A 54,994-nucleotide genomic window follows, 5' to 3' on the forward strand; every position below is an offset into this window, starting at 1 on the left:
GCCAGCTTGAAACCGCCGATCACGCCCAAATGATCGCGGGTAAAATGAAAGAAGCCTGCGATGCAGCGGGCGCTCAGTATGTCTTCAAGGCCTCGTATGACAAAGCGAACCGAACATCTTTGTCGGGCAAGCGTGGCATGGGCATTGATGCCGGGCTGAAGGTTCTGGGCGACATCCGAAAGACGATGGGCATACCCGTCCTGACCGATGTGCATTCCGAGGCGCAATGCGCCATCGCCGCCGGTGCGGTGGATGTTTTGCAAATCCCGGCCTTCCTGTGCCGCCAGACCGATATGCTGCTGGCTGCGGGCAACACAGGCGCCGTGATCAACGTTAAAAAAGGTCAATTCCTCGCCCCTTGGGAAATGGGTAATATCGTCGACAAGGTCGAAAGCACAGGCAACAAGAACATCCTTTTGACCGAGCGCGGAACCTCGTTTGGCTACAACACATTGGTTGCCGATATGCGGGGACTGCCGCAGATGGCCAAGACCGGATATCCTGTCATCATGGACGCGACGCATTCGGTTCAGCAACCCGGCGGCAAAGGTGGCTCATCCGGAGGCCAACGCGAATTTGCACCGGTCATGGCGCGCGCCGCGGTTTCGCTTGGCATCGGGGCGGTATTTATCGAAACGCACCAGGATCCGGACACCGCACCATCCGATGGGCCTAACATGATCCCTCTGGATCAGATGCCGCAACTTGTTGATACTCTGATGCGCTTTGATGCGCTTGCCAAAGCCAACCCGATACAGATTTGATGATTGAGATTTGAAATGACCAAACCCATCCCCGAGGTGAATCCAAATACCTGGAGCTTTCTGCGAGACCCCATGATCAAGCCCACGGGGTTTCGCGAATATGACGCCCGCTGGAAATACCCGGATGAGATCAACCTACCCGGCATGACCGCTTTGGGATTGGGTTTGGGCACACAGATTCGCAAACGTGGGATCGAACCTGTGATTGCGGTCGGAAATGACTATCGCGACTATTCTCTGGCCATCAAAAACGCACTGATCCTAGGGCTGATGCAGGCGGGCATTCAGGTGAAGGATATCGGTCCTGCTCTTAGCCCGATGGCCTACTTTGCCCAATTCCATTTGAATGTTCCGGCAGTGGCCATGGTCACGGCCAGCCACAATCCCAACGGTTGGACCGGTGTTAAGATGGGTTTTGAGCGCCCGCTCACCCACGGACCGGACGAAATGTCGGAACTGCGCGATATCGTTTTGAACGGCGAAGGCGTGCCTCATGAAGGTGGATCGTATGAGTTCGTCGACGGTGTGAAAGAGGCGTATATCGACGATCTGGTTGGGGATTTCAAAATGTCCCGCCCGCTCAAGGTTGTGTGCGCGACGGGTAACGGCACAGCCTCGGCCTTTGCGCCTGAGATTTTTGAACGGATGGGCGTTGAAGTTGTGCCCAGCCATAATCGGCTGGATTACACCTTCCCCAATTACAACCCCAACCCCGAGGCGCTGGAGATGTTGCATGACATGTCCGACACCGTGAAATCCAGTGGTGCAGATCTGGCGCTTGGGTTTGATGGTGACGGCGATCGTTGCGGTGTAGTTGATGATGAGGGCGAGGAGATTTTTGCAGATAAGGTCGGTGTCATCATGGCCCGTGATCTGGCTAAGCTGTACCCGAACTCGACCTTCGTGGCCGATGTGAAATCGACGGGCCTGTTCGCCAGCGACCCCGAGTTGCAGGCGCATGGTGTCAAAGCCGATTACTGGAAAACCGGCCACAGCTACATGAAACGCAGGGTGAAAGAGATCAATGCTCTGGCCGGGTTTGAGAAGTCGGGCCACTACTTTTTGGCCGAACCGATCGGGCGTGGTTATGACTGCGGAATGCGGGTGGCCGTAGAAATCTGCAAACTAATGGACCGCAATCCGGACAAAAGCATGTCGGACCTGCGCAAAGCGTTGCCAAAAACATGGGCGACGCCGACCATGTCGCCGTATGCCGCCGATACCGAGAAATACGACATCCTCAAGCGTCTCGTGGACAAGCTGGTTGCTAAGGCCGACGCGGGAGAGGCTTTCGCGGGCCGCGAGATCAAAGAGGTTGTCACCGTGAACGGTGCGCGGGTCATTCTGGACAATGGCAGCTGGGGTCTGGTGCGTGCTTCGTCTAACACACCAAACCTTGTTGTGGTCTGCGAAAGTAGCGAGAGCGAAGAAGAAATGCGCGCCATTTTTGCCGACATTGACGCCGTCATCCGGACCGAGCCCGGCGTTGGGGATTACGATCAGACGATTTGATTGGGAGCTGGGGCGCCTTCGGCGCCCCACCCTTTAATCGCCACCCAGCAGTTTCAGCAGACCTTTTTTTGCCTCTTCTTCGAGTTTATTTTTCAGCGCGTCCTCAACACTTTCTGTGTCGGTCACTGTTGTGCCAAGCTCATCCCCCACTTTTTCCAAAACCTTCTGCTTGGTATCGTCTTCAATACCTTTCAGCTGTCCTTCAGCGGCGGCCTCGATCACCTTGCTCAGGTCTGGTTTGATCGAAGGGTTGCTCCACGGCCCAACAATCCTAACTGGCACCGAAAGACCCTCTCCGGAATTGGCACGCAGCGCGGTGGGGGTGAACAGATAGTCGAGCGAGCGCGCCCCGAGATTGACGCGCCCCGCTCCATCGGCGCGAAAATTATCCAGCGACATCAACAGGTCTTTGTTGATCAGCACACCCTGATCAATGGTGAAACTGGCGGACAGGCTGTTGAACACCGTGGTTCCGCCAGTCCCCTTGCCGCGCCCCATCAGCCGATCCAGGTCAAAACCTGATATTACCCCCTGTCCCACTTTCAGATGACCTTTGCCGCTGAGCGAGCGCATGATCTGATCCTCTGTCTGTCCTACGCCCAGAAACTCAAACTCGCCTGCGCCTGCACCTGACAAACGTTCGATCCCCGCAAGGGTGGACAGGGCTTGTCGTATGTCTACATCCTGAGCGCTCAGTTTGCCGCCAACGGACAGTCCGTTTCGATTGTTGGCCACCACCTGCCCGTTCACCTGCCCGGAAAACAGGGTGGCCGGGTTCATCCGCAACACGGCCCGTGACCGATCAAGGCTAAGCGTCAGGTCGCTAGGACCTAGTTTTATATCGGGCAATGCAATGGAGGAGGCCGTTAAGCGTATTTCCCCGTTCGCCAGCGCCAAAGCAGATGCATCAATCGGGGTCATCGACCATCCGCTGTCCGACGATGACTCAGCACTTGCACCGCCACCGATTGCTGCTGACACCTCATTGTACTCAGACAGGTCGATATCCCCAGCCGTGAGTCGCGCAGTCACCTTCGGCGGGTCCGAAATCACGATATCCGCCTCACCGGAAAAGCGGTTGTGGTCGAGTTGCGCCACCATGTTGCGCAACGATATGAGGCCCTCGCTGGTGTAGGTCATATGTCCCGATAAATCTGCCACACGGCCTAGCCCTAGTGGCACTGCAACACCGTCCTGGCCGAACGCGGCCAGCATTTTGTGCATGTTATCGGTTTTAATCTCGACGCTCCCGTCCATTTCCCCCGCAAGGTTAACAACGCCGTCAAACCCCACTTCGCCCCCCGGTGCCGTCAGGGCAAGTTGCAACGGCGTGGCGATACCTGACGCATAGGCCGGCAGGTCTGGGATTTTAAGATCAACCTTCACTTTGCCACCCGGCACTGCCATCTGCGCTTGCATGGTCATGGGGGCAGTGGGACCGGGCCAACTGGCCGACAGATCGACATTTGCGAAATCGAACTTGGTCGCGCCATTTTCGATGTAGATCAGCCGCGCGTTCGTCAGTTCCAATTGATCCAACGTCACGGCCCCTTGCTGGGAAGGTGCTGGTGCAGCACTGCTTCCTCCTCCAGAGGTTGCCTGAGGCGCCACCGTACCCAACTCCCAGTTCCCGCGCCCGTCGGACAATTCCAGACGCAGCACCGGGTTTTCCGCAATGATCCGCCGGATCCGCAGATCTCCGTTCAGCAGCGCTGAGGCGTCTACCCCCACAGCCAGGCTTTCAGCGCTCAGCATAGGCTCGGACGCAGCCCAAGGTGCGTTTCCAAAGGTGACCGGACCGGTCTCCATCCCCAGAACTGGCCAGAAAGACAGGCTCACATCCCCCGTCAATGTCAGGTCGCGCCCGGTCTCACTTTTGACTTGTTCGGCCAGGATCGAGGCGAGCTTGTCGCCCGGCATCAGCAACAAGGCGCCAATGACCAAGCCAAACGCGACCACTAGAATAAAGAGAATGCGCAACAGCCACTTCATTTTTCTGCTCTCCGCTTATTGGGCATGCGTTGAAAAGATCATTCAAACCCTGCGCAACATTTGCAAGGGGAAGCTTTCCCTACTATATGCCGCGCCATGACCACGAACCCGCCCAACCTCCGTCCCGACCTGGCACCTTCTGCCCGGATCACCGACACGCCCCGTCCAGACCAGCCCACCATTGGTATGGTGTCTTTGGGCTGCCCGAAGGCTTTGGTCGATAGCGAACGGATTCTGACCCGTTTGCGGGCCGAAGGATACGGCATCTCGCCGGATTATGCCGGGGCCGATGCCGTGATCGTGAACACTTGCGGGTTCCTCGACAGCGCCAAGGCCGAGTCACTGGACGCTATTGGTGAGGCTCTGGTGGAAAACGGAAAGGTCATCGTGACCGGCTGTCTGGGTGCTGAGCCCGACTATATCCGCGAACACCACCCGCGTATCATGGCCGTCACAGGACCGCACCAGTACGAACAGGTACTAGATGCAGTGCATACGGCTGTTCCCCCGGACCCTGACCCGTTTGTGGATCTGCTTCCGGCTGCCAGCGTGCAACTGACCCCGCGACACTACAGCTATCTCAAGATTTCCGAGGGCTGTAACCACAAATGCAAGTTCTGCATCATTCCAGACATGCGTGGTAAACTGGTCAGCCGCCCGGCCCATGCCGTCCTGCGCGAGGCTGAAAAGCTGGTCAACAATGGTGTGCGAGAGTTGTTGGTGATCTCGCAGGACACCTCAGCCTACGGGCTAGATCGCAAATATGACGTGAACCCGTGGAAAGACCGCGAAGTGCGCAGCCATATCACCGATTTGGCGCGCGAACTGGGGCAGTTTGATGCCTGGGTTCGGCTGCACTACGTCTACCCCTACCCGCATGTGCGCGAATTGATCCCGTTGATGGCGGATGCAGGCTGCAACGTGCTGCCCTATCTCGATATTCCGTTCCAACACGCCCACCCAGACGTTTTGAAACGCATGGCCCGCCCCGCGGCTGCCGCCAAAACACTGGACGAGATTGCCGCGTGGCGCGCAACCTGTCCTGATATCACCCTGCGGTCGACCTTCATCGTCGGTTACCCCGGCGAGACCGAGGCCGAGTTCCAGACGCTGTTGGATTGGATGGATGAGGCCCAGTTGGATCGCGTTGGTTGCTTCCAGTACGAGAACGTCGACGGTGCGCGATCAAACGATCTGCCTGACCATGTTCCAGCCGAAGTAAAGCAAGAGCGTTGGGAACGGTTCATGGAAAAAGCTCAGGCGATTTCCGAGGCCAAGCTGGCTGCCAAAGTCGGCCAGACCATCGACGTGATCGTCGACGAGGTTGATGACGAGGCTGCCACCTGCCGAACCAAGTCCGACGCGCCCGAGATCGACGGGAACCTGTTCATCGACGAAGGGTTCGAGCACCTCAAGCCCGGCGACATCATTCGCGTCGAGGTGGACGAAGCAGGCGAATACGATCTATGGGGCAAGCTGGCCTGATCCAATCACCCTTGGTCGGAAATGCGTGAGACGAGTTGATTGGCGTTTTGCGCCGTTTTCGTGGATCATGGCGGAACATTCATCCTTGAGTTCAAGGAGGGTTCCATGTCTGGCCTTCGCCTAAACATGCTGAAATGTGCCATATTGGCGGTTGCCGCCCATCTTTTTGTACCACCTGCAGTCGCCGACAATGTCAGCGCGGGCGGTTTCATTATCATCGACTCAAAACCGCTGAGTCTGCATCTTCGCAGCACGCATCGAGTGCACCGATATTACGGCGCGCCCAAAGTCTATCATGAAAAATCCAAGCCAACGGTTTACCACGACAAGCCGAAAGACAAGAAATATCGCCACACCAAGAAACGCTTGCACCAGGTCAAACCGGTAAAGCGCTATCACCGTTCGGCAAACAAGTTTCCCAGGCCAAGCGGCACAGCCTATCACATTCCTCAGCGCTATGGCATTCAGCGCCGTACATTCGGCTATGGACATTCGCGAAGCAGATATTGACGCGTCTGCCTCAGAACAGGCCCCATAGCCCGACAACCCAGACGACTCCTGCCGTTATCGCGGTTAAGGCGACGGCTGCGCTGGCCGCGTCTTTGGCTTGCCCTGCCAACTCGTTATGGTCGGTCGAAGTATGATCAACGGCCCGCTCAATCGCGGTATTGAATAACTCTGCCACAAGCACCAGCAACCCAAGTACCAATATCAAGACACGTACGCCGTCGCCCAATGGCAACCAAAGCGCCAAAGCCGCAGAGATCAAGTTCGCCCAAACCCACACGCGAAACGAGTACTCGTCCCGCCACGTTGCGGCCAAGCCTTGCCAGCTCCAGACTGTTCGATCTCTAAGGCGGGTAAAAAAGTTTTTCATCTGCCCTCTGCATGTTGGTGAATGGAACTGAAGCCTTACCGACACACGGCAAGCAAGAAAAAACCGCCCCAAGGGCGGCTGTTTCGGCAAATATATGCGGGCGGTTTCAAATAAAACCGCCCGCGGAATTCTTATTGTGAAACCGGGTTACAGACTGTCTGGCCAGCTTCGGTTGTCGCCAATTCGGTTCCTGCCGGGCAACTCGGCGTTCCGAACTTGTCATACTCAGGAGTAATATAAACCGGCGCCGGCTCTTCTTGCTGCGAGCACGCAGCCACAACCAGAGCAAATGCACCAACGGCGGCAAATTTGAGTTTCATGTCCGTCATTCCTCTAATAATTTTCTGATATCGCCCAAGAACTTGAGACCGGTCTCAGAGTAAGACCTCAGTTGCGGTAATGCAACAAATTGAATCACGCGAATGTGAATTAGGGCGAAACCACGCTGCCCCTCAAAAATTGCGGGACCGTGAGTTAACGCTATCGTTTTTTGCGGTTTGCCCTACACTATTGCAATGACACCAGCCAATGACGGAGAAGCCACATGACAGACAGCCCCACCATTGCGCAAAAAGCCCCTTTCCCGGTCGAAGTGACAGAAGGAAAGACATATTTTTGGTGCGCGTGCGGACAGTCAAAGCGCCAACCTTATTGCGACGGGTCGCACAAAGACACCGGGTTCGAGCCGATCAAGTACACTGCGGATAGCAGCAAGAAGGTCTTCTTCTGCGGGTGCAAGCACAGCTCGAAGAAACCACTTTGCGACGGGTCTCACACCAAACTGTAATCAGGCTTTCAACCCGTTCAAAAGATCGGAGTTGGCGCAAAACTCAGGGGCCGCAGAGGCCTCTGTCTGTTGTTCGGACAACCATATGGCGCATTGTCCGCTGCACTGCGACGCCCGACAACGTGTCACCATCTCGGCATAGTGATCCGGCGTCAATCGCCCCTCGACCATCGCTTCGCTCAGCGAGATGTTCATACACCTCGCAACGGATCGAGTAAGCCAGAAATGCGTTTCCACATCTCCTAAGATATCCTTCGCCATCAGCTTACCTTTCCTTGCATTGCTTTCAGTGCCGCAAACCGTTGCTGATTTTTACAAGTCTGCGGGGCGCTTGCAGCACCCTCGTGCCGGTCCAGCCAGTCCGGGCATTGATTGGCCCAGCCGCAGCCTCGGCAATATTGAATCATCTCGGCCCAATCCTGTTGCGTCAGGTGGCCGTTCCGATGCGCCGCAGCCATGTCTGTTCCGGTCGCCTGCCCCATTCGCAATACGAGGCGCAAGTGGGTCATGATCTCTCCGAGATGCAGCATGGATAGTCCGTGTGTTAAGGCAACAGCTTTCCGAGCAATTCCTGATTGCGGCAGTATTCAGGTGTTTGGTGCGTTTGGGCCGACTGGCTCAGAAAGCTCTGGCAATGGTTGGGGTTTGGACAATCGGTGCATCTCAGCACTGCGTCGCTCAGCTCATCAATCAAAATGTCGCCATCAATCGCTGATTGTTGCAGATCCACACCCAGTTTGCTTGCCATCCGGTCAACAAGACCAGCGTGGTGTTTCAGCATTTCTCGGTTGGCCATTGAACGGTCCTCTCCCTCTCGTTCGTACGATACAGGATAGACGAACACAGAAAGCGGGCCTTTGACTCAGGTCAAGGCCCGACTCCGGTATGATCCAGATAGGCGCGGGTGGCATCCTGAACTCGGCGGAAACGGTCGCCACCCAGTTTTTTACCGCCATACCAGCGGGTCACGATCACCACGTGACTTTCCAGCCCGGCCCGTTCGAGCAAGCGCAGAATCACCATGCCCGCGCCACTTTCACCGTCGTCGGCCTTGAGCGCCCCGGTCGGCAGAACTGCCGCCCACGTGTTGTGTGTTGCCTTCGCGTAGGCTTTGTAAGATTTGAGGTCTTGCAGCACGGCATCAACATCTGCCCGCGTACTGACCGTCGCGCCCGACACCGCATATTTCGACCCTCGATCCGTCAGGATCACGCCCAGCCGCGTCAGGGAAGTCATTGCGTCAAACCCAACTGCTTTGCTGTTTTCTGCACGATATCAACTCGCTCGGCGTTTGGAGGGTGAGTGCCTAAAAACTGATCTCCCGGGTCGGGAAGGCGATCAAAATACTTTGCCCCAATCAGTGGATCGTAGCCTGCATTGTGGGTAATGATCGTACCCAATTGGTCCGCCTCCAACTCGAAAGCTTTGACGTTCATCTGCACGCCAACCTCTGCCCCCAATTTCTGCGAACGCTCAAGCTCTTTTCCGGTCTCGCCATTTAGTTTACCCAGATCATTAAAAATCGCCGCGCTTTCCTGCGCGCTTTCCGCCTGTCGGGCAATATGCCCTAACACGTGATGTGCCGCTTCATGTCCCATCACAAACGCCAGCTCGTCGGCATTTTGCGCCGACTGGATCATCGCACGGGTAAAGATTATGACCGGCTGGCCCTCATCATCCAGCGTTTGAAATGCGTTGGCCGGGGCACGTGGATTCAAGTCTACCAGTATCGTAAAGTCGCAGTTCCGGACCCTGGCCTGCCGCTGGCATTCGGCACGGGCCTCTTTGCCGACGGCACGGCTAATCTCTTGAAATGCAGGCGCTTCCACCTGAAATTCTTCAGAACCCTGAGACCATTCCGCCGCTGGTTGGACACGCAAAGCACCGGCGCTACAGGCTGCCAGCATCAGAGGAAACACAAGAAATGTCAGACGGCGCATTCACAATCCTTTGAAACGGCGACCTCGTTTCAAAAACCATATCGCGGCCCGAATGGAACTGCCACAGCCCGATTGCGCAGGAACGGGTTGCATTGCGCCTTTGCGCCTTGCACTCTGACTTTATGTTTACGATTGAGCATGAATTCGACTCGACAGTCATCACTCTGGTGGATGAGGGTGAAAAGCCTTTGCTAGAAGATGTTGTAATCAACAGCTTCGCAGAATGTGTGACGCTTGAGCAATTGGACCCCCGCACCGACCAGATGCAGAAGATAACACTGTCTCCGGAACAGGTCCGCGATCTGGCTGCTGCGCTGGACTTGCCGGAAGGTGTGTATCAGATCCACGAAAAACCCGATCAAGACGTATAAACGAACAGCTTGTCCCGCGCGCTTTGCCCTTGTTTCAGCATCAGATCAGACGGGGCAACACGCATTGCCGCTGCCAGTATTCGGCGCACGGCATCGTTAGCCTTACCATTTTCAGGAGGCGCGGTAACCGAGATGCGGATCGTCCCGCTGTCGATCACGATACTATCCTTTGCAGCCTTAGGCGTGACCCTGACCGCAATCGTCTCGCCAGGCGTGGCGCGGGCGCTCAAATTGGGAATGTTGCGCAATTTGGGTTTGGCCATCTTATACCTCATGCCTGCGAACAGTCTTGCACGTGCGGACAGGGAATGAAATTGATCCTGCAACTCCGGCAGATTGCTCTTGAAACGCGCAAGTTGCTCAACCAGATACAGACTGCCCATGTAAAGAAAGTTAACATATGTCCTTGAAGAATCCGGCCGCCCTGGAATTTCTGCAATCGCGCCGGTCTCGTCCGGCAAAGACATTGATTGCTCCGGCCCCCACTCGGGACGAACTATTGCCCTTGCTCACTGCCGCCGCGCGCAGCCCCGATCACGGCAAGCTGGAGCCGTGGCGTTTTATCGTACTGGAGAAAGGCGCGATGCCGCGCCTGGCCGCGCTGACGCAGGACCGCGGCATTGCCCTTGGCAAGACACCTGAAGAAATCGATAAGGCCCGCAACCAGTTTGACATGGGCCAACTGGCCGTGGCGGTGATCGAGGTTCAAAAACCATCCGAAAAAATACCCGCCATTGAACAAACCTACTCAGCAGGTGCAGTCTGCCTTGCCTTGCTGAATGCGGCCCTAGCCGCGGGCTGGGGCGCGAACTGGCTGTCCGGCTGGCAGGCGCACGATCCTGAGTTCTGCCGCAAAGCCTTTGGCTTGCAATACAATGAACGCGTCGCGGGCCTGATCCATATCGCAACCGAAAGCAAAGCCCCGCCGGAACGCCCCCGCCCTGATGTTGCGGCCATAACCGAGTGGGTCGCCGAGTGATGATTTTTAACGCATTCTTCGCGGCCCTCGGTCAGGTCGGAGATCCCAAGTTTCGCGCTGTTCTTCTGCGCGGCGTTGGTCTGACGATCATCTTGCTTATCGCGGCCTGCGCCGTGGCCATCTGGCTGATCAACCGAGCCTCTGGGAATGAGATTTCCTTGCCCTGGATTGGTGCCGTGCCGTGGCTGAACGACGCACTGAGCTACTCGGGCATCTTCGTGGTGCTGATCCTGCCGGTGTTCCTGATGGTGCCGGTAGCATCGGCAATAACGTCGATGTTTCTGGAAGAGGTCGCACAGGCGGTCGAGGACAAACATTACCCCACATTGCCAGCAGTCCCCGGAATTCCGTTCAGCGAAGGGCTGCGCGATGGGTTGAGTTTCATGGGCGTGCTGATCGTAGCCAACCTGCTGGCACTGATCCTTTATGCGATTTTTACACCACTGGCGCCGTTTATCTTCTGGGCGATGAACGGTTTCCTACTGGGTCGAGAATATTTCACGCTGGCCGCGATGCGGCGGATCGGTCGTGAAGGAGCGCGCAAACTGCGCGCCAAACATTCCGCGACGATCTGGCTGGCGGGCACCTTGATGGCCATTCCTTTGTCAGTGCCTTTGGTAAACCTGGTGATCCCGATCCTCGGCGCTGCCACTTTCACCCATATCTACCACAGGCTTTCAGGGCCTAGGCCCTGACGTTTACTCGCGCGGTTCCAGTTGGTTCAGCCAGTCGAAATCGCGCACCGAGATCACACCCGAAATGATGATCCCCGCGACAATGGCCCAGAGCACCACCGAAATGCCGGTGGTGATCCACATTTTCTTCTTCATATGATGCACTTCCGGCGCACCGGCATGGGTGCCCGGAACAATGTCACCCAGATCACCCTGCGTCTTGATACGGATTGGAAGCACAACCAACAGCGTCATGAACCAGATGACGGCAAACAAAACCAGTGCAGCAGTAATCGTCATGACGGCCTCTTTCGGCTTAAACCTGTTCTAGCTCGACCAGGCAGCCGTTAAAGTCCTTAGGGTGCAGAAACAGCACCGGCTTGCCATGGGCACCAATTTTAGGTTCCCCAGAACCCAGAACGCGGGCACCGGTTTCCTTCAGGTGGTCGCGGGCGGCGATGATGTCCTCGACCTCATAGCAGACATGGTGAATGCCACCGGCCGGGTTCTTTTCCAAAAAGCCGTTGATCGGGCTGTCGTCACCCAGTGGATACAGCAGTTCGATCTTTGTGTTCGGGAGTTCGATAAACACGACGGTCACACCGTGATCAGGCTCGTCCTGGGGCACTCCAACCTTGGCACCCAGCGCGCTACGGTACTGCTCGGATGCGGCCTCAAGATCGGGCACAGCGATGGCAACATGGTTCAGGCGACCAATCATGGAAATCTCCTCTGTTCTGCGTTGCCGCGGTTATGGGGGTAGTTTGGTCAAAGAACAAGTGCGCCAAATTGCCGTTAACGTCGTGTTAGCCAGAACTTCCTAGCGTGAGGCATCTGCTGATTAGGAGTTCTGACATGGACGATTCGAGCCCGTTCGCCTCACCCGCGCAGCCAACGGCCACGCGACCTCTGCTGGGCCAAACCATTCTGGTTGTCGAAGACAGCCGCTATGCCTGTGACGCGATCCGCCTGATGTGCCTGCACAGCGGTGCCCGCATCCGCCGTGCCGACTGCCTGACGTCGGCCCGGCGCCACCTGCAGATTTATCGTCCTTCGGTCATTCTGGTGGATATTGGCCTGCCGGACGGGTCCGGGGCCGAGCTGATCGCGGAACTCACCGAAACGACGCCACGAATAGGAGCCATTCTGGCCATGTCCGGCGACGATCATGGACAGGAAGCAGCACTGCGTGCAGGGGCTGATGGGTTTCTGGCCAAACCGCTGAAATCTCTTTCCCATTTTCAGCAGTTCATTCTGGAAAGCCTGCCGGAAGATCGCCGTCCCAACAGCCTGCACGCCATTCGGGATGAGGTTATTCGCCCCGATCCGATGGCCTATCGGGACGACATGGCGCATATCGCAGATGTGCTGGCCGGGCCGAATGATTGCCGCACCCTTGACTATGCGGCCCAGTTCATACGCGGCGTTGCACGTGATGCCGAAGACACAGTTCTGGCAGAGGCCGCACAGAGATTGGCTGAGTCGCGAGCAAGCGGCACTCCGATGACCGCGCTGGCCGCTCAGGTCGCGGGTATCGTTCAGGCGCGCCTTGAACAACGTGAGGCAATTTGAGATGGCGACGGCTTATTTTTTGACGGCCGCGATCCTGAGCATATGGGCATACACGCAGACGCGCGCCATGGCGCGAAACATAAGGATCGCGCGTGGATCGCTACCTTGCCCACTGGATGATCCACCAAGCACCTATGCCGCGCAGGGTATCAGCCATTCGGTTGACGACCCATCCGACAAAGAAAAAACCCGCCGCGACGAACGCGGCGGGTGATTGATCAGTCTTGCGGGATGATCCGCAGACCCAGTTCCATCAACTGATCCGAGGTCGGATCGGAGGGCGCGTCCATCATCAGATCCTCAGCGCGCTGGTTCATCGGGAACATCATGACCTCGCGGATGTTGGCCTCGTCCGCCAGCAGCATCACGATCCGGTCGATCCCGGCGGCACATCCACCGTGCGGCGGGGCGCCATAGTGGAAGGCGTTGAACAAAGCGCCAAAGCGGGATTTGACCTCTTCTTCACCATACCCGGCCAATTCAAAGGCTTTCAGCATAATTTCAGGCTTGTGGTTTCGGATTGCGCCCGAGACCAGCTCATACCCGTTACAGGCCAAATCGTACTGGTATCCACGCACGTCCAGCGGATTACCTTGCAGCGCCTCCATACCACCTTGCGGCATCGAGAATGGGTTGTGCTCAAAATCGATCGCGCCGGTTTCTTCGTCCTGCTCATAGATCGGGAAGTCGACAATCCAAGCAAACGCGAAACGGTCTTTCTCGGTCAGGTTCAGTTCATCGCCGATCACATCGCGCGCCTTACCGGCAACCTTTTCAAAGGCTTTCGGCTTGCCACCCAAGAAGAACGCCGCATCACCGACGCCCAGACCCAGTTGCTGACGGATCTCCTCGGTGCGCTCGGGGCCAATGTTTTTGGCCAGAGGACCAGCGGCCTCCATTCCTTCGCCCTGATCGCGCCAGAAGATGTAACCCATGCCGGGCAGCCCTTCTTTCTGGGCAAAGGCATTCATACGGTCACAGAACTTTCGGCTGCCTCCCGTCGGCGCGGGGATGGCGCGGATTTCGGTGCCTTCCTGCTCCAACAACTTCGCGAAAATCGCGAAGCCGGACCCGCGGAAGTGGTCAGAGACCACTTGCATTTTAATAGGATTGCGCAGGTCCGGCTTGTCGGTGCCGTACCACAGGGCCGAGTCCTTATAGGAAATCTGCGGCCACTCCTGATCAACCTTGCGACCTCCGCCGAACTCTTCGAACACGCCTGTCAGGACCGGTTGGATCGTGTCGAACACATCCTGCTGCTCGACGAACGACATTTCAAGGTCAAGCTGGTAGAAATCGGTCGGCGAACGATCGGCGCGCGGGTCTTCATCACGGAAGCAGGGCGCGATCTGGAAATACTTATCGAAACCCGACACCATGATCAGCTGCTTGAACTGCTGCGGAGCTTGCGGCAGCGCATAGAACTTGCCCGGATGCAGGCGCGAGGGCACCAGGAAGTCGCGCGCACCTTCGGGCGACGACGCAGTGATAATCGGCGTCTGATACTCGCGGAAACCCTGATCCCACATGCGTTTGCGCATCGAGGCCACAACGTCCGAGCGCAGGGTCATGTTCTGCTGCATCGCCTCGCGACGCAGGTCCAGATAGCGATAGCGCAGGCGGGTTTCTTCGGGGTATTCCTGATCTCCGAACACCATCAGCGGCAATTCGTCGGCGGCACCCAGCACTTCAAGCTCACGCACGTAAACTTCGACCTCGCCGGTCGGCAACTTTGGGTTCACCAGCTCCGGCGCACGCGCTTTGACAGTGCCGTCGATGCGGATACACCATTCAGAGCGCACTTTCTCCAACTCAGCAAAAGCTGCGCTGTCACCGTCGCACAGAACCTGTGTCACACCGAAATGGTCACGCAGGTCGATGAACAGCACGCCGCCGTGATCTCGGACACGATGCACCCAACCAGACAGGCGGACGGTTTCACCGACATTGGCGGCGGTCAGAGCGGCGCAGGTGTGGCTGCGGTAGGCGTGCATGGATCATATCCCTTCGGGCGCAGAATTCGTCGCGCCGATACACCCTGTCAGGCTTGGAAAGTCAAGGCAGGTCGCACCGTCAAAACGGCCTTTGCACATTGCCCGAGTAGAAATAGATACCCAGCCCTGCAGCAAAGATGATGTTTCCCGCAATTGCATGCAGCAGGACGGCATAGAAAAACGACCCGCGCCGACGATAAGCCCAGGTGAATAGCAGCCCTCCGGCGAAGGTCATGATGGCGACGATCCAGCTCCAATACATCAAATGAGCCAGTGAAAACAGCGCAGCGTTCAGCAGATATGCCGCCCGCCCATTTGGCAGGATCACGTGGTAACGACGAAAGAACAGGGACCGGAACAGCAGCTCTTGCGGCAGGGCAGACATGATCGGATAGGCAAGCCAGATCACCACCAAAAATTCAGGTCGGTGACGTAACAAGAAGAATGCGGCCTCGGGCCGCGTGACCATCACAAGTGCGGCGCAAATAATCGTCATGGCAAGTGCAAAGACAACAACCTCGCGCCAAGACCAGTTGCGCCAATTATAACGCAGCTCTGCCCAGGCAAAGCCCGGCGTGAAGTGCAACAGCATGATCCCGATGGCCGTGAACGTGAAGAGGGACGGGAACATCCAGTTCGGTGGAAACAACACCGCGATAAGCACAGGCGCGGCGATGAAGAACAGCCCAAATTCCAATCGCAAGCGCAAATGCGGTTTCGCGCTGTCCACCCAATCGGTTTGTTTGCTCACTGTACTGCCAACTCCGCCCGGATCAGACCACGCAACGAATTTCCCATGTAGACTTTTGTTGCGTTTTTCAGGTCGGTCAAGGTCAGGGTGGTTTCGGTAACTTGCTTATTACCCAGCAGTTCTTCACGTAGAATGCCCGGTAGCAATCCGCTGGACAGCGTCGGGGTCAGGTGGCGACCGTCTGGCATGTGAATAAATATATTCGTGATCGTTCCTTCGCACAGTTCTTCGCGTTCATTCAGGAACAAAACCTCATCAATCCCTTGCGGCAAGGCCGCCCGGGCGGTGTCGTATAGCGCGCGTTGCGTGGTCTTGTGCTGCAGCCAAACGTCGGTCGCGGTCAACCGTGCCTCTGCAAGAGCCACCCGCCAAACCGCGGGGTTGTCAGCCAACGCTCCGGTCGTCACGTCCAGTCGCCCATCGGTGGCCAGCGTCAAGCGGCAACGCAGCGGCGTTTCCCCAGCGACCGAGTGGATTTTTTCAACAGCAAGCCCAGCATCGTACGGAACTCCGAATGCATCGGCTGATCGCGCCATCCGCGCCATATGGCGATCCAGACGTAAAAATCCCTGCCCTGGTCGATAGGCCAGCGTTTCGATTATGCGGAAGTCAGGGTCATCTGGTGGGCAAAGCGGGCTTTCCATAGTGCTTCCTCATACTCGGACGGTGCTGTGCTGTCCCAGACCACTCCGCCGCCTACATTCAGCGTGGCCTTGCCATCCTCAACCATCAGAGTACGGATCGCCACGTTAAACTCGGCCCGTCCATCCGGGGCCGCCCAGCCGATGGCTCCGCAATAGATATCGCGGGGCCAGGGTTCGAGGTCGGACAGAATCTCCATCGCGCGAATCTTGGGCGCACCGGTAATCGAGCCACACGGGAACAGCGCCGTCAGGATATCCGATAGTTCCGCGCCCAGATGTAGTTGCGCCTGCACCAGCGAGATCATTTGATGCACGGTTGCATAGGTCTCGACCTTGAACAGTTCGGGCACTTTCACCGATCCGGGCAAAGCAACACGGCTGATATCGTTGCGCAGAAGATCGACGATCATCAGGTTCTCGGCCCGGTTCTTGTCGTCCGTGGACAGAAAAGAGCGACGGCGCGCGTCTTCGGCCATATCTTCGCTGCGCGGCTGTGTGCCTTTCATCGGGCGGGTTTCGATCCCTCGGTCAGCGTCGGTGCGAAAGAACAGCTCGGGCGAGCGGCTGAGCAGATCGGGCAGACCATCTTGCTGAACCAACGCGCCATGGCCCACTGGCTGTCCTGATGCCAATGCAGCATAGAGCGAAGCGCTGTCGCCCTCCACGTTCAGGTCGATCGGAAAGGTCAGGTTGGCCTGATAGATATCCCCGGCTCCGATGGCGTCATGCACCTGTTTAAAGGCACGGGTATACCGCGCCTCGTCCCAGCGGGGTTCAAAACCAGTTACTCCGCCCGACGCTGCGGGAAGATCACGTTGCGCGGGCGCGTCATAGACACCAAAGCAGATCAAAGGCAGGCGGCGGTCTTGTGGCAGACGGTCGGCCAGACGGGGTTCCAGCGCATAGCCCAGCTCATAGCTGGCATAGCCCGCCAGCCATGCGCCATCCGCGCGCGCCTCATCCAGCGCCGCCATGGCCTGGGGCACGTCGTCCGGCTGGTCTGCGCGGATCACGCTGGCTGGCCGGTCGAAACTTGTTCCGGGCCCGGCTGGCCCTTGATCGAAACGAATACGCAATTGCATCCTCATTTGTCGTGCTGCGCGGTATAGAGAATACGGCGACAAGGGAAAGAGGGGAAAGCGGCAATTTCATCGCCGTTTCCGATACCCCTTGAACCTTTTCGCGCGGTCCCTATAACGCAGGACAATTTGGGCGCTTGGGGGTGCCCTGACTCGCAGATAAACAAAGGAACCAGGCCATGCCCAGAAGAACCGACATTCAGTCGATCATGATCATCGGGGCGGGGCCCATTGTCATCGGTCAGGCCTGCGAATTCGACTATTCCGGCGCACAGGCCTGTAAGGCGCTGCGCGAGGAAGGGTACCGTGTCATTCTGGTAAACTCAAACCCTGCCACCATCATGACCGATCCCGGGCTGGCGGACGCCACCTACATCGAGCCTATTACCCCCGAAGTTGTCGCCAAGATCATCGAGAAAGAACGCCCCGATGCGCTGCTGCCCACCATGGGCGGGCAGACCGGCCTGAACACTTCGCTGGCGTTGGAAGAGATGGGCGTTCTGGACAAGTTCGGCGTTGAGATGATCGGCGCCAAGCGCGACGCCATTGAGATGGCCGAAGACCGCGCCCTGTTCCGCGAGGCGATGGACCGGCTGGGTCTTGAGAACCCCAAGGCAACCATCGTAACCGCCCCCAAGCGCGAAGACGGTTCCACCGATCTGGACGCCGGTGTGCAGATGGCTCTGGATGAGCTGGAAGAAATCGGCCTGCCCGCCATCATCCGCCCCGCCTTTACCTTGGGTGGTACCGGCGGCGGTGTTGCTTATAACCGTGAGGATTATATCCATTTCTGCCGCTCGGGCATGGATGCCTCACCGGTCAACCAGATCCTCGTCGATGAAAGCCTGCTGGGCTGGAAAGAATACGAGATGGAGGTAGTGCGCGACACCGCTGACAACGCCATCATCGTCTGCTCGATTGAAAACGTTGATCCGATGGGCGTGCATACCGGTGACTCGATCACCGTGGCCCCTGCCCTGACGCTGACAGACAAAGAATATCAGATCATGCGTAACGGCTCGATCGCCGTTCTGCGCGAGATCGGCGTCGAGACCGGCGGCTCGAACGTGCAATGGGCGATCAACCCCGACGATGGCCGCATGGTCGTGATCGAGATGAACCCGCGCGTGTCGCGATCCTCGGCGCTGGCATCCAAGGCGACCGGCTTCCCAATTGCCAAGATCGCCGCCAAGTTGGCCGTGGGCTACACGCTGGATGAGTTGGACAATGACATCACCAAGGTCACCCCGGCCTCGTTCGAGCCGACCATCGACTATGTCGTCACCAAGATTCCAAAATTCGCTTTCGAGAAATTCCCGGGGTCTGAACCCTATCTGACCACCGCGATGAAGTCGGTGGGTGAGGCCATGTCCATCGGCCGCACCATCCACGAATCGATGCAAAAGGCGCTGGCCTCAATGGAATCGGGCTTGACCGGATTTGACGAGATCGAAATCCCCGGCCTGAACGTTGGTGTTTGGGAAGAGGCCGACGACAAGGCTGCCGTGATCAAAGCGATCAGCCAGCAGACGCCCGACCGCCTGCGCACCATCGCGCAAGCCATGCGTCACGGTCTGACGGATGATGAGATTTTCGGCGTCACCAAGTTCGACCCGTGGTTCCTGGCCCGCATCCGCGAGATCACCGAGGCCGAACGTCAGGTCCGTAAAGACGGTCTGCCGGTGACCGAGGAAGGTATCCGCAAGCTGAAAATGCTGGGCTTCACTGACGCGCGTCTGGGCAATCTGACCGGTCGCGACGAAGACAACGTCCGCCGCGCCCGCCGCAACCTCGGCGTCAGCGCCGTGTTCAAACGCATCGACACCTGCGCCGCCGAGTTCGAAGCTCAGACACCTTACATGTATTCGACCTACGAAGCCCCGATGATGGGTGAAGTTGAATGTGAAGCACGCCCGAGCGACCGCAAGAAGGTTGTCATCCTTGGCGGTGGCCCGAACCGTATCGGTCAGGGCATCGAGTTCGACTATTGCTGCTGTCACGCCTGTTTCGCGCTGACCGAAGCGGGCTATGAAACCATCATGATCAACTGCAACCCCGAGACTGTCTCCACCGACTATGACACCTCGGACCGTCTGTATTTCGAACCGCTGACCTTCGAACACGTCATGGAAATCCTGACAAAAGAACAGGAAAACGGCACGCTGCACGGTGTGATCGTTCAGTTCGGCGGCCAGACCCCGCTGAAACTGGCCAACGCGCTTGAGGCCGAAGGCATTCCGATCCTCGGCACCACGCCGGATGCGATTGACCTTGCCGAAGACCGTGAGCGGTTCCAAGCGCTGGTCAATGATCTGGGCCTGAAACAGCCCAAGAACGGCATTGCCTCGACCGACGAACAAGCTCTGGCAATTGCCGAAGAGATCGGCTTCCCGCTGGTCATCCGCCCCTCTTACGTTCTGGGCGGTCGCGCGATGGAAATCGTGCGCGATATGGATCAGCTGCGGCGCTACATCAACGAGGCTGTTGTGGTCTCGGGCGACAGCCCGGTTCTGCTGGACAGTTATCTGGCCGGTGCGGTTGAGTTGGACGTAGACGCACTGTGCGATGGCACCGACGTACACGTCGCGGGCATCATGCAGCATATCGAAGAGGCTGGTGTTCACTCGGGCGACTCGGCCTGCTCGCTACCGCCCTACTCGCTGTCAAAAGAGATCATTGAGCAGATCAAGGAACAGGCATTCAAACTGGCCAAGGCGCTGAACGTTGTGGGCCTGATGAACGTGCAGTTCGCGATCAAGGATGACGAGATTTATCTGATCGAAGTTAACCCGCGCGCCTCGCGCACTGTACCTTTCGTCGCCAAAGCCACCGACAGCGCGATTGCCTCGATTGCGGCGCGCATCATGGCGGGCGAAAAACTGGCGAACTTCCCAAAACGCCCGCCCTACAAGACTGTCGACGACACCAAGATCGCCGACCAGATGACACTGGCCGACCCGGACATGCCGTGGTTCTCGGTGAAAGAAGCAGTTCTGCCCTTTGCCCGTTTCCCCGGTGTCGACACCATTCTTGGCCCGGAAATGCGTTCAACCGGTGAGGTCATGGGCTGGGATCGCGACTTCCCGCGTGCTTTCCTCAAGGCGCAGATGGGCGCCGGGATGGTGTTGCCGTCCTCGGGTCGCGCATTTATCTCAATCAAGGATGCCGACAAGACAGCCGCCATGCTAGAGGCTGCTCAGGTGTTGGTTGAACAAGGCTTCACACTGGTTGCAACCCGCGGCACCCAAAGCTGGCTGGCTGATCAGGGGGTCCCTTGCGATGTGGTCAACAAGGTCTATGAAGGCCGCCCCGATGTGGTCGACATGCTGAAAGACGGTCAGGTACAGTTGTTGATGAACACCACCGAGGGTGCTCAGGCGGTTGAGGATAGCAAATCCATCCGCTCGATCGCGCTCTATGACAAGATACCTTATTTCACAACCGCCGCCGCCAGCCATGCCGCTGCGCTGGCGATCAAGGCGCAGGCCGAAGGGGATGTCGAGGTGAAGTCGCTACAAGGCTGACCGGCTCTGCTAGCGGCGAAATCCGCGCATTTTGAACCAATTAGTCCGCGCCCGTTGACCTTGTGTCATCGGGCGCGCATTTTTTCTGCAAACGAGCAGAAGGAACAAGAAATGCTTAGGTTTATGGCTTTTGCCGCAATGATGACGCTTACCGCGTGTGATGTCCCGCTGATCCCTCTGATCTAACAAAGTACGCAGCACTGTTTTCGCTTTCCCTGCGCTCGGCCTGGTCCCATCATGAGGACCTAAGCCAAACGAGGGAGCTGTGCGCCTTTACACCACATACGGAACCAACAATCTTCCAAGGGCCATTCGGTTTTATGACGCGATCTTTTCCGTTTTAAACCAGCCGCGCCTTCCGGGGTGGACCGAAGGGCGCGCTGGTTGGGGAACAGAGCCTGATGCCGGAACCGGGTTTTGGAAATGCACACCCTTTGACGGTAAAGCCGCGAGCGTGGGCAATGGGACGATGGTGGCTTTCCCTGCCCGCAGCGCCAAACAGGTTCGGCAGTTCCATGCGGTTGGTCTAGAACACGGTGGAGCTGATGAAGGCGCTCCGGGCACACGAGACTACTACGCACCTGATTTCTATGTCGCCTATTTGCGCGACCCCGACGGCAACAAGCTGTCCTGTTTTTACTACCACTACGACCCGGTAGAAGATCCGGGCGACTGAAACGGCCGCCCGGTAGCATCTAGACCTTCGCCGCCTCTCGCCTTTCATCCCGCGCAAACAACACGAGGTAAAAGACCGGAGCCGCGACCATGGTCAGGATCGTGGCGAAGGCCAATCCCCCCATGATCGTCACCGCCATCGAACGGAAGAACGCATCCGTCAGCAACGGTGCCATGCCCAGAATGGTGGTAATCGCCGCCAACATCACAGGACGCAGACGCGAGACCGAGGCCTCGACGATTGCCTCACGCAAAGGTTTGCCGGTTTCGCGGACCAAGTCGATTTCTTCGACCAGCACGATGCCGTTCTTGATCAACATCCCCGACAGACTCAGTAGCCCCAGCAACGCTGTGAAGGTAAACGGCAGGCCCGTACCCAGCAGGCCAATCACGACCCCGTTCACCGACATCGGCACCAGCAGCCAGATGATAATCGGTTGTCGAACCGCGTTGAAGATCAGAACCGAGATCAACACCATGATCAGCAGGCTGAGCGGCAATTGGCGCCCGAGGCTTTCATTTGCTTCACCCGCGTTCTCAAATTCACCGCCCCATTCCATCCGGTAGCCCGGCGGCAGTTCCATGCTTTCGATGGCCGCGCGCACCTCGGAGTGGACCTGTGCCGCCGTCATGTCTGGCGGGATATCAGCCCCCACGGTGATCGTCAGCACCCTATCGCGACGATGGACCAGCGTGTTAAGCGCTTTGTATTCGAACCCATCAACCATTTGCTCGACCGGGACAAACCTCTCGGACTGGTCCGAGAACACGACCTGATCCACAATCGAATAATCCCCGTCCGCAGGGCGGCGCAGGATGATCGGGATCAGGCGATCCCGCTCGCGGAATTCACCGGCAACGATCCCGTCCGTTGAAAACTGCAAGGTTGCTGCGATGTCCTCACGCGAGACGCCGGCGGTCTGGGCCCGTTCAGTCGCGTAGATCGGTTGCACTGCCAGTTCCTGCTCGCGCCAATCGTGGTAAACGTTCAGAGCGTTTGGTGAGGCCTCACTCATTTTCTGCACGGCCTCATCCGCCAGCGCGCGCAGCACCGCCGGATCACTGCCCGAGAACCGCGCCTGAATCGGATCACCGCCTCCGGGGCCGAAGATCAGGCGCTTGGTGCGGAACTTACCCTCGGGGAATTGTGCCTGACCAAAAGCTTCCAGATCCGCCTGCAGCCCCGGAATGTCATCCAGCGTTTCAGTACGGATAATCATATGCCCATAGCTGGGGTTTGGTTTTTCAGCCGAATATGTCAGCAGGAACCGGGTCGCGCCCTGCCCTACGAAGGTGGTGACAGATACAACATCATCCCGCTCATTCAGCCAATCTTCGAACACAGCCATATCCGTGGCCGTACGAGCGATGGGCGTGCCCTGCGGCAGGTTGTAATGCACGAAGAACAGCGGTGTATTCGAGTCAGGAAAGAACTGCTGTTTCACCAGCCCAAAGCCAGCAAAACATGCCGCCGTTACCCCGACCAATGCGGCAATCACCAGCCAACGCATCCGAAGCGCCCAGCTTAGGATCGCGCCATAGACGCGGAACATGATGCCACCATAGGCATCCACTGCACCCACTTCGCCTTGCTTGAAAAAATAGTGGCCCAGCATCGGTGTCACCGTCAGCGCCAGAACCCAGCTGAGCAACAGCGAAATCCCGATTACCGCGAACAGCGAGAACAGGAACTCCCCCGTCGCATCAGGGCTGAGCCCGATCCCGGCGAACGCCATGATTCCAATGATCGTTGCCCCAAGCAGTGGGATCTGCGTCTTCGAGGCCGCCTCGTCCGCTGCATCACGCGAGTTCTTGCCTCGCAGCATGGCGATCTGCATCCCCTCAGCGACAACAATGGCGTTATCCACCAGCATCCCCATCGCGATGATCAAGGCACCCAATGAAATCCGCTCCATCTCAATTGAGAAGATCGACATGAACAGCAGCGTCCCCACTACCGTCAGCAACAGGGTTGAACCAACGACAACGGCTGCACGCCACCCCATGAAGATACCCAGCACCGCAACCACGATGCTAACTGACAAGGCCAGATTTACCAGAAAGTCGTTCGAGGCCTGCTCGACCACCACGTGCTGCTGATAGATTGGCAGGATTTCAACTCCATATGGAATCTGTGAATCCAGCTCGGCGAGTTTTGCATCGGCTCGTTGGCCTACTTCGACAATGTTCTCGGTCGAAAGACCCGCGATGCCCAACGTAAACGCCTCGGTGCCGTTGAACCGGATCATGACCTCGGGGTCTGTCTGACGCCCTCTGGAAACATGCGCCATATCGAAAAGATTGATTACCTGCCCTTGCGATCCCAGGGACAACCCGGCGATGGCCGACACGGTGTCCGACCCTTCGGCGGTCAGAATCGTGGTGCGGTCATTTTCCGTCCGGACTGAGCCCGAAGCATTCACCGAATCCGCGTTGGCGATCGCCTCGTTGATGGCTGTGATGGGGACATTCTGGTTCACGGAAATGGCCAGATCTGGTTCGACAAAGATCGCCTCGTCCGGCAAACCCATCACCTCGACATCCGCCACACCGGGAACGGTAAGCAATTCGCGCCGCAAAAAGGTGGATAGCTCATGTTTTTCAGCGTCTGAAAACCCTTCGGCTGTGACCGCGTAAAACAGGCCAAACACGTCGCCGAATCCGTCATTCACCAATGGCGGGCTCACCCCTGACGGCAAGGTGCGTGACGCGTCGCGCACCTTGGCCCGCAGCTTTGTCCAGATTTCGGGCAGTTCTGTGCCATCATAGGTCGACTTGATCTCGACCTCGATCAGCGAAAATCCAGGTTGGTTGACCGAGGTGATCGTATCGACCTCGCCCATCTGCTGAATGGCTGATTCCAATGGTTCCGATACCTCCAACGCAACCTCTTCCGCTGTTGCGCCTGGGTATTGCGTGGCTATGACGGCGTTCTTGATGGTAAAGGCCGGATCCTCTAGGCGACCCAGCGACAGAAATCCCCAGATGCCCCCAAACAGGGCAATCAGGATGATCAGCCACGTATAGATCGGCCGGTCGATTGAGGCGCGCGCAATGTTCATCTGTCCGCCCTCAATTCGCAAAGCCGGCAAAGCGGCGCACGGCCTGTCCATCGGTCAACGCACTTCCACCCGCGACAACGATTTCGTCGCCATCCGACAAGCCCCTCAGCACCCGAACTTCGCCGGTTTGGGTCGGTTCGATAGTGACAGATACGTGCCTGATGGTGCCTTCATCTGCTCCCGTTGGCGAAAACACCATGACGCCCAGCGCACCATCAGCGCCTGCCACAATGGCTGACGCAGGAATGATGATACCGGTTCGGCCATCTTGCACCTGAACATTCACAGTCACGGACGAACCCGGCAAAATTTGCAGCCCTTCGGGCGGGGTCAGACCAAACTGGATGCGGAAGGTCTGCCCGACAGTCGAGCTTTCAGCGTCAAATTCACGAACCTGAAGAGGGAACACCTCGTCGCTGACCGGGAACTTGGCTGTGATCGAGATGTCTTCTTCCTGACCAGAGCGCTGGAAGAGAATTTCAGGCACATCGACCTCAATCCGCAACTCGGACATGTCGTGGATGCGAACGATGGGCGCGCCAGCGGACACGGTGGTAAAGGCTTCGACCGCCCGGCTGGACACCAGTGCGTCGAACGGCGCGGTCAGAGTGGCGTGCTCTAGGTCATATTCCGCATCCCGCACAGCGATATCGGCTAGTTGCGCTTCGGTCTCGGCATCGTCCACGGCCACTTGGCTGGCGGCGGTGCCACGCAAACGCGACAGGCGGGCCACGGTGCGGTCTGCCTGATCCTTTTGCAAAACTGCGCGGTCGTAACGACGCTGAAACGGAGCCTTGTCTAATTGCGCGATCAACTCACCCTTGGGGATTACAAAGCCTTCGGTCACCGGCATCTCGACGATTTGACCAGATACCTGAAAGGCCAGATCAACGGTTTGCCGCGCTGCAACCCGTCCAAAAAACTGCCGTGAAAAGCCCGGCGCGGTTTCACGCACCTGCATCAGCTTGACCGGCTTAACCGTGTTTTGGGCAAGAACCGGCGTCGTCAGTGCGATCAAAGCCGCAGTCAGAACAGAGAGGAGTTTCATTTCGTCAATCCCTCGGGAATTCCTGTTTTCAGGATGTTGTCTCGGATTTTACGCGCCAGTCGCGCGAATTCGACAGTTTCTTCGGCAGTCAGTCCAGAAGCACGGCGAAATAGATCCCCGGCCTCGGACACCAACATGTCTCGGGCATCTTCACCATGATCGGTCAGAACCAACAGCCAAGCACGGCGGTCATCAGGGTCGCGTTCACGGATTAGGTACCCCGCCTTTTCCAGACTATCGGCCGTAGCAGTGATGGTCGATGGAACGCTCAGCATATCCGCCGCCAGAACACCCATACGCTTGGGTTGGTCGAGCTTGATAAGCATGTGGCATTCCGGATGGCTCAGGTCCGTTTCCATGCAGTTGAACGTCTCTTCCAGTTTCCAATACAGGGCATACACCCCCATGATCGACTGGATTTCCGGGCTTAGGCGGCCAAGCCTGGTGCTGATATCGTCTTGCATGAAAAATTCCCGCGTGAGTCTGACAGGCCACATACTTCATATTATGAACTATTCAAGATGTGAACCTAAATTTGACGAATACCCGTATGTTCCGTTGGGTCACCATCCCTTGATCAAAGCCTGCCACAACTGCATTTTAAGCAAATTCGATACCTTCAGGACCCGCCATGTATACGCCCGCAATCACCGGCACAGGTGTTTTCACACCCGAGAACGTCATCACCAACGCCGAACTCGTCACCGCATTCAACGCCTTTGCCGACAAGCAAAACGTCAAAAACGCGGATGCAATTGCGGCGGGTGAAGTCGAGCCGATTCAGCATTCTTCGGAAGAGTTCATCCTCAAGGCATCGGGCATCCAGAACCGCTATGTGATGGACAAGTCCGGCGTTCTGGACCCGGACGTAATGCATCCCCAGCTGAGCCAGCGCGGGGATGACGAACCCGGCATCATGACCGAGATGGCCGTGGATGCCTGCAAAAAGGCACTGGCGCAGGCGGGCCGCAGTGCCGAGGATGTCGATCTGGTGATCTGCGCTGCATCGAACCACGAACGCGCCTATCCCGCGATAGCGATTGAGATTCAGCAGGCACTGGGGATCAAAGGCTTTGGTTTCGATATGAATGTCGCCTGTTCCTCGGCCACATTCGGCATTCAGGCGGCAGCGGACATGATCCGCTCGGGTTCGGTCCGGTCGGCGCTGGTGGTGAACCCCGAGATTTGTTCGGGCCATCTGGAGTGGCGCGACCGCGATTGCCATTTCATCTTTGGCGATGTGGCGACCGCCACCCTGATCGAACGGATCGAAGACGCGACGGGGCCGCATTTCGAAATCCTCTCGACCCGCTGCGCCACGTCGTTCTCAAACAATATCCGCAACAACAACGGCTTCCTGCGCCGCTCGCGCCCCGATGGCGTTGTTGATCGGCGCGACATGCAGTTCATGCAGAACGGCCGAAAGGTGTTCAAGGAAGTGCTGCCGATGGTCAGCAAACATATCTCGGACCACATGGCATCCGAGGGAGTGGCCAGCGGCGACCTGAAACGCCTGTGGCTACATCAGGCCAACAAGACGATGAACGATTTCATCGGTAAAAAGGTGCTGGGCCGTGAGCCAGAAGCGGGAGAGCAACCCAACATCCTGCAGGACTATGCCAACACATCGTCAGCCGGGTCGATCATCGCGTTTTCCAAGTGCTCGGATGATCTGGTGGATGGGGATGTCGGGCTGATCTGTTCGTTCGGTGCCGGGTATTCAGTAGGATCGGTGATCGTGAAGCGACACGGGTGACGGTCGGTTTTCCCGAATTCACGCAAGAGATTGTTTGACTGACTGCTTTGAGCCCAGACCTACTCAGTTTCTGTAATGAAGCGAATGCCTGCTTTTTCATTGTACTGAGGCGTGCGACAATTGGGTATGGCGCTTACCAAGGAACACCACATCAACTTGTTGAAACTGGCCGAGCAGCAGTTTCGTCTAGCGTGCATTGTCAGTGTTCACGCAACTCTTGAAACCCTGCCGCTGGATGCACCAATTTCACAGTCCTTCGGAAGGCACACATCCACTTGGGAAGAGTTTGGTCTTCGGCAAGATCAAGTTGAGTATGCAGCTCCAACACTTGAGTTTGTTTCGACATTCGTCATGTCCTCGGTAATGCGGCAAGCATTCGCGGAACATGTCCCTAACGCAAGAAGCCATGAAAACCCCGAGGTGGCAGCCGCTTACCAAATCGCCCGACTGACCAGAAATGCATTCTCGCACCACATGCTGGTACCGACATGGTCAATCGACGATGACTGCAGAAACCAGATATTCGAGGTGAGAGATGTGGTCCGTTTGGCAACGTCAGACCTCGATGGAAAACCTCTGCAGTGGGAACACTATGGTGGTCATCTCGCGATTTGGAGGTTATGTCAGTGGGTTCGCTTTAACGTTTTGGATGACACCCCTCCTGTTGATCGCAAGCTTCCCGATCAGCCAACAATCGAGGTGATCAAACAAGGCAACGTCTTGGCAAGGAAGATTGGCGACATTCCCACCGGCAACGACTGATGCCGGCATTGGCGCTGGCGCAGCGAAAGAGTGGATTGTCCGCAAATCAGGTGTTCAAAGACCGTGTCCGCAGCCGTTCCTCACAGGAAGATTAGCGATCAGCCCTAGCTCACGCTTTCCTCTTCCAGATGCAGCTTCATCTCGATCAGAACCTGTTGCAACTGGCTGGTTTCCTTCAGCAGACGCTTGGCCTCATTCACGGTGATGATCCCGTCTTCGATGGCGGCTTGGTACTCGGTCATCAGCATTGCGAAGCGCTGGCTTAACGCAATAACGTCTGAGTTCACCCCTCCGGTGCGCGGTTTGTCCGAGTTGCGACCGTCATAGGACAAGGTGATGTTCTTTAGATCGGCCAGCGCCGACGTGACGTGCGGATAGCTGGATACGGCCTCAAGCCGAGCGACAGCATCGACAGGCATAAACCGGTCGGCATGTTCTGCGTTGTCTGAATAATACCGCCCCAGTGTCGCCTTGGATTTGCCGGTGATCTCACACGCAGATTCGATACCGACATCTTTGACCAATGCTTCTGTATGCTTTTTCAGATAAGCCCCGATATCTGCCATGTTATTACCTTTGCTGCCTGCCTCACCCACAACATCTGCCATTGCGGGGGAAAGGGACAGGAAATTTCCCATACTCTAGTCATAATTGAAATGTCATATATTGGCTATCCCTCAGATATGCAGGGGTTTTGTGAGTGAGTGGCGGCCGTTCCGGCCGGTAACGAGTGCTTGCGGGGCGCTATTTCAGCCTCGCACTTTGTAGGCCGCATGTTGGCCGACGGCGTCGCTGTTGTAGGCGTGGGGGATCCATCCCCTTTGAGCATACGCTCTGCCCCTGCAACAACAACGGCGGCGTCGCATCTTTAACGGCTTTTGGTACCTTGCCCAGACTGGTCTTGCCATTTAGACCCGGGCGCATGGCAAAGCTTTACTTCAATTATTCCACCATGAACGCGGGCAAATCGACCGTGTTGCTGCAGGCTTCGCACAACTATCGTGAGAGAGGCATGGACACCTATCTGATGACCGCGGCGCTGGACGGGCGCGCCGGTGTCGGCAAGATCGCCTCACGGATCGGGATATCCGCTGACGCAGATACCTTCGTGGCTGGAGATAACATCTTTGTGATGATCAAAGCGCGACTGAGCCAAGGCAAGGTCGCCTGTGTTTTCGTGGATGAGGCGCATTCTATAGGGCTTTAGAGGATACTCAGAAACACAAATTTGTTTCACTAATTCTTGAAGAAATTGCTTGCTTCAAATTTTGTTCCGCATTCGTTCTTGATGTGCTTTAGGGTTGTATAATATACTCCAATCCTAGGGGTATTTGAACATGTATCGTCATCATCATATCGTTTGGATGAGCACACCTGACACCGGCGCCAATAAAACTCCGGTGATTTTCGTTTCCGAAGGCGGTGGCGACGTACTCTTCGAGGCGTATGCCTATTTATGTGATTCAGACCAAACAGGTATGAGCACGAGTTGGCAGCAAAAGGCAGCCGGTGATATTGGCCGTCTATACGAGTTCTATCGCATCACAAACGCATCGACAGATACTCAGGCTCAGGCAAATAATTTTGTTCACGCCTTCCTGAGGGCATCCAAGCATGGCACCATTCGAGAAGACGGCTCCGATCCACTAGAATTGCGATGGGTTGGAATGACAAACACCCGATTTGCAAACCTTAAGAAGAATTTACGTAGATTCTTTAACTTTCTCGAAGACCACCTTGAAGGCAACTTTTTGAGCGCCTCCAAATTTGCAAAACATTCAGCTTCTGCCGTCGCCTTTGAGCGTACAAGAAAGAATTCCCTGCTTTATCATTTGAGTGACCGCGGGGTTTCCAACCGTCGAAAAGGCTTCGCGGCTCACTCGTTGTCTCAGGAAGGCAGTGCAAATTCATTTCCTCGATCTCACCTTGAGACTCTGATATTTCAAGGCTGTAAGCTCACCAGAAAGAAAAGGGCTTTCGGTTCCAGAATTGCAAACGAGTACAATATCAATCTTTTGATGAGCCTCTGCCTCCTAGTTGGCGGCGGGTTGCGTGAGTCAGAACTTTTTCACATTTGGCTGGACGATGTCAGACCGTTCGAAAAAGGAGGAAAGGTCTACCTCTATCACCCAAGTGACGGTGTCGTAAGTGGTTACGGGCGAACCGCCGTACGGCGCAGACAGTATCTTCTCGAACAATATGGTCGGCTTCCTCGTAATGAGTTAGGCGCAACAAACCATGAACTTGCGGGTTGGAAAGAGCTTTTGGTTGACGACGAAAAATTGCAGCGAACTGAGGTTTATTTTATCGATCCAAAGTGGCGACAACTCTTCATGAGTCTGTTTTTGGAATACAGGGATTCCGTGCGACCTTCTGAAGTTCGTCATCCTTATTTATTCGTGTCGTTGTCAGACAATGAATTTGGCCAACCTTGGAAAATTCACTCTTTTCAAGACGCTTGGAAAGCGGCTTTGAAACGCATCGGAATGAAACCTGATGCCGCACAAGGAATTAATCCTCACGGTTTGCGCCATGCATATGGTCAGGCGCTCGTTGATATGGATGTTCCACCACGCATAATTCAGTACGCAATGCACCATAAATCACCTCTAAGCCAACGGGTTTATACCCGCCCGTCAGCGGATACTGTGAACAAGAAACTAACCGAAGCTAGAAGTCGTTTCTTGGCTGAGGAAAGTCACCCCAGCCTTACCGGCGTAAATGCAATGGATCTCATGCTTATGAACAAGAAAGATCCCGCGGGCTTACTCTCTGCCTGGGCAACGGACTTAAAAAATGAATGAATTCGCAACTTCGTTAACACAGCATGCTACTGCTGATTTTCAGTGGATCACTCCCCGAGCCTCCAAGTTTCAGGAAGGCTCTCTGTTTAACATGGATCGCAACAAACTAGCGATCACCAACTATGACCTAAGTCGTTGGAAGGCACTTGGTCAGAAGTGGGTCGAACACGCCTGGACCACAAGAAAAAAAGCTCAAAACAACCATGCAATTGGCAGGAGTGACGAAACTGTCCGATCCCTTCCCGAGCGTTTTACAACCGCAGAATCGATAACTGATGTATTGAAAGTGCTGGATGAAACGCTTCTGCATATCGCCTCTGTGGCCGAAGATCCAAGTGTCAGGCCTGAAACAAAGACTCGATTAAGGGGAGCCGCTGGATGGATCTGTTCAGAACTGGCTGCGGAAAACGTCGCACTTGGCCCTTGCTTTCCAACAACGGATCAAGTTTGGGTTCGTGCCGGGCCGCGACTTTCAGACCGTCACCCTCTTTATCAACTGGTCCAAATTGCTCGACGGGGAAATGAAACATTTTCAGGCGGCTATTGGCTGGCAAACGCGCTAAGACTACCGGACACCCTCCTGTTTGGTGAGGATCTTGTCGGCGCAATTATTGAAACCAACTCCTTTCGCTCAGCCCGACATCGAGCGGAAGCTGGCAAAATACTTCGGGCCATGGTCGAGTCCACCAAAACAAAAAACCCAATGTGGACTCCCCCTGAAGTTGATGCGAAAAAGCGCGCCGCAACTCAGCGAAAGAAACTGACGGATAAAAATCTCTGGTGGATGACCGAACCTGAGCATGGTGATGCACGCTTTGGAGTTTGGCGGACTGATGCTCAGGCTTGGATCAACACGCTCCCGAACAACAACCTAAGGGATCAAACGCAAGCTTTGCGTGCCTTTGCCAGTTGGAACAGAAAACGCGAAAACCCACTGCTAAAACCCGGTGACGTAGAGCGACACCACATAAAACGGATCGCCGCGAGTGAAAAAAACGAAGAGTGTTTCTTTGAATGGTTGAATGAACATACCACTGAGGCGCGAAGGCGGTCACGCATCAATAAAATGCGCGAGTTCTTTGACTGGTGGCTCGATAATCGCGCCTTTGACCTGAACCTGGAAGACAAAAAGAATCCCTTTCGAGAAACTGACATCGTTGGTCTCAAAGGAAACAGAACCACTGGCAAAAGCACAAAGTCGGTTTTGCCTCGCATGATTCTAGAACGAACAAAAGAAGTACTTCGGGCAGATGACTACGCCTTTGCACGAGCACTGAGAATGTGCCAAGCGAGGGTTCTGAATCCAGAGACGGGCAAATATGAATCTCGGTTTTCGCCTGTACTTCCAACCGTCGTGGATTTGCTCTTAGAGGTTCCCCTCAGAAACTTGCAAGCTGCACTTTTGGACTCCGGGGAAGCCGACGAAGAGATCTGGGATATCGATGCCAAATCATGGATCAAAAATGACCACCCTCTGGCACAGAAAGGGCGCCGCGAGGGGGCGATCCGAAAGATCGCCAATCCGCTCGGCTCTTCCATCACAGGCCTTTTCATTAACACCAACAAGACAGAGCTTAAAGGTGATGGCAATGCGGAACGCGGCTATGAAATCCCTTGGGAGAACCAGTACATATTAGAACGCCTCGGCTCATTGTCTAAATGGCAGCGCAAATTCAATGCAATTTGGGATCCCGAACTACACTTTCGAACACGCGCTCAGCTGTCAGAACCATCTCGACAAATTCAAGGCGACGTTCGAAATCTCAAAAAACACACATACCTTTTTCGCGCTCCAGGTGGAACTGAACCGGAAACGTATTCTCGAATGTCTCGCTTTTGGAATCTGCTTCTCCAAGAGGTTGAGAGGCAACTTCGGGATGACAATATTGATGTCGAGCTGGTGAGGCGAAGCGGTGAAGATTTTAAGGCAATCTATACGTTACACGGATTAAGGGTTGCGGGGATTACCTCGTTCGTCGAAGCTGGAGTACCGCTCCACATTATCGCAGAATTTTTGTCCGGGCACGCGACACTGATGATGGTTCTGCACTACACTGTATCTTCCCCTGAAAACGTCCACAAAATCATCGAAGAAGCTGCACGTGTTAAAGCCGAATTCGAAGATGATATGCCGTCTCTTCTCGACCAAATGCGGCGCCAATCACAGGAAGACGCATCCTCTGATGATCTTTTGTTCCACGATTTTTTGGGCAGCAAGCGCGCAATCGAGGAAATGCAGGTCAGCAGTTCTGATCTTTGGGACATCATGCCTGACGGCATCTGCCCAGTAGGTGGATCAATGTGTCATGTTGGCGCTACGCCGTTAGATTTTTTGGATACTGCTGCTGGTAGAAATCCATTGCGGGAAACCCATTATGCGCCAATTCAAAGGGACCAATACAACTGTGCGCTCTGTCGCTTCCGGGTAACTGGACCAGCTTTCCTGCATGGCCAGATCGTCATTTTTAACCAGTTGCTTTTCAAAATTCAGCAGGAGGCTCGGTCTAAACGCGAGTTGGACGAAAAGATGGCGAATCTAGCATTAGAGGGAGTAGGTCGCAGGAGATTGTTCAAACTTCAATCAGATGCCGCTGCAATCGATGGACGACTGGAACATCTAATCAGGTTGCTCCAGACACGCATGCTTGAAATTCAGCAGTCTAGAGCACTCCTGGATCGTAAGGGTAGCAAAAGTGTCGAAAAGCACGCCCTCATCACACGAATGCGGGCCGAAGAAATTGATTTAGCAATTCAAGCAGACTCCGGTCCGTGGGATCTTTTGGAATTTGTCGCCCAAACTGCCGAGGTTTTCCCAAGTATTGCAGAGCGCGAAGCACCACTAAAAAAGTTTAGACTTTTGTCGCGTATGTTGAAGAACAACGGCCTTGATGACTTCCTGTTGGAACTATCTGAAACTGAAGCACTGGAGGCTGGCAATCGTTTGACACGGGTCTTACAGGACTTGATCCGTCTTCAGTGTGAAAGCGATGGACGGCAGGAGATGCGTGAATTGATGGACTGCTCAACCACGCTGACAGAATTAGGTGTAGCCGATAAATTTACCAACATTCACAGAGAGTTAAGAGACAATCTAGCACAACCGATACACCAATTGAGGCTTTCCGATGAGTAATACGCAAAAGAGTACCGCTCAGATGAAACAGGAGAGCGTTGATCGTTTCAACTCTTGGGTTGCAGATCGCAAGTCCGATGGCGATTGGCAAAACTATATCCGTTGTGATCGACTGAATCGAAGTGAAATTTCCACAGAATGTGGATTTGCAAGATCGGCCTTTTCAAGCAACAATCTTTTGAAAGCCGCCTTGGAAACGGTAGAAAAAGAACTGGCTGCCACCGGCGTTCTTGCCACGACTTCGACTGAGTCTCATGATCACCAAGACGTTCGAACTCCGGCTGGTCCAGACCCCAGAGATCAGGAAATCAACAGGCTTCGGGAACGTGTGTCGGCACTCGCCGCTGAAAACGCAGAACTCAAGGCACAGTTGAGATCACGAAACACAATTCTCGATGAGATCATCCCTAGAGGCCGCCGGGTTAGCATAGGGAATGGGCAGTGAATTCAAGTCTTATGCTTTGGTTTCGGAGCCGCGCCACCCTCGCAGCGAATGGATTATCTGGCGCCGGGGGAGTGTCAACAGGAGTGGTGCGGCCCGCAGCGAAGCGAGGACACGGTCTTGTTGATACGAGAGCGGGGTCTGATACGTCCGGTCGCAAGAGTGTGGATACGGGTACAGGGACAAAGCATGGCTTTGGTTTTGGTGGGTTGTCATCTGAGCATATAAGCAATCTGAATTACGTAACCTTTCTGCGTGAAGATCCAGATTTTAGTGGCATTGGCAACGCACGCGCCGGCAAACTGGTCTATGCCTTCGGCAATAATCTGCACTCGGCAATTCTGGACCATGATCCGCGTATTCGCGATGTGTTGCCGCCTGAGGTCGCTTCAACACTGTGTGCGGTTTATCCTGAAAAGTTAGCGCAAGCCCGTTTGGCACTTCTTCTTGACGAACTGGGTATCAGCAAACGAGTTGGTCGTTTGATTGTAAACGCTTGGGGTTTCCAGGGCGTGGAGGCTTTGAAGGACAACCCTTATTTACTAATTTCCTGGTTAAACTGGCCGAAGGTTGATGAGCTTGGCAACGCCATGGGGGTGCCTGACAATGACCCGAGAAGGCTTGCGGTGGCCGTTGAAGCGGTTCTGTACTCCCGTCTAGAGGGCGGGAATACATGGACGCCAGAAAAGACCGTAAAGGGGCTCCTGAAGACCTTACTGGGGTCTGAAAAGTTAATTGTCTGCGCATTGAAGGCAGCCGTCGATCACATGGGAGCAATACTAATTGAAGACGGGTATCAACCAATCGGCACTGCTGTTATGGAGCGAATGCTTGCAGTGCGCGCGCTCAGCGGCTCCCAGGCGCAAGGAGACATTTTCAGGACCGAAATTAAGCCAAATGTCGTTCAAAGGCTCATAGGGCCATTAGAGAACGCTCAGGGATTTCCCTTCACAATACAGCAGCGGAGAGCAATCACGACAGCAATCAACCAACCCTTCTGTTTAATTGGTGGGTACGCTGGCTCCGGAAAAACCAGTGTGCTGAAAGGTATTTGTACCGTCGCATCGGCAACTGGTCGGACTGTTCACCTCATGGCTCTGGCAGGACGAGCAGCTAAACGAGTAACAGAAGCCACAGGCTTGCCTGCATCCACGATCTACAAGTTCATTAAGGATCATAAAGGTGTCGTACTGGATTCCTCACATATGATCATCGTTGATGAAGCAAGCATGGTCGACTTATCAGACATGTATCGGATTATTCGGGCAGCAGGCGATGCGCAGATCGTACTTTCTGGTGATCCTGCGCAATTGCCTCCGATTGGGTTTGGTACTCCATTCAACGACTTAATGCGAGATGATGACATCCGCTCGGTCACATTGGACCGTGTGCATCGGCAGTCAGAGGATAGTGGTATCCCGTACATTGCAGAAGGGGTACGTGAAGGCCTCACGCCCAGCCTACATAGTTTCAGAGAAGTTGGCGAAGGTGTGGCATTTATTGAAGCAAGGCCTGACGAAATTAACGAGATCATCAGGTGTGTCGGCCAACAGTTTTTACAGGCAGGAACTGACCGCGACGACGTTCAAATCATAAGTCCGGTGAAGAAGCATGCTGGGGGTGTTTTACAACTCAATGCGTACTTCTCAGGCTTGAAACCCAACCGCCCATCCATGCCAGGCCGAGCGGGTATCAGGGTTGGAGATCCGATAGTCTATTTAAAAACGGACCTCGACCGCGGTTTGAGAAATGGCTCTTTGGGGCGCTTAATGGAACCTAGCGTAGCTGAGTTTGACGGCGGCAAGATCGAACTCACATTGGCAGATGCAGAAAATGTCGACCTTGCCTACTGCTTGACCGTGCACAAATCTCAGGGGTCTCAATGGCGCCGAGTGGTTTTGCCGATCTTCAACTTTACCAGAAGTAACTTCGTTGATAGATCAATGATTTACACGGCAATTACACGCGCGTCAGAACAAGTCGTTTTGGTAGGTGATTTTGAAGCATTCAGGGTCGCAGTAGAGGGCCGGTCAGCTGCAAGTCGCCGAGAAACAGCATTGGATTACCACATTGGACGGGTTTTGGGGGAAGGTCATGTCAGTTTCTAAACGTGTAGAAAAGCTGGATCAAAATCCAGAGTTTCTCGCCGCCGATGCGTTCCGGAAGGAACTCCTTCGGCAGTATCCAGGTCGGCAGAGAACAATCGATGCGATTTGGAGTTCAGCAATTCATCTCATCGAAAACGACGAGACCTTGAGCTATGCGGCAGTGGGAAAGTTCGCAGTTTCACAATACGGAGGTCCAAGGGGCCAATCGATCCAAAACAACGAAGACTATAAGAAGTTAGTATTGTTGTTAAAAAACCTCAAACCAAGTCCCTCAAAAAGTACTGGAACGTTCGAACAGAAGTTACTCGCGTTAGCCCAAAACGACGCGGACCGATCACGCATTCGCCAGCTTATCGATGAGAGAAGAATCCTAGCCGATAAGGTACAATGGCTCCAGAAGGCACTTGAAACGCGCACCGTTCCCCTTACTGCCCCCAATCCAGAGATACGCAATCTCGATACTCTGCCGTCGCCCCAAAAACCGGATATTCCAGTTCACGCTCAGCAAGAACTAACAAAACTTATCGACGCTGGATTTTGGGCCTCATTGGACTGCGAAGTTCGTGCTGATGGTGTATATATCGATGATTGGAAGATTCTGGACCGAGCAGCTTTGGACTACGTTTCAGAATGCTTGGATACAAAGCTATTGTGACGGCGACTATTCTGCGGCCACATAGTTTGTTTGCCGGATGAGTTCTTGATCTTGGGCAACCATGATAGACCAAAGGCGTTCCCCCACCCATTGAGCAACCGGCGGCGTGACGGCGTTCCCTACAGCATGATATCGAAGGCTGTCTATTCTATCTTTTTGACCCTCGTCGAAGTGATGAGGCAGAGTCCAATCAACCGGGAAACCTTGAACCCTTTCGACTTCATTCGGTGTGAAACGTCGCACCCGCCCGTCTGGATACCAAACATAGTTACGTGACCAGTCTGTCCCTGTATGCCGTGCCGACTCCGCATAGATACAATGCGCAAGGCTTTTTACGAGGGGTCCCTGCTCAAAATCTCCAATGATTGTCTGAAAGAGGGAGGGAGATTTCTTCCCATTCGGTCTACCCTTCTTAGGATTCCAGTTGCCGCATTCTGGCTCAAAAAGTACTTCTCCGAGACCTCTCCGGTCTCGATGCATGGCAACAATGTAGACGCGACGGCGTTGCTGGGGGACTCCGAAGTCTTTGCTGTTAAGCACACGCCACGAGACGTCATACCCGAGTTCATCCAACGCCTTGAGTACGATTGCGAAGTCTCGTCCTCCGTGGCTAGAGAGAAGGCCGTGCACGTTTTCGAGGATAATTGTTCTTGGGTTACGCCCTCGAACGAGTCGCATAAATTCGTGAAACAGTCCAGACTGGCTCCCTCGAAGCCCAGATCGCGGCCCCATTCTTGCAAGCGAGAGATCCTGGCAGGGGAAGCCTGCGGCCCAGACATCAGCTTCAGGGATTTCTGTTTCATCTAGCCTCCTAATGTCTTCGCTAATGGGCAAGTCAGGCCAATGCTGCATCAAAATTTCACGGCAGAATGGCTTGACCTCACAATGAAATTTCAGCTCGAATCCAGCGCGTTCCAAGCCCAAGTCGAGACCACCGATTCCAGAGAAAAATGATGCAACAGAGTACGACAGCTCGATTTCCCCCTTGGATTGAGTAGTTTTAGCTTATATCTCTATCTAGCGTAACGCGGTTCCGTCAACTACGAAATAGGGTATTTCGTCCTCTTTTTGTTCTGCGCTGCATATCGGAGACTTTTTGACATGAGATTTGCAGGATGACGACTTGTGAGGTCCATTGGAGGCCATCGGGTGGCCGAGGCGAGTTCGAATTCGTCCCAGCGGACTCCCTGATGGACCGGGAGATCCATGTAGACTTCGATCACCTCGGCATCCGAATTGACGCGGAGGTCAGCGGGCGCCTCGCCCAGGGCAAGCCCCGCCTACGAAAGCGTGAAGCCAATAACCGGTCCAAATTGCATCTTCCACAGTTAGTCATGGCCGTCGCAGCATTACCGGAGCCGGCTCGATCAGACCAACACGCGCTTTCGTTTCCGCTTGAAAATAAATCATTCGTAATGGACCAGATGGATTTTGATGTCGTGGAAGACGACGGTATCACAGCCGTCCTCTCACCCTTACGAGTGTCGGTCTTGCATAGTAACTTCCAGGTTCAACTTGATGACAGGCTAAAAGCCATCGCAGAAGATTTGACAAACATTGACAAGATCAGGTCGCACAATCCGAAACTTGCGGATGCAGTTGAGGCCCACGCCGCAGAGATATCCAATGGCATGAACTCGGGTGCTTTGCGCAAGACCGCAAATAGACTGATCGACCTGAAGTCCGAACTCTTCGGACTAACCAATGCTGGCTCCGCGCTAACCCTGGTCGAGGCAGTTACCAAGCCAGAAGTGGACGCTGAGCAGATAGCCGGCAAGGAAGGACGCATCCTCACAAGGCTTCATGTATACAAAGAAAGAGATCGGAAATTTGCCAAACAGGTCCGAGACTACTATCGTCACGCCAACGGTGGAAAGCTTGTTTGTGAAGCGTGTGGCATAGTTCCTGTTGACAAATATGGGGAACCAGGAGAGCGCTGTATGGAAGCTCATCACAAAGTTCCAATCGAAGAGTTACAACCCGACAGCGTTACTCTGGTGGGTGACATGGCTATGGTTTGCGCATCGTGCCACCGGGTAATCCACTCACGAAAGCCTTGCCTGACTCTGGAAGAGGTTCAGGCAATAATCACAGAAAGTTCACCATAGAGAGTGGCCGACAGGATAAGCAAAGACCGACGCTCTTGGAATATGGCAAAAATCAAAGGGCGAGACACTAAACCGGAACTGCGTCTTCGCTCTGCCTTGCACAGGAACGGTTTCAGGTTCCGGGTTTGCAAAAAAGACCTCCCTGGCAAGCCAGATATTGTCTTCCCAAGACAAAAAGTTGCGATTCAAGTACGTGGGTGTTTTTGGCACCAGCATAGCAATTGCCCGGCAGGGCGCTTGCCGAAATCAAACTTAGATTATTGGCGCCCCAAGCTTGAGGGAAACTCAAAGCGAGATGCAGAAAAGGATGAAGCCATACGACGCCTTGGTTGGCGTGTGATTGTTATATGGGAATGCGAACTAAAAGGCGATGAAGCATTGTCAAACGCAGTTTCACTTATATCTGAAACAGTTTCGAAACCGACAGCCAGAAGATGACAATTTAACATCCACAGCGCACATTCAGGATAGAGAACCCATTTCAACACTGCTCAAAATACTGGTGGGTTGTTCTGTTTAGACATCCGAACTCGCGCATGGCCGATGGTAATGCTAAGCATATGCACTAAAGCCGAAACTCAGGGCCGCACTCTTAGGAGACTAGCTCAAAATAGTCGCAACAAATGGAGTGGTTTCGAATTGCAGCCATAGATCGCGAGCACTGCCCTAAACTACTATGAATAGCGCTTCAATTGTTCTGTACAGCTATTCCATGCTTCGAACCAATGTCGCCGGCAGACAGACTTGTAAGTCTCATTGCCACCTATTTTGACTTGTGGACCTGAGAAGACAGGTTCCCCTGAAGTTCCTAGCCGCAAAACTGCTGTGGCGAGCCTACCGCACTCGCAGATTGAGCGCATCTCGCGTACCACATCGGCAACCGCAAGAAGCGTTGCTGCCCCCTCGAACGGTTGCATTCGGAAATCTGTACGAAGACCGTACGCCAATACTGGTACATCTAGTTCATCAACTCCTCGGGCGAGCTGCATCACTTGGGTACTGGTCAAAAAGTGAGCCTCATCGCAAAGTACCGCCGCAACATTTCTCGCTTTGGCTGGGATCATGATCTTCTCGAACAGGTCGTCGCTCCGAGAAAACGTTTCTGCCGGCGCCTCAATTCCTAAGCGACTGGCGATTGTCTTCGCGCCCGCGCGATTGTCAAGCTCTGCGGTCACCAATAGGCATTCCATGCCTTTCACAAGGTAGTTGTGACGCGTCTGTAAAAGAAGAGTAGATTTCCCCGCATCCATGCTTCCAAAGTGAAAATACAGCTTCGCCATAGTGAACCCTTTCTGCCTAGCGGGGAATTCATATCTACCAATTTCCCCGTATCTACACCTTGAGAAAATGTCGATCAGCTAATCCAAGAAATCACATGTTCCTGAAAGTAAATCCGGTATACTCCTGAACACTTAAGATCACGTGAAAAGTATGTAGAGTATGCATTCGAAGTATGCTAACCCAAGCTAACCACTTGCAATCAATCAGTATAATCCAAAACCCTATACAAAAGTCAGTTCCTGACCGAAGAACAGGTTTGGCAACTGGCACGCGCCGTTGATGACCTGAAAGTGCCGGTTCTGGCCTATGGGTTGAGGGTAGATTTTCAGGGGCGCCTATTTCCAGGCTCAGCGGCCTTGCTGGCGCTGGCCGATGAAATGCGCGAGGTCCGTACGATCTGCAAATGCGGGCGCAAAGCGACCATGGTGATACGCCAGGATGAGAACGGAAACACCATCACCGAAGGCGCGCAGGTGCAGATTGGCGGGAACGAGACCTATGTCTCGCTCTGCCGCAAACACTGGCGCGAGGCGGTCGGCCCCTAAACCAGATTCGGCAAAGGGCGACCCGCGACATAGGCCGCTACGTTGTCCAGCGCCATATGCCCCATATCCGAGCGGACTTCCTCGGTCGCGGTACCCAGATGGGGTAGCAGGGTCACGTTTTCCATTTCGCGCAGCGCCTGCGGAACAGCGGGTTCGAATTCGTAGACATCCAACCCTGCACCCGCGATCACACCGGCTTGCAGCGCCGCAATCAGGGCCGACTCGTCCACAACCTCTCCGCGCGCGATATTAATCAGGATGGCCGAAGGGTTCATCGCCCCAAGCACCAAAGCGTTGATCAGATGACGGGTTTCCGCACCACCGGGGACTGCAAGGATCAGGAAATCGACAGATCCGGCCAGTGCCTTGAGATCGCTGGTGTACACAGCCGGAAAGTCTAAGTCCTTCGGGCTGCGTGACTGATAGGCGACCTGCATTCCGAACCCGAAATGGCAACGGCGGGCGATGGCCTGACCAATACGGCCCATGCCGACAATGCCGACTCGCTTGCCCGTCACGTGGTGACCGAGCATTTGCGTCGGATGCCAGCCCTGCCAGCCGCCTGCACGGACCAACCGTTCACCCTCACCTGCTCGGCGCGCGGTGGACAGTAATAGGGTCATAGCGATATCGGCAGTAGCGTCAGTGACAGCACCGGGGGTGTTGGTCACTGCGACCCCTGCAGCGCGTGCGGTGTCAACATCGATGTGATTGTAGCCGACGCCAAAATTCGCAAGCAGCTTGCAGCGTGGGTTTGGAACCTCTGCAAAAACCTGAGCCGAAAACTGATCACCCAGCGTTGGCACGACCAAGTCAAACTCCGTCAACGCGCGCAGCATCTCATCGCGCGTCAGCGGCAGCGTTTCACTGCGGATCTCGACATCAAATTCGGCCCGGGCGCGAGCTTCGACAGAGGCGGTCATCGGGCGGGTGATCAGCAGTTTCATCAGTGCATCCGTCCGCCGATGGGAACCTCGCCATCCGGACCGATCAGAACAACCTCGCCATTCTCATCGGGCAGGCCCAGCACCAGAACCTCGGACATGAATCGGCCGATCTGACGCGGTGGGAAGTTCACGACGGCCATCACCTGCTTGCCGACCAGCGAGGCCGGATCGTAATGCGCTGTGACCTGAGCCGAGGTTTTCCGCTCACCAATCTCATCGCCAAAGTCGATCCACATCTTGATCGCCGGTTTGCGAGCCTCGGGGTACGGCTCGGCGCGGATGACCTCACCCACTCGGATATCCACCTTCAGGAAATCGTCGAACGTTATCTCACTCACGGGACAGCTCCTTGGATCGGTCCGTAGCGGCTTTGACAGCGCGGCGCAGCAGGTCGGGGAAACCTTCCTCTTCGTGCATCAACACCTCAAGTGCGGCCTGCGTAGTTCCGTTGGGTGATGTCACGTTGATGCGAAGTTGCGAGGGGTCTTCCTCGGCAGCCATAGCCAGCGCACCTGCCCCGGCCACGGTGGATTTTGCCAGCTTCATCGCCAGTTCATGAGGCAATCCCTGCGCCTGACCGGCGGCGGCCAGCGTTTCGATCAGGTGGAACACGTAAGCCGGCCCCGAACCGCTGAGGCCCGTGACCGCGTCCATCTGTGCCTCATCTTCCAGCCGGACAGTTTGGCCAATGGCCGACAGCAGGCTTTCAGACAACGCAACATCTGCGTCAGACGCATGTGTGTTGCCGATGAGTGCCGTAATTCCCTGTCGAATCGCGGCGGGTGTGTTCGGCATGGCCCGTACGATCGGGGTTCCTTCACCCAATACGGATTCGAAAGTGGCAATCGAGGTGCCCGCAGCAACCGAGACAAACAGGCTGCTGCCACCGCCCAGCGCCTGGATCGCAGGCAGGGCCTCGCCCATCATCTGAGGCTTGACGGCCACCAGAACCACTGCGGGTGCTTCGGGCAAAGGGGTGTTGATATTGACGCCCTGCGCTTTCAGCCAATCTGACGGGTTCGGGTCGATCACCCAGACCGCTGACGCAGGAAGGCCATGCTCTAACCATCCGGCGAGCATGGCCGATCCCATCTTGCCGCATCCCAGAAGAACCAGCCCCTGCTCGGCGACACGTGACATATCCATGATTGCCCCTCCCCTTATTCGGTTTGGGGCAAAGCTTTACGCGCGGCCGTAGGCCTCTGCAATGGCGACTTGCATCGCTTCTTCTGGGGTACGGTTACCCCATGTAACCAATTGGATCGCCGGATAGTAACGTTCGGCGCTCAGGACTGCAGCGGTGATCATCGTATCGATTTGTTCCGGGCTGGCCGTCTGTCCGCCTGCCAGAACCAGACCGTAACGGTAGACCATCAGTTTCTGATTGGCCCAATAGGTAAACGCTCCGGCCCAACACTGATCATTCATCTTGTTCAGAAGCTCATACAAATCGGATTCGCGATCCGAGGGGGGCTCCATTTCGAACGAACACACCATACGCAGGGTTTCGTCATAGTTGGACCAGGCCAAAGTGATCGAATATGTGCGCCACTGCCCTTCGACAGCCATTGCAATCTGATCATCCCCGATCCGGTCAAAGTCCCAGTCGTGATGTTCGGCAAGATGTTCAACAATATCGATCGGATGAAGGTCTTCTTCGAGAAACTGCTCGGAAAGGGCCATAATGCCACCTCACTAATCTCTAGCATTTCGGGGCTGGCAGCGCCCCAGCGCTAGTTGCCTGCTCTACAAGCCGGGCTTCCCCCATGGGCCTGTACTAAATATGGTGCGATGCGAGATGGGTTCTGACAACCCTATTTCTTGGGGATAACAGCAATAAGTTGTGGACGAATGGCAACGGCGATCAAAATATTGGCATGGGCCGCAGCTTTGTCTTGATAAATTTTCACAAGGCGCCAAGATGCACGACACCGCACAACCCGAACCCGGATTGCGCGGCGGATAGCTTTAGCCCGAAATCAAATTGAAGACGTTATTTGTCCAGCTTCGCCTCTAGCGCTGCGATACGCGCTTCGAGCGCTGCGTTTTCCTCACGAGCTTTCTGAGCCATCGCGCGGACTGCGTCAAACTCCTCACGCGTTACGAAATCGCGGTCGGCCAGCCAACGGTCCATCATCGACTTCATCGCATTCTCGGCCTCTTCCCGCGCGCCCTGCGCCACGCCCATGGCGTTGGTCATCAGCTGGGAAACATCGTCGAGGATCTTGTTGCGGGTTTGCATGGCTTTACTCCGAAATCGCGGTTGGTCTTTATATGGGGAAAGATTGGCTCGGGCTCAAGGTTGACTTGCCCCACAAACCCCGGGCAATGAGACGCACATGCAGGCTGTTCTGAATTTTCCCGATCTGTCGCCCGAATTGTTCTCGATCTCGTTGTTCGGGATGGAATTTGCCCTCAGATGGTACGCTCTGGCCTATATCGCCGGTATTTTGATTGCATGGCGTATGGGGGTGATGGCACTAAAACGCCCAGCCTTGTGGCCAAATAAAATGCCACCGATAAAGCCCGAACAGCTTGAGGACCTGATCACTTGGATCATCCTTGGCGTGATTTTGGGCGGGCGGCTTGGGTTCGTGCTGTTCTATCAGCCTGCCTATTACCTTTCGAACCCATTGGAGATTCTGAAAGTCTGGCAAGGCGGCATGGCCTTCCATGGCGGACTGTTGGGAGTCGTAGTCGCATCTTACCTATATGCGCGGCGGCACCAGATTTCTGCTCTGTCGCTGGCCGACCTGATTGCGCACACAGTGCCGCCTGGGTTGCTGTTGGGTCGTCTGGCAAACTTTATCAACGCCGAACTTTGGGGACGGCCCAGTGAACTACCCTGGGCCGTCGTTTTTCCCGGTGCGGCCGCGCAGAATTGCCCCGGCGTCTTGTCCGGAATGTGCGCGCGGCACCCGTCGCAACTGTACGAAGCAGCGCTTGAAGGCCTTTTGCTTGGTGCCATACTTCTATGGCTGGTCTATCGCCGCAGGGCGTTTCACAAGCCCGGCATGATTATGGGCGTCTTTCTTGCTGGATACGGCGCGTCGCGGTTTATTGTCGAGTTTTTCCGCCAGCCGGATGCACAGTTCATCTCACCCGGCAACCCGCTGGGTCTGGCTTGGCATATTGGGGGATACGGGCTTACGATGGGGCAATTGCTATCGCTGCCGATGATCGCGCTTGGCCTATGGTTCGCTCTGCGCATACGGCAGACCAGGAGCAGGCTATGACCCTGAAGAAGCACCTGCTGGAACGGATCGCACAAGACGGCCCGATGAGTGTCGCCGACTATACAACCGAGTGCATGCTGCACCCGACGCATGGTTACTACACCACCCGCGACCCATTGGGGGTAAAAGGTGACTTCATCACAGCCCCCGAGATCAGTCAGATGTTTGGAGAACTGATCGGCCTGGCGCAGGCCCAAAGCTGGCAGGACCAGGGACATCCTGAACATTTCGCTCTGGCCGAGCTGGGACCAGGGCGCGGCACCTTGATGGCGGATATACTGCGCGCCACGGCCCGTGTGCCTGGGTTTCACGACGCGGCCGAGGTCATTCTTTTCGAGGCCTCGCCCACCTTACGGGACATCCAAGCACAAACACTGAAGGGCCATGAACCGCGCTGGATCAACTCTGTTGCGGACCTACCCGAAGCGCCGCTGTATCTGGTCGCGAATGAGTTTTTCGATGCCCTGCCCATCCGCCAATTTGTGCGCGATGGCAACGGCTGGCGGGAACGCCTGATCGGCTCTGAGGACGGCGCGCTCACTTGGGGGCTTGGGCCGCAGGCGGAACAGGTCGCGCTCAAGGACAGGCTGAACGACACCAAGGATGGCGATCTGGTTGAACTTTGCGCGGCAGCGATCCCTATCATCACTGTGATCGCGGGGCGGATAGGAACACATGGCGGCGCGGGTGTGATCGTGGATTACGGCGACTGGCATTCGCAGGGCGATACCTTCCAGGCCTTGCAGGCACATGAACACTGTGACCCGCTGACCATGCCTGGCGAGGCCGACCTGACAGCACATGTGGACTTTGAACCGCTTGCTTTGGCAACACGCGCCGCCGGTTGCGCCCATTCGCGCCTGACGTCGCAGGGGGTGTTCCTTGAACGGCTGGGAATCACCACCCGTGCGCAGGCCTTGGCCACACAGCTTGACGGATCAAAACATGACGAACTTGTTGCTGCGCATCGCCGGTTGACGCACCCCGAGGAAATGGGAAACCTGTTCAAAGTGCTGGGCCTATACCCTTCCCCTTCTTCACCGCCGCCGGGACTGGAGCCATGACCTTGGAAATTCTGACCTCAGATTTGCTAGACCCACTGCGCCACGGCTTCTTCAGCCGCCGTGGCGGGGCTTCTTCGGGGATCTTTGCGGGGCTCAACTGTGGTTATGGCTCCTCTGATCAAACCGAGGCCGTCACGATCAATCGCAAACGCGTAGCCGACGCTATGGAGGTCGAACCCGAATCGATGATTGGCATACACCAGTTCCATTCACCTGTGGTTCTGACTGTGGACGCCCCCATAAATGGCGACAAACCCAAGGCTGATGGCGTGGTCACGGCCACTCCGGGGCTGGCCTTGACGATTCTCACAGCCGACTGCCAACCGGTCCTTTTCGCCGACACTAACGCAAACGTGATCGGAGCTGCTCATGCAGGGTGGCGCGGCGCGCGGGACGGGGTACTCGAAGCAACGCTGGATGCGATGGAAGCCCTGGGCGCAAAGCGAGAAAACACCATGGCGGTGATTGGCCCGTCCATCTCACAAGCCGCTTATGAAGTAGGACCTGAATTTTTGGATGATTTCGTAGTGGAATCTCAGGAAAACCTACGATTCTTTGCAAATGGGAAAGGTGACAGGCTGCAATTCGATTTACCCGGTTATGGCCTTCACAGGCTGCGACAAGCGGGTATCGGTCAAGCTGAATGGACACGCCACTGCACCTACTCCGACCCCGAGAGATTCTACTCTTATCGCCGGTCGACCCACGCGAAGGAAGCCGACTACGGCCGCCTGATTTCCGCCATAAAACTTTAAGGTCAAACGCCAATTGTGGCGATTTCGCCGCTTTTTCGCCACATTTCTCGTGTCTTCTAACTCTCGAGAATTTAAAATTTATTGTCCGCTCTCAGTTGTTTATCGGTCGATTCTCAAAGAGGGCACGGCAATACAAGGCGAAAGGAAACGGAAATCTTCGTATGTCCTGAATTCAACCCGGATCAGCCTTATCGCCGCCGCAATGGTACTTCAAATTGGATGCTGAGAGGAAAGCGGGACGAATGTCCCCACAGCGAGCAGGACACAACATGAAGACGAAATCGCGCTTTCTTAGCGCCGTGATTGCGGCCACCGGAAAGCAAGAGCTGGAAATGCCGTGGAAACGCGTCTCCAGCCAATCTGTCAGGGTTGTACGCCGTCTGGCGACGCGACGCTGATCTGCCAAACCCTTGGGGCCAAGCTGCCGGTTTCAAGGGAAAAGACGCGCAACGGAGGGGTGCTCCGATCCGCTGCGTGACCTGCTGACAACATTTTGTTCAGACAGGATCGGAGCGTGTATCGCCGGCAATTACGCCTGCGTTTGTTATGAGTTTGTCTGGGGGGTCAATGTGATGACCACGAATGTAGGAATAGTTAATGAGACAGGCGTCCTTTGCGTTTGTCATCCTGCGGTCACCGTTCTCTTTCAAGGCAATAAAGGAACCGAACAGGCGGGTCTGTATGGGAGTTCAGCCTGCCTGCGCGGAAACTAGAGGGGACGGAATTGTAATGGCTATTCCAAATTCTTTAGCGCGCGCCGCTAAGAATGCCGTAGAAACATCGGCATTGCTGCGGGACGCGCCAAGAACGGCGACAAAGCAAAAAGCGCAGTTGCGGCGCTATGAAGTTAGTACGCTGATGGAAAACGGGGATGTTGTTCAGACCCGCCACATCGCGCCAGCGCTGCAGGTGTTCGAGGATGCATTCTGTGCCTTCACCCGTGGCTCGCTGGTTGAAACGGAAACAGGACCGATGGCAATCGAGGACCTGCTGCCCGGCGACACCGTTCTGACGCAGAACGGCAGATCGGAAACAGTGCTTTGGAAAGGGTCAGTCACCCTGATCCCTGGTCGCGAAGATTCCCGAGGCCGGACACGCCCCCTGACCCGGATCATGGCCGATACGTTTGGCATGCAAAAGCCGATGTCAGGTGTGATTGCCGGTCCAGCAGCACGCTTGCTTGCCTCGCCCGGACATCTTCGGCATCTGCATGGCGGCGGGCCGGTCCTGACACCGATTCACGAGTTTCAGGATGGCACGAGCGTCATCGAAACACTGCCACCAACACCGGTTGAGCTGTTTCACATCTGCCTCAAGCGGCACGCAGTCATCAATGTCGACGGATTGCAGTTCGAAACCTATCACCCTGGGCTCAACGCGGTGCGCAGGATAAGCCATTCGCTGCGGTCAATCTATCTGAACCTGTTTGCGCATATTGATTCACTGAATGATTTCGGCCCGCTGGCCTTGCCACGCGCCGGAGACGGAGAAGTGGATGCAATAACCGCTTAAATCTTAATGAGTTCTGCAATGTGGGGGCATTATGCAGTTAGTTCTAAGTTGGGTCTTGTGTATGATGGTGACAGCCTTGCTACCACCGGTAGAACCACATCCTACATCACATAGGGATTAGGCCGTCCTGCTCATCCGTTCTTCCAGAACGTCAAAAGGCACGCCGGGCTCATCTTTTGCGCCGCGAATGACGAGCGAGGTTTTGACGCTGGCCACGTTTGGCGTGGTCAGCAAATCGCCTGTCAGGAACTGCTGAAAACTGCTCAGATCCGGCGCGACACATTTCAAGATGAAATCAACCTCGCCGTTCAGCATGTGGCATTCCCGAACCAGCGGCCATTCGCGGCAGCGTTCTTCGAATGCGCTCAGTTCAGTTTCTGCTTGGCTTTCCAAGCCGACCATCGCAAAGACCTGAACCTCGAATCCCAACTCGCGCGAGTTTACATCAGCATGATAGCCACGGATCAGGCCCGATTCTTCCAGCGTCCGCACGCGGCGCAGGCAAGGCGGGGCCGAAATTCCCACGCGTTTTGCCAGTTCGACATTGGTCATACGACCGTCTGCCTGCAATTCCGCTAGTATCTTGCGGTCAATCTCATCCAGCCGTATCGCGACCATCAAATACTCCTGATTTTTCGGTTGTTATAACAGCGCCCAACGGATGCGCAATAATCTTTCGTGGGTGCGCAATATTGTTTATTTACAATTTCTTTTTTGGTCACCAATTGTCGGACCCAAAACCGCTGTCAAAAGGAAGGGGCTTTAAGCGCGGCACAGGGGTCGCTATATCCATCCGCTAAGGGCCAAGTGCCCATATCAGGCAGATCGAGTTGGGGGTACCATGGCCGAAACACGTCACACTAAGGTTCTGATCATCGGGTCGGGACCAGCCGGTTATACTGCGGGTGTTTACGCAAGCCGCGCGATGCTGGAGCCTATTCTGGTGCAGGGTATCGAACCCGGCGGTCAGCTGACCACCACCACAGATGTCGAGAATTACCCCGGCTTTACCGAAGTTCAAGGCCCTGATTTGATGGTCAAGATGCAGGACCACGCAAAGGCGATGGGCTGCGAAGTGATCGGCGACATCATAAGCGATCTGGACGTCAGCAAGCGCCCCTTCACCGCTAAAGGTGACAATGGCACAACCTACACCGCTGACGCAGTCATTCTGGCCACCGGTGCCCGCGCCAAATGGCTGGGCCTGCCTTCGGAAGAGAAGTTCAAGGGCTTTGGCGTTTCGGCTTGCGCCACCTGCGACGGCTTCTTCTATCGCGGGCAGGAGATCGTCGTGATCGGCGGCGGCAACACTGCCGTGGAAGAAGCGCTGTTCCTGACCAACTTCGCCAGCAAAGTCACCCTGATCCACCGTCGCGACGAATTGCGCGCCGAAAAGATCCTGCAGGACCGTCTGCTAAAACATGAAAAGATCGAACCGATGTGGTTCCATGAGCTGGAAGAAGTCGTCGGCACCGATGCGCCTCTGGGTGTCGAGGGCGTGCGCGTCAAGAATGTGAAAACCGGCGAAATCACCGAGATCCCCTGTAAGGGCGTATTCGTGGCCATCGGCCATGCCCCGGCCAACGAGTTGGTAAAGGAATCGCTGGAAACCCATATGGGTGGTTACGTCGTGACAAAGCCAGGCTCGACCGAGACTTCGGTGCCGGGTGTGTTCGCAGCAGGCGACCTGACCGACCACATTTACCGCCAGGCCGTCACCAGCGCCGGTATGGGATGCATGGCTGCGCTGGATGCCGAAAAGTTCCTGGCTGAGAACGAGTAAGCGATGCTGAACTTCTCCGGCCCAGTCTGGAGAATTCTGTTTCAGTCTCAGATCGCCGCCCCTTTGGTCGCCGCACAGGCACCTGAGGGGCGCTTTCATCATTCGGGACAGGTCGCGCTTTACTGCTCGCTCAGTGCCGAGGGAGCCGGGGTCGCCATCAGGCGATATGTTTGTGCGAATGATCCACCACGGATATTGCAACGCGCCCAGGTTTCAAACGCAAGACTGGTCGACCTGCGCGGTCAACCCGACGCCTCGATTGTCTGGCAGGATATTCGTGAAAAACAGGGCATGTCGCCGACATGGAACTATTCCGACAGCGCCCGCGACATTGGGGCTGACGGTCTGATGTACAGTTCACGAACCCGCCCCGAGCTTAGCCACATTGTACTTTTCGAATTCACCTCCGCCCTGATCCGCACAGACACTCTGGCCATACCCTGGTCTCCACCCTACCTGTAGCCACGAGCTTGACCCGCTCGTGCAGCCGTATCAGACTCGGGGATAGGCAAAGAGAATGCAGGTGGCTTGATTGAAAAGCGTGTTATGGCAAGGCGGGTGGACAACCCGGCTGAGGATCACAAGCGGCCTGGTCCTGTTCACATTTGCATTCTTTCATTTCATCAATATCGGGCTGGGTCTGTTTCACACTGACTATTTGCACGGCATGCAGGATGGCCGCCACGCCGTTACCCGGCATGATCTGGGCAGCGTGATCCTGTATCTCGCGCTATTTGTTCATGCCGGACTGGCACTCTATTCCATCAGTCAGCGCCGGACGCTGCGAATGCCGTTCGCCGTGGCGTCACAAGTTGTTCTGGGGCTTCTGATTCCGCTGCAATTGATCTCGCACATCGTGCACACGCGCTATGCCCACGAAATCTATAACGTCAATGACGAGATGGGCTATATCATCATTCTTATGTGGCCCAACTCTGCAATCTGGATGCAGAGCCTTCTGCTGCTGGTCGTTTGGGTCCACAGCTGTATTGGCTTGCATATGTGGCTACGGCTGACTCAATGGTGGCCCAGAATGGTGCCCTATCTGATCGGCCTCGCGGTGTTTATACCGTCCTTCGCGCTGGCCGGGTTGCTGACCGAAGGGCGGCGTATTTGGGCCGACTTCGCCGATCCATTCCTGCGCGATCAATATATCGAACACTATAACTGGCCTTCACCCGAAGCGTTTCAGACCATGTTCAGTGTCAAAAACAATGCTCTGGCTGCATTTGCGGTGGCTTTGGGGGTTTCACTGGCTGTCTTTTTCATCCGCAAGCTGTGGCGTCGGCGTCATTCGGTAAGAGTGAAATATGTCGATGGCCCCGAGATCGTGGCGGAAAAGGGCATGACTCTGCTTGAGATTTCGCAGGCCAACAGCATTCCACATACATCTCTGTGCGGGGGCAAGGGGCGTTGCACCACTTGCCGCGTGATCATCGAAGATGGTGGCGATACACTTCCCACCCCCAGCGATGTCGAGGCTCGCAGCCTTGCAGCCGTCAGCGCCCCCGAAGGCGCGCGGCTCGCCTGTCAAATTCGCCCAACAGAACCGATCACAGCGTTCCGTATGTTCCGCCCGGATGGAGGGCGCAGCCGGGCACATGCCAGTCAGGGGCAGGAACGTGAACTGGCGGTTTTGTTTCTGGACATGCGCGGATTCACATCTCGGACGACGGGCCAGTTGCCCTATGACATCGTGTTCCTGCTGAACCGTTTTTTTGATGCGATTGTCCCCGCGATCACAGCAGATGGCGGCGTGGTCGACAAATATATGGGCGACGGGTTGCTGGCAGTGTTCGAAACCTCAAGTTCGGAAAGTTCGGCAAAGGCAGCACTGCAGGCTGCTGCTGATGTCAGCCGCGCGCTGGGCCGCTTTAATAACCAACTTGAAACCGAAGGCAGCCCACGCATCCGCATTGGCATGGGCCTGCACCTGGGCGATCTGGTACTGGGTGAAATTGGTGCCGATGGAAATTCTGCCCGCACCATCATTGGCGACGCAGTCAATGTGGCCAGCCGCTTGGAAAGCGAGACCAAGGCGCTTGGTGTGGAACTATTGGTGTCGGCGGAATTGCTGCATGCTGCGGGTCATGAAGGTGATCTGAGTAACATGCGTTCCTTTACGCTTCGCGGCGTGAACCAGCCAGTCTCGGCCCTTCCGCTCGCGGACGCTGCCGAACTTGCCGTGCATCGGGCAACATAAGAACACACGCACAAAATTTAGCCGATTGCCGCGCATCAACGGGAATATGGTCGCGAAAAACCGCGCATGGCAGAAAATCCTTCCAATCCCAGCAAAAACCGCGCATATCGTCCTTTGTTTAGTAAATGTATATGGACTTCGACCATCAGCCGAGGCACATGCGCCTCAAACACCTCTGAATCACCGGTAGAACCGCACTTCGACAAGAGTATTCCTATGACGATGTTAAGCAATCTGGCCCCGATCCCCGAACTGTACGTTTCGTACGAGTCGGCCCAGAAACTAAAAGTAGAAGCCGCCGACTTGACCAGCTGGGATCTGAGCCCGCGTCAGATCTGCGATCTGGAACTGTTGATGAATGGCGGTTTTAACCCGCTCAAGGGCTTCCTGTCCGAAGCCGATTACAACGGTGTCGTTGAAAATATGCGTCTGGCCGACGGCACCCTGTGGCCGATGCCCATCACCCTGGACGTCAGCGAAGATTTTGCCGAAACCATCGAACTGGGTCAGGACATCGCCCTGCGCGATCAGGAAGGTGTCATCCTCGGCACCATGACCGTGACCGACCGCTGGACCCCGAACAAGGCTCGCGAGGCGGAGAAAGTCTTTGGCGCTGATGACGATGCGCACCCGGCGGTGAACTATCTGCACAACGTGGCTGGCAAGGTTTATCTGGGTGGTCCCGTTGTGGGCATCCAGCAACCTGTCCATTATGACTTCCGCGGTCGCCGCGACACCCCGAACGAGCTGCGTGCCTATTTCCGCAAGCTGGGCTGGCGCCGCATTGTCGCGTTCCAAACCCGCAACCCGCTGCACCGCGCACACCAGGAACTGACCTTCCGCGCCGCCAAAGAGGCACAGGCCAACCTGCTGATCCATCCGGTTGTCGGCATGACCAAACCGGGCGATGTCGACCACTTTACCCGCGTGCGCTGCTACGAAGCCGTTCTGGACAAATACCCGGCGTCGACCACCTCGATGTCGCTGCTGAACCTGGCCATGCGCATGGCTGGCCCGCGTGAGGCAGTCTGGCATGGGCTGATCCGCGCAAACCATGGCTGCACCCACTTCATCGTTGGCCGCGATCACGCTGGTCCGGGTAAAAACTCGGCTGGTGAAGATTTCTATGGCCCCTATGACGCGCAGGATCTGTTCCGGCAGTTCCAGGACGAGATCGGCGTTGAAATGGTCGACTTCAAGCACATGGTTTATGTGCAGGAACGCGCCCAGTACGAGCCCAATGACGAGATCGCCGACAAGGATAACGTGACAATCCTGAACATCTCGGGCACCGAATTGCGCCGCCGTCTGCGCGAAGGTCTGGAAATCCCCGAGTGGTTTTCTTTCCCCGAAGTGGTCTCAGAGCTGCGCCGTACGTCTCCGCCCCGCGCGGAACAAGGCTTTACCGTTTTCTTCACCGGTTTTTCGGGTTCGGGCAAATCCACCATCGCCAACGCGCTTATGGTCAAGCTGATGGAGATGGGTGGCCGTCCGGTGACGTTGCTGGATGGTGACATCGTTCGTAAGAACCTGTCCTCGGAACTGGGTTTCTCGAAAGAGCACCGCGACCTGAACATCCGCCGTATCGGTTACGTGGCCTCGGAAATCACCAAGAACGGCGGGATCGCCATCTGTGCGCCGATCGCGCCATATGCCACCACCCGTCGCGCGGTGCGCGAAGACATCGAACAGTTCGGTGCCTTCTGCGAAGTGCACGTCGCGACCAGCATCGAGGAATGCGAACGCCGCGACCGCAAGGGCCTCTACAAGCTGGCGCGCGAGGGCAAGATCAAGGAATTCACCGGCATCTCGGACCCTTATGATGTGCCCCAAAACCCCGAGCTGAGCGTCGAAACTGAAAATGTCGACGTCGACAACTGCGCCCATCAGGTGCTGCTCAAGCTGGAAAGCATGGGCCTGATCGCAGGCTCTTAAACGCTTCTTACATTTGCAAACGGCCTCCGGTTTTCGGGGGCCGTTTTCATTTCTGCCATTCGGTGATTTTTACACCGGCAAATCTACTTCGCCACGCATCAACACATGGCCGCGACCTGCCACCTTGATGCCGGTCATGGCATCAGCAGGGCCGACACGCGTGACGACGGCCTGACCCGGGCGCCCCAAATCGTGGCCCTGCTCGGCTATGAAACTGTCTTTCGGCATCATACCG

General features: G+C 55.7%; 58 protein-coding genes and 3 pseudogenes (2 of these 61 only partly in view). 32 read left to right on the forward strand and 29 right to left on the reverse strand.

Annotation, left to right across the window (positions count from 1 at the left end; all coding sequences use genetic code 11):
• Both kdsA and ACR0D7_RS04225 read left to right on the forward strand, forming a co-directional pair.
• Positions 1 to 764, forward strand: partial view of a 3-deoxy-8-phosphooctulonate synthase gene (gene kdsA / locus ACR0D7_RS04220; protein WP_480677865.1) — the 3' portion only. Its footprint begins 70 nt before the window's first position; only the last 764 of its 834 coding nucleotides appear in the window; its start codon lies beyond the left edge, outside the window; its stop codon occupies positions 762 to 764.
• Between the two features lie 15 nt (positions 765 to 779).
• Complete coding sequence (locus tag ACR0D7_RS04225) at positions 780 to 2,276, forward strand: phosphomannomutase/phosphoglucomutase (RefSeq protein WP_480677866.1); 1,497 nt, start codon at positions 780 to 782, stop codon at positions 2,274 to 2,276.
• Between the two features lie 33 nt (positions 2,277 to 2,309).
• Here the strand turns inward: ACR0D7_RS04225 and ACR0D7_RS04230 are convergent, their stop codons facing one another.
• Together ACR0D7_RS04230 and ACR0D7_RS04235 are read right to left on the reverse strand one after the other, a co-directional pair.
• Positions 2,310 to 3,683 carry an AsmA family protein gene (locus ACR0D7_RS04230; protein ID WP_480678004.1) on the reverse strand — a complete coding sequence of 458 codons (1,374 nt, stop codon included), beginning with the start codon at positions 3,681 to 3,683 and terminating at the stop codon, positions 2,310 to 2,312.
• A 51-nt stretch (positions 3,684 to 3,734) separates the two neighbouring features.
• A pseudogene (locus ACR0D7_RS04235) lies at positions 3,735 to 4,268 on the reverse strand (AsmA family protein); the annotation flags it as partial.
• 96 nt (positions 4,269 to 4,364) lie between these two features.
• On the opposite strand from ACR0D7_RS04235, the gene rimO reads away from it, so the two are divergent.
• Together rimO and ACR0D7_RS04245 are read left to right on the forward strand one after the other, a co-directional pair.
• Positions 4,365 to 5,753, forward strand: a complete 1,389-nt coding sequence (gene rimO, locus ACR0D7_RS04240; RefSeq protein WP_480677867.1) for a 30S ribosomal protein S12 methylthiotransferase RimO — start codon at positions 4,365 to 4,367, stop codon at positions 5,751 to 5,753.
• A gap of 105 nt (positions 5,754 to 5,858) precedes the next feature.
• Complete coding sequence (locus ACR0D7_RS04245; RefSeq protein ID WP_480677868.1) at positions 5,859 to 6,263, forward strand: hypothetical protein; 405 nt, start codon at positions 5,859 to 5,861, stop codon at positions 6,261 to 6,263.
• A 10-nt stretch (positions 6,264 to 6,273) separates the two neighbouring features.
• Here ACR0D7_RS04245 and ACR0D7_RS04250 read toward each other — a convergent pair whose 3' ends face one another.
• Positions 6,274 to 6,630, reverse strand: coding sequence for a diacylglycerol kinase (locus ACR0D7_RS04250; protein ID WP_480677869.1), 357 nt, complete (start codon positions 6,628 to 6,630; stop codon positions 6,274 to 6,276).
• A gap of 131 nt (positions 6,631 to 6,761) precedes the next feature.
• A complete protein-coding gene (locus ACR0D7_RS04255; RefSeq protein WP_480677870.1) occupies positions 6,762 to 6,950 on the reverse strand; it encodes a hypothetical protein in 189 nt (62 codons plus the stop codon).
• A 224-nt stretch (positions 6,951 to 7,174) separates the two neighbouring features.
• On the opposite strand from ACR0D7_RS04255, the gene ACR0D7_RS04260 reads away from it, so the two are divergent.
• Positions 7,175 to 7,417, forward strand: a complete 243-nt coding sequence (locus ACR0D7_RS04260) for a CDGSH iron-sulfur domain-containing protein (protein WP_480677871.1) — start codon at positions 7,175 to 7,177, stop codon at positions 7,415 to 7,417.
• Here the strand turns inward: ACR0D7_RS04260 and ACR0D7_RS04265 are convergent, their stop codons facing one another.
• The 5 genes from ACR0D7_RS04265 to ACR0D7_RS04285 all read right to left on the reverse strand — a co-directional run bounded on the left by ACR0D7_RS04265 (position 7,418) and on the right by ACR0D7_RS04285 (position 9,357).
• Positions 7,418 to 7,678 carry a DUF6455 family protein gene (locus tag ACR0D7_RS04265; RefSeq protein ID WP_170383565.1) on the reverse strand — a complete coding sequence of 87 codons (261 nt, stop codon included), beginning with the start codon at positions 7,676 to 7,678 and terminating at the stop codon, positions 7,418 to 7,420.
• Positions 7,678 to 7,947 carry a DUF6455 family protein gene (locus ACR0D7_RS04270; RefSeq protein ID WP_480677872.1) on the reverse strand — a complete coding sequence of 90 codons (270 nt, stop codon included), beginning with the start codon at positions 7,945 to 7,947 and terminating at the stop codon, positions 7,678 to 7,680. Before ACR0D7_RS04270 ends, ACR0D7_RS04265 begins: the two co-directional genes overlap by 1 nt.
• Before the next feature lie 14 nt (positions 7,948 to 7,961).
• On the reverse strand, positions 7,962 to 8,213 hold the full coding sequence (locus ACR0D7_RS04275; protein WP_480677873.1) for a DUF6455 family protein: 252 nt from the start codon (positions 8,211 to 8,213) through the stop codon (positions 7,962 to 7,964).
• 71 nt (positions 8,214 to 8,284) lie between these two features.
• Positions 8,285 to 8,653, reverse strand: coding sequence for a YigZ family protein (locus tag ACR0D7_RS04280; RefSeq protein ID WP_480677874.1), 369 nt, complete (start codon positions 8,651 to 8,653; stop codon positions 8,285 to 8,287).
• Entirely contained in the window at positions 8,650 to 9,357 is a 708-nt protein-coding gene (locus tag ACR0D7_RS04285; RefSeq protein WP_480677875.1) for a M48 family metallopeptidase, read from the reverse strand. The genes ACR0D7_RS04280 and ACR0D7_RS04285 overlap by 4 nt, the downstream gene beginning before the upstream one ends.
• A 122-nt stretch (positions 9,358 to 9,479) precedes the next feature.
• Between ACR0D7_RS04285 and ACR0D7_RS04290 the strand changes: the two genes are divergently transcribed.
• Positions 9,480 to 9,728 (forward strand): hypothetical protein, encoded by a 249-nt coding sequence (locus tag ACR0D7_RS04290; RefSeq protein WP_480677876.1) that lies wholly within the window; start codon positions 9,480 to 9,482, stop codon positions 9,726 to 9,728.
• On the opposite strand, the gene ACR0D7_RS04295 is transcribed toward ACR0D7_RS04290, so the two are convergent.
• Entirely contained in the window at positions 9,716 to 9,991 is a 276-nt protein-coding gene (locus tag ACR0D7_RS04295) for a DUF167 domain-containing protein (RefSeq protein WP_480677877.1), read from the reverse strand. The genes ACR0D7_RS04290 and ACR0D7_RS04295 overlap by 13 nt on opposite strands.
• Positions 9,992 to 10,128: 137 nt before the next feature.
• Between ACR0D7_RS04295 and ACR0D7_RS04300 the strand changes: the two genes are divergently transcribed.
• Both ACR0D7_RS04300 and ACR0D7_RS04305 read left to right on the forward strand, forming a co-directional pair.
• Positions 10,129 to 10,707 carry a nitroreductase family protein gene (locus ACR0D7_RS04300; protein ID WP_480677878.1) on the forward strand — a complete coding sequence of 193 codons (579 nt, stop codon included), beginning with the start codon at positions 10,129 to 10,131 and terminating at the stop codon, positions 10,705 to 10,707.
• Positions 10,707 to 11,402, forward strand: a complete 696-nt coding sequence (locus tag ACR0D7_RS04305; protein WP_480677879.1) for an EI24 domain-containing protein — start codon at positions 10,707 to 10,709, stop codon at positions 11,400 to 11,402. The genes ACR0D7_RS04300 and ACR0D7_RS04305 overlap by 1 nt, the downstream gene beginning before the upstream one ends.
• Positions 11,403 to 11,405: 3 nt before the next feature.
• Here the strand turns inward: ACR0D7_RS04305 and ACR0D7_RS04310 are convergent, their stop codons facing one another.
• Positions 11,406 to 11,681 carry a DUF1467 family protein gene (locus ACR0D7_RS04310; RefSeq protein WP_170383579.1) on the reverse strand — a complete coding sequence of 92 codons (276 nt, stop codon included), beginning with the start codon at positions 11,679 to 11,681 and terminating at the stop codon, positions 11,406 to 11,408.
• 16 nt (positions 11,682 to 11,697) lie between these two features.
• The gene (gene mce, locus ACR0D7_RS04315; RefSeq protein WP_480677880.1) at positions 11,698 to 12,102 is read right to left on the reverse strand and encodes a methylmalonyl-CoA epimerase; all 405 of its coding nucleotides are present in this window, start codon (positions 12,100 to 12,102) and stop codon (positions 11,698 to 11,700) included.
• 134 nt (positions 12,103 to 12,236) lie between these two features.
• On the opposite strand from mce, the gene ACR0D7_RS04320 reads away from it, so the two are divergent.
• Positions 12,237 to 12,953 (forward strand): response regulator, encoded by a 717-nt coding sequence (locus ACR0D7_RS04320; RefSeq protein ID WP_480677881.1) that lies wholly within the window; start codon positions 12,237 to 12,239, stop codon positions 12,951 to 12,953.
• 1 nt (position 12,954) lies between these two features.
• Positions 12,955 to 13,167, forward strand: a complete 213-nt coding sequence (locus ACR0D7_RS04325) for a hypothetical protein (protein WP_480677882.1) — start codon at positions 12,955 to 12,957, stop codon at positions 13,165 to 13,167.
• A 4-nt stretch (positions 13,168 to 13,171) separates the two neighbouring features.
• Here the strand turns inward: ACR0D7_RS04325 and aspS are convergent, their stop codons facing one another.
• The 4 genes from aspS to ACR0D7_RS04345 form a co-directional block, all read right to left on the reverse strand.
• Positions 13,172 to 14,947, reverse strand: coding sequence for an aspartate--tRNA ligase (gene aspS, locus ACR0D7_RS04330; protein ID WP_170573362.1), 1,776 nt, complete (start codon positions 14,945 to 14,947; stop codon positions 13,172 to 13,174).
• 79 nt (positions 14,948 to 15,026) lie between these two features.
• Positions 15,027 to 15,698 (reverse strand): CPBP family intramembrane glutamic endopeptidase, encoded by a 672-nt coding sequence (locus ACR0D7_RS04335; protein WP_480677883.1) that lies wholly within the window; start codon positions 15,696 to 15,698, stop codon positions 15,027 to 15,029.
• Positions 15,695 to 16,342: an aminotransferase class IV family protein gene (locus tag ACR0D7_RS04340; protein WP_480677884.1), complete on the reverse strand. Its 648-nt coding sequence runs from the start codon at positions 16,340 to 16,342 to the stop codon at positions 15,695 to 15,697. The genes ACR0D7_RS04335 and ACR0D7_RS04340 overlap by 4 nt, the downstream gene beginning before the upstream one ends.
• Positions 16,297 to 17,424 (reverse strand): aminodeoxychorismate synthase component I, encoded by a 1,128-nt coding sequence (locus tag ACR0D7_RS04345; RefSeq protein ID WP_480677885.1) that lies wholly within the window; start codon positions 17,422 to 17,424, stop codon positions 16,297 to 16,299. Before ACR0D7_RS04345 ends, ACR0D7_RS04340 begins: the two co-directional genes overlap by 46 nt.
• Before the next feature lie 176 nt (positions 17,425 to 17,600).
• Between ACR0D7_RS04345 and carB the strand changes: the two genes are divergently transcribed.
• Positions 17,601 to 20,945 (forward strand): carbamoyl-phosphate synthase large subunit, encoded by a 3,345-nt coding sequence (gene carB, locus ACR0D7_RS04350; protein WP_480677886.1) that lies wholly within the window; start codon positions 17,601 to 17,603, stop codon positions 20,943 to 20,945.
• 265 nt (positions 20,946 to 21,210) lie between these two features.
• Positions 21,211 to 21,621, forward strand: a complete 411-nt coding sequence (locus tag ACR0D7_RS04355) for a VOC family protein (protein ID WP_480677887.1) — start codon at positions 21,211 to 21,213, stop codon at positions 21,619 to 21,621.
• 19 nt (positions 21,622 to 21,640) lie between these two features.
• Here ACR0D7_RS04355 and ACR0D7_RS04360 read toward each other — a convergent pair whose 3' ends face one another.
• Genes ACR0D7_RS04360 through ACR0D7_RS04370 form a run of 3 tightly spaced genes read right to left on the reverse strand, consistent with a single transcriptional unit; the run spans position 21,641 to position 26,194 of the window.
• On the reverse strand, positions 21,641 to 24,682 hold the full coding sequence (locus ACR0D7_RS04360; RefSeq protein ID WP_480677888.1) for an efflux RND transporter permease subunit: 3,042 nt from the start codon (positions 24,680 to 24,682) through the stop codon (positions 21,641 to 21,643).
• Positions 24,683 to 24,692: 10 nt separating this feature from the next.
• Positions 24,693 to 25,730: an efflux RND transporter periplasmic adaptor subunit gene (locus ACR0D7_RS04365; RefSeq protein ID WP_480677889.1), complete on the reverse strand. Its 1,038-nt coding sequence runs from the start codon at positions 25,728 to 25,730 to the stop codon at positions 24,693 to 24,695.
• Entirely contained in the window at positions 25,727 to 26,194 is a 468-nt protein-coding gene (locus tag ACR0D7_RS04370) for a MarR family winged helix-turn-helix transcriptional regulator (RefSeq protein WP_480677890.1), read from the reverse strand. The genes ACR0D7_RS04365 and ACR0D7_RS04370 overlap by 4 nt, the downstream gene beginning before the upstream one ends.
• Before the next feature lie 167 nt (positions 26,195 to 26,361).
• Here ACR0D7_RS04370 and ACR0D7_RS04375 point away from each other — a divergent pair, with 167 nt between their 5' ends.
• Positions 26,362 to 27,486: a beta-ketoacyl-ACP synthase III gene (locus ACR0D7_RS04375; protein ID WP_480677891.1), complete on the forward strand. Its 1,125-nt coding sequence runs from the start codon at positions 26,362 to 26,364 to the stop codon at positions 27,484 to 27,486.
• A 126-nt stretch (positions 27,487 to 27,612) separates the two neighbouring features.
• Positions 27,613 to 28,248 carry a hypothetical protein gene (locus ACR0D7_RS04380; RefSeq protein WP_480677892.1) on the forward strand — a complete coding sequence of 212 codons (636 nt, stop codon included), beginning with the start codon at positions 27,613 to 27,615 and terminating at the stop codon, positions 28,246 to 28,248.
• A gap of 104 nt (positions 28,249 to 28,352) precedes the next feature.
• Here ACR0D7_RS04380 and ACR0D7_RS04385 read toward each other — a convergent pair whose 3' ends face one another.
• Complete coding sequence (locus tag ACR0D7_RS04385; protein ID WP_170383811.1) at positions 28,353 to 28,814, reverse strand: hypothetical protein; 462 nt, start codon at positions 28,812 to 28,814, stop codon at positions 28,353 to 28,355.
• A gap of 356 nt (positions 28,815 to 29,170) precedes the next feature.
• On the opposite strand from ACR0D7_RS04385, the pseudogene ACR0D7_RS04390 reads away from it, so the two are divergent.
• The 6 genes and pseudogenes from ACR0D7_RS04390 to ACR0D7_RS04415 form a co-directional block, all read left to right on the forward strand.
• A pseudogene (locus ACR0D7_RS04390) lies at positions 29,171 to 29,437 on the forward strand (thymidine kinase); the annotation flags it as partial.
• Between the two features lie 148 nt (positions 29,438 to 29,585).
• Complete coding sequence (locus ACR0D7_RS04395; protein ID WP_480677893.1) at positions 29,586 to 31,052, forward strand: tyrosine-type recombinase/integrase; 1,467 nt, start codon at positions 29,586 to 29,588, stop codon at positions 31,050 to 31,052.
• Complete coding sequence (locus tag ACR0D7_RS04400; RefSeq protein ID WP_480677894.1) at positions 31,045 to 34,185, forward strand: VPA1269 family protein; 3,141 nt, start codon at positions 31,045 to 31,047, stop codon at positions 34,183 to 34,185. The genes ACR0D7_RS04395 and ACR0D7_RS04400 overlap by 8 nt, the downstream gene beginning before the upstream one ends.
• A 22-nt stretch (positions 34,186 to 34,207) precedes the next feature.
• Positions 34,208 to 34,630, forward strand: coding sequence for a hypothetical protein (locus ACR0D7_RS04405; protein ID WP_480677895.1), 423 nt, complete (start codon positions 34,208 to 34,210; stop codon positions 34,628 to 34,630).
• Positions 34,627 to 36,735 (forward strand): AAA family ATPase, encoded by a 2,109-nt coding sequence (locus tag ACR0D7_RS04410; RefSeq protein ID WP_480677896.1) that lies wholly within the window; start codon positions 34,627 to 34,629, stop codon positions 36,733 to 36,735. Before ACR0D7_RS04405 ends, ACR0D7_RS04410 begins: the two co-directional genes overlap by 4 nt.
• Positions 36,722 to 37,390: a hypothetical protein gene (locus tag ACR0D7_RS04415; protein ID WP_480677897.1), complete on the forward strand. Its 669-nt coding sequence runs from the start codon at positions 36,722 to 36,724 to the stop codon at positions 37,388 to 37,390. The genes ACR0D7_RS04410 and ACR0D7_RS04415 overlap by 14 nt, the downstream gene beginning before the upstream one ends.
• Positions 37,391 to 37,396: 6 nt before the next feature.
• On the opposite strand, the gene ACR0D7_RS04420 is transcribed toward ACR0D7_RS04415, so the two are convergent.
• Positions 37,397 to 38,368 carry a DNA cytosine methyltransferase gene (locus tag ACR0D7_RS04420; RefSeq protein ID WP_480678005.1) on the reverse strand — a complete coding sequence of 324 codons (972 nt, stop codon included), beginning with the start codon at positions 38,366 to 38,368 and terminating at the stop codon, positions 37,397 to 37,399.
• A gap of 212 nt (positions 38,369 to 38,580) precedes the next feature.
• On the opposite strand from ACR0D7_RS04420, the gene ACR0D7_RS04425 reads away from it, so the two are divergent.
• Positions 38,581 to 39,498: an HNH endonuclease gene (locus tag ACR0D7_RS04425; protein WP_480677898.1), complete on the forward strand. Its 918-nt coding sequence runs from the start codon at positions 38,581 to 38,583 to the stop codon at positions 39,496 to 39,498.
• A gap of 3 nt (positions 39,499 to 39,501) precedes the next feature.
• Positions 39,502 to 39,936: a very short patch repair endonuclease gene (locus tag ACR0D7_RS04430; RefSeq protein ID WP_480677899.1), complete on the forward strand. Its 435-nt coding sequence runs from the start codon at positions 39,502 to 39,504 to the stop codon at positions 39,934 to 39,936.
• 236 nt (positions 39,937 to 40,172) lie between these two features.
• Here the strand turns inward: ACR0D7_RS04430 and ACR0D7_RS04435 are convergent, their stop codons facing one another.
• Entirely contained in the window at positions 40,173 to 40,778 is a 606-nt protein-coding gene (locus ACR0D7_RS04435) for a thymidine kinase (protein ID WP_480677900.1), read from the reverse strand.
• A 228-nt stretch (positions 40,779 to 41,006) separates the two neighbouring features.
• On the opposite strand from ACR0D7_RS04435, the pseudogene ACR0D7_RS04440 reads away from it, so the two are divergent.
• Positions 41,007 to 41,324, forward strand: a pseudogene (locus ACR0D7_RS04440) (thymidine kinase); the annotation flags it as partial.
• Here ACR0D7_RS04440 and ACR0D7_RS04445 read toward each other — a convergent pair.
• The 5 genes from ACR0D7_RS04445 to ACR0D7_RS04465 form a co-directional block, all read right to left on the reverse strand.
• Positions 41,321 to 42,271, reverse strand: a complete 951-nt coding sequence (locus ACR0D7_RS04445; protein ID WP_480677901.1) for a 2-hydroxyacid dehydrogenase — start codon at positions 42,269 to 42,271, stop codon at positions 41,321 to 41,323. The pseudogene ACR0D7_RS04440 and the gene ACR0D7_RS04445 overlap by 4 nt on opposite strands.
• On the reverse strand, positions 42,271 to 42,609 hold the full coding sequence (locus tag ACR0D7_RS04450) for a tRNA-binding protein (protein WP_170573392.1): 339 nt from the start codon (positions 42,607 to 42,609) through the stop codon (positions 42,271 to 42,273). The genes ACR0D7_RS04445 and ACR0D7_RS04450 overlap by 1 nt, the downstream gene beginning before the upstream one ends.
• Positions 42,602 to 43,417, reverse strand: coding sequence for a pyrroline-5-carboxylate reductase (proC, locus tag ACR0D7_RS04455; RefSeq protein ID WP_480677902.1), 816 nt, complete (start codon positions 43,415 to 43,417; stop codon positions 42,602 to 42,604). Before proC ends, ACR0D7_RS04450 begins: the two co-directional genes overlap by 8 nt.
• A gap of 36 nt (positions 43,418 to 43,453) precedes the next feature.
• Positions 43,454 to 43,954: a type III secretion system chaperone family protein gene (locus ACR0D7_RS04460; RefSeq protein WP_480677903.1), complete on the reverse strand. Its 501-nt coding sequence runs from the start codon at positions 43,952 to 43,954 to the stop codon at positions 43,454 to 43,456.
• 310 nt (positions 43,955 to 44,264) lie between these two features.
• On the reverse strand, positions 44,265 to 44,513 hold the full coding sequence (locus tag ACR0D7_RS04465) for an accessory factor UbiK family protein (protein WP_170383616.1): 249 nt from the start codon (positions 44,511 to 44,513) through the stop codon (positions 44,265 to 44,267).
• Positions 44,514 to 44,610: 97 nt separating this feature from the next.
• On the opposite strand from ACR0D7_RS04465, the gene lgt reads away from it, so the two are divergent.
• The 5 genes from lgt (at position 44,611) to ACR0D7_RS04490 (ending at position 48,838) form a co-directional block, all read left to right on the forward strand.
• Positions 44,611 to 45,507: a prolipoprotein diacylglyceryl transferase gene (gene lgt / locus ACR0D7_RS04470; protein WP_480677904.1), complete on the forward strand. Its 897-nt coding sequence runs from the start codon at positions 44,611 to 44,613 to the stop codon at positions 45,505 to 45,507.
• Positions 45,504 to 46,571 carry a class I SAM-dependent methyltransferase gene (locus ACR0D7_RS04475; RefSeq protein ID WP_480677905.1) on the forward strand — a complete coding sequence of 356 codons (1,068 nt, stop codon included), beginning with the start codon at positions 45,504 to 45,506 and terminating at the stop codon, positions 46,569 to 46,571. Before lgt ends, ACR0D7_RS04475 begins: the two co-directional genes overlap by 4 nt.
• A complete protein-coding gene (gene pgeF, locus ACR0D7_RS04480) occupies positions 46,568 to 47,326 on the forward strand; it encodes a peptidoglycan editing factor PgeF (RefSeq protein WP_480677906.1) in 759 nt (252 codons plus the stop codon). The genes ACR0D7_RS04475 and pgeF overlap by 4 nt, the downstream gene beginning before the upstream one ends.
• 269 nt (positions 47,327 to 47,595) lie before the next feature.
• On the forward strand, positions 47,596 to 47,724 hold the full coding sequence (locus ACR0D7_RS04485) for a hypothetical protein (RefSeq protein ID WP_302477006.1): 129 nt from the start codon (positions 47,596 to 47,598) through the stop codon (positions 47,722 to 47,724).
• A 331-nt stretch (positions 47,725 to 48,055) separates the two neighbouring features.
• Positions 48,056 to 48,838, forward strand: coding sequence for a Hint domain-containing protein (locus tag ACR0D7_RS04490; RefSeq protein WP_480677907.1), 783 nt, complete (start codon positions 48,056 to 48,058; stop codon positions 48,836 to 48,838).
• Positions 48,839 to 48,955: 117 nt separating this feature from the next.
• On the opposite strand, the gene ACR0D7_RS04495 is transcribed toward ACR0D7_RS04490, so the two are convergent.
• Positions 48,956 to 49,456 (reverse strand): Lrp/AsnC family transcriptional regulator, encoded by a 501-nt coding sequence (locus tag ACR0D7_RS04495; RefSeq protein ID WP_170383626.1) that lies wholly within the window; start codon positions 49,454 to 49,456, stop codon positions 48,956 to 48,958.
• A gap of 223 nt (positions 49,457 to 49,679) precedes the next feature.
• On the opposite strand from ACR0D7_RS04495, the gene trxB reads away from it, so the two are divergent.
• From trxB to ACR0D7_RS04515, 4 genes are all read left to right on the forward strand, one after another.
• Entirely contained in the window at positions 49,680 to 50,621 is a 942-nt protein-coding gene (gene trxB, locus ACR0D7_RS04500) for a thioredoxin-disulfide reductase (protein WP_170383628.1), read from the forward strand.
• A gap of 3 nt (positions 50,622 to 50,624) precedes the next feature.
• A complete protein-coding gene (locus ACR0D7_RS04505) occupies positions 50,625 to 51,083 on the forward strand; it encodes an RES family NAD+ phosphorylase (protein WP_480677908.1) in 459 nt (152 codons plus the stop codon).
• A gap of 70 nt (positions 51,084 to 51,153) precedes the next feature.
• Complete coding sequence (locus ACR0D7_RS04510; protein ID WP_480677909.1) at positions 51,154 to 52,824, forward strand: adenylate/guanylate cyclase domain-containing protein; 1,671 nt, start codon at positions 51,154 to 51,156, stop codon at positions 52,822 to 52,824.
• A gap of 216 nt (positions 52,825 to 53,040) precedes the next feature.
• Positions 53,041 to 54,759, forward strand: a complete 1,719-nt coding sequence (locus ACR0D7_RS04515) for a bifunctional sulfate adenylyltransferase/adenylylsulfate kinase (protein ID WP_170573404.1) — start codon at positions 53,041 to 53,043, stop codon at positions 54,757 to 54,759.
• A 69-nt stretch (positions 54,760 to 54,828) separates the two neighbouring features.
• Here the strand turns inward: ACR0D7_RS04515 and ACR0D7_RS04520 are convergent, their stop codons facing one another.
• Positions 54,829 to 54,994, reverse strand: partial view of a PhzF family phenazine biosynthesis protein gene (locus ACR0D7_RS04520; RefSeq protein WP_480677910.1) — the 3' end only. 713 nt of this gene lie beyond the right edge of the window; only the last 166 of its 879 coding nucleotides appear in the window; its start codon lies beyond the right edge, outside the window; the stop codon is at positions 54,829 to 54,831.

Source organism: Ruegeria sp. BB7, assembly GCF_056539365.1.

Excerpts from the sequence above, each read along its gene's own strand:
- ACR0D7_RS04225 (WP_480677866.1), top strand. The coding sequence starts at position 780 with ATGACCAAACCCATCCCCGAGGTGAATCCAAATACCTGGAGCTTTCTG.
- ACR0D7_RS04230 (WP_480678004.1), bottom strand. The coding sequence starts at position 3,683 with ATGGCAGTGCCGGGTGGCAAAGTGAAGGTTGATCTTAAAATCCCAGAC.
- rimO (WP_480677867.1), top strand. The coding sequence starts at position 4,365 with ATGACCACGAACCCGCCCAACCTCCGTCCCGACCTGGCACCTTCTGCC.
- ACR0D7_RS04245 (WP_480677868.1), top strand. The coding sequence starts at position 5,859 with ATGTCTGGCCTTCGCCTAAACATGCTGAAATGTGCCATATTGGCGGTT.
- ACR0D7_RS04250 (WP_480677869.1), bottom strand. The coding sequence starts at position 6,630 with ATGAAAAACTTTTTTACCCGCCTTAGAGATCGAACAGTCTGGAGCTGG.
- ACR0D7_RS04255 (WP_480677870.1), bottom strand. The coding sequence starts at position 6,950 with ATGAAACTCAAATTTGCCGCCGTTGGTGCATTTGCTCTGGTTGTGGCT.
- ACR0D7_RS04260 (WP_480677871.1), top strand. The coding sequence starts at position 7,175 with ATGACAGACAGCCCCACCATTGCGCAAAAAGCCCCTTTCCCGGTCGAA.
- ACR0D7_RS04265 (WP_170383565.1), bottom strand. The coding sequence starts at position 7,678 with ATGGCGAAGGATATCTTAGGAGATGTGGAAACGCATTTCTGGCTTACT.
- ACR0D7_RS04270 (WP_480677872.1), bottom strand. The coding sequence starts at position 7,947 with ATGCTGCATCTCGGAGAGATCATGACCCACTTGCGCCTCGTATTGCGA.
- ACR0D7_RS04275 (WP_480677873.1), bottom strand. The coding sequence starts at position 8,213 with ATGGCCAACCGAGAAATGCTGAAACACCACGCTGGTCTTGTTGACCGG.
- ACR0D7_RS04280 (WP_480677874.1), bottom strand. The coding sequence starts at position 8,653 with ATGACTTCCCTGACGCGGCTGGGCGTGATCCTGACGGATCGAGGGTCG.
- ACR0D7_RS04285 (WP_480677875.1), bottom strand. The coding sequence starts at position 9,357 with ATGCGCCGTCTGACATTTCTTGTGTTTCCTCTGATGCTGGCAGCCTGT.
- ACR0D7_RS04290 (WP_480677876.1), top strand. The coding sequence starts at position 9,480 with ATGTTTACGATTGAGCATGAATTCGACTCGACAGTCATCACTCTGGTG.
- ACR0D7_RS04295 (WP_480677877.1), bottom strand. The coding sequence starts at position 9,991 with ATGGCCAAACCCAAATTGCGCAACATTCCCAATTTGAGCGCCCGCGCC.
- ACR0D7_RS04300 (WP_480677878.1), top strand. The coding sequence starts at position 10,129 with ATGTCCTTGAAGAATCCGGCCGCCCTGGAATTTCTGCAATCGCGCCGG.
- ACR0D7_RS04305 (WP_480677879.1), top strand. The coding sequence starts at position 10,707 with ATGATTTTTAACGCATTCTTCGCGGCCCTCGGTCAGGTCGGAGATCCC.
- ACR0D7_RS04310 (WP_170383579.1), bottom strand. The coding sequence starts at position 11,681 with ATGACGATTACTGCTGCACTGGTTTTGTTTGCCGTCATCTGGTTCATG.
- mce (WP_480677880.1), bottom strand. The coding sequence starts at position 12,102 with ATGATTGGTCGCCTGAACCATGTTGCCATCGCTGTGCCCGATCTTGAG.
- ACR0D7_RS04320 (WP_480677881.1), top strand. The coding sequence starts at position 12,237 with ATGGACGATTCGAGCCCGTTCGCCTCACCCGCGCAGCCAACGGCCACG.
- ACR0D7_RS04325 (WP_480677882.1), top strand. The coding sequence starts at position 12,955 with ATGGCGACGGCTTATTTTTTGACGGCCGCGATCCTGAGCATATGGGCA.
- aspS (WP_170573362.1), bottom strand. The coding sequence starts at position 14,947 with ATGCACGCCTACCGCAGCCACACCTGCGCCGCTCTGACCGCCGCCAAT.
- ACR0D7_RS04340 (WP_480677884.1), bottom strand. The coding sequence starts at position 16,342 with ATGGAAAGCCCGCTTTGCCCACCAGATGACCCTGACTTCCGCATAATC.
- ACR0D7_RS04345 (WP_480677885.1), bottom strand. The coding sequence starts at position 17,424 with ATGCAATTGCGTATTCGTTTCGATCAAGGGCCAGCCGGGCCCGGAACA.
- carB (WP_480677886.1), top strand. The coding sequence starts at position 17,601 with ATGCCCAGAAGAACCGACATTCAGTCGATCATGATCATCGGGGCGGGG.
- ACR0D7_RS04360 (WP_480677888.1), bottom strand. The coding sequence starts at position 24,682 with ATGAACATTGCGCGCGCCTCAATCGACCGGCCGATCTATACGTGGCTG.
- ACR0D7_RS04365 (WP_480677889.1), bottom strand. The coding sequence starts at position 25,730 with ATGAAACTCCTCTCTGTTCTGACTGCGGCTTTGATCGCACTGACGACG.
- ACR0D7_RS04370 (WP_480677890.1), bottom strand. The coding sequence starts at position 26,194 with ATGCAAGACGATATCAGCACCAGGCTTGGCCGCCTAAGCCCGGAAATC.
- ACR0D7_RS04375 (WP_480677891.1), top strand. The coding sequence starts at position 26,362 with ATGTATACGCCCGCAATCACCGGCACAGGTGTTTTCACACCCGAGAAC.
- ACR0D7_RS04380 (WP_480677892.1), top strand. The coding sequence starts at position 27,613 with ATGGCGCTTACCAAGGAACACCACATCAACTTGTTGAAACTGGCCGAG.
- ACR0D7_RS04385 (WP_170383811.1), bottom strand. The coding sequence starts at position 28,814 with ATGGCAGATATCGGGGCTTATCTGAAAAAGCATACAGAAGCATTGGTC.
- ACR0D7_RS04395 (WP_480677893.1), top strand. The coding sequence starts at position 29,586 with ATGTATCGTCATCATCATATCGTTTGGATGAGCACACCTGACACCGGC.
- ACR0D7_RS04400 (WP_480677894.1), top strand. The coding sequence starts at position 31,045 with ATGAATGAATTCGCAACTTCGTTAACACAGCATGCTACTGCTGATTTT.
- ACR0D7_RS04405 (WP_480677895.1), top strand. The coding sequence starts at position 34,208 with ATGAAACAGGAGAGCGTTGATCGTTTCAACTCTTGGGTTGCAGATCGC.
- ACR0D7_RS04415 (WP_480677897.1), top strand. The coding sequence starts at position 36,722 with ATGTCAGTTTCTAAACGTGTAGAAAAGCTGGATCAAAATCCAGAGTTT.
- ACR0D7_RS04425 (WP_480677898.1), top strand. The coding sequence starts at position 38,581 with ATGGACCGGGAGATCCATGTAGACTTCGATCACCTCGGCATCCGAATT.
- ACR0D7_RS04435 (WP_480677900.1), bottom strand. The coding sequence starts at position 40,778 with ATGGCGAAGCTGTATTTTCACTTTGGAAGCATGGATGCGGGGAAATCT.
- ACR0D7_RS04445 (WP_480677901.1), bottom strand. The coding sequence starts at position 42,271 with ATGAAACTGCTGATCACCCGCCCGATGACCGCCTCTGTCGAAGCTCGC.
- proC (WP_480677902.1), bottom strand. The coding sequence starts at position 43,417 with ATGGATATGTCACGTGTCGCCGAGCAGGGGCTGGTTCTTCTGGGATGC.
- ACR0D7_RS04460 (WP_480677903.1), bottom strand. The coding sequence starts at position 43,954 with ATGGCCCTTTCCGAGCAGTTTCTCGAAGAAGACCTTCATCCGATCGAT.
- ACR0D7_RS04465 (WP_170383616.1), bottom strand. The coding sequence starts at position 44,513 with ATGCAAACCCGCAACAAGATCCTCGACGATGTTTCCCAGCTGATGACC.
- lgt (WP_480677904.1), top strand. The coding sequence starts at position 44,611 with ATGCAGGCTGTTCTGAATTTTCCCGATCTGTCGCCCGAATTGTTCTCG.
- ACR0D7_RS04475 (WP_480677905.1), top strand. The coding sequence starts at position 45,504 with ATGACCCTGAAGAAGCACCTGCTGGAACGGATCGCACAAGACGGCCCG.
- pgeF (WP_480677906.1), top strand. The coding sequence starts at position 46,568 with ATGACCTTGGAAATTCTGACCTCAGATTTGCTAGACCCACTGCGCCAC.
- ACR0D7_RS04485 (WP_302477006.1), top strand. The coding sequence starts at position 47,596 with ATGAAGACGAAATCGCGCTTTCTTAGCGCCGTGATTGCGGCCACCGGA.
- ACR0D7_RS04490 (WP_480677907.1), top strand. The coding sequence starts at position 48,056 with ATGGCTATTCCAAATTCTTTAGCGCGCGCCGCTAAGAATGCCGTAGAA.
- ACR0D7_RS04495 (WP_170383626.1), bottom strand. The coding sequence starts at position 49,456 with ATGGTCGCGATACGGCTGGATGAGATTGACCGCAAGATACTAGCGGAA.
- trxB (WP_170383628.1), top strand. The coding sequence starts at position 49,680 with ATGGCCGAAACACGTCACACTAAGGTTCTGATCATCGGGTCGGGACCA.
- ACR0D7_RS04505 (WP_480677908.1), top strand. The coding sequence starts at position 50,625 with ATGCTGAACTTCTCCGGCCCAGTCTGGAGAATTCTGTTTCAGTCTCAG.
- ACR0D7_RS04515 (WP_170573404.1), top strand. The coding sequence starts at position 53,041 with ATGACGATGTTAAGCAATCTGGCCCCGATCCCCGAACTGTACGTTTCG.